Here is a 56360-nt window from a genome sequence, read left to right as displayed (position 1 = left end):
GGGCGCTGATGTCCCGGCCGAAGCTGCTGATGCTCGACGAGCCGTCGATGGGTCTGTCGCCGATCATGATGCAGAAGATCATGGCCACCATCGCCGAGCTGAAGTCCCAGGGCACGACGATTCTGCTGGTCGAGCAGAACGCCCAGGCGGCGCTCTCCCTCGCTGATCACGGGCATGTCATGGAGGTCGGCACGGTCGTCCTGTCGGGGACCGGGCAGGAACTGCTGCACGACGAGTCGGTGCGCAAGGCATACCTGGGCGAGGACTGAGCGCTCCGCGGGTTCGGCCGTGTTTGTGGCGTCGGTTGGCTGTGGGTCCGGCGTCGGGCGGCTGTGGGTCGCGCGTCGGCCGGCTGCGGGTGCGTTGAGGCTGGGCGCGCAGTTCCCCGCGCCCCCTTCCGGGGCGCTGCCGGGCTGCGAGTCGGTGCGCGCGGCATGCCTGGGCGGGGGCGCGGCGTCGGCCGGCTGCGAGTTCGTCGTGGCTGGGCGCGCCCGCGCGGCGGAGCCGCATGGTGATACAGCCCCGCGCCCCTTCGGGGGCGCTGCTGCGGGCCGCCGTGCTGGCACGGTGGCCGTGTGATGAGGCCCGCGTCCCTGGGAAGTCGGGGGTGCGGGCCTCGTTGTGGGGGTGGGGGTTAGGGGTGGTCTTGCTTGGTTGCCTTTTTTTCGGCGTTGTCTGCGATGACGGCCTCGGCGACCTGTTGCATGGACATCCGGCGGTCCATGGAGGTCTTCTGGATCCACCGGAAGGCGGCCGGCTCGGTCAGCCCGTACTCGGTCTGGAGGATGGACTTCGCGCGGTCGACCAGCTTGCGGGTCTCCAGCCGCTGCGTGAGGTCGGCGACCTCCTTCTCCAGCTGCCGCAGTTCGGTGAAGCGGGAGACGGCCATCTCGATGGCCGGTACCACGTCGCTCTTGCTGAACGGCTTCACCAGGTACGCCATGGCACCGGCGTCGCGGGCGCGTTCGACGAGATCGCGCTGGGAGAAGGCGGTGAGCATGAGGACCGGGGCGATGGACTCCTCGGCGATCTTCTCGGCCGCGGAGATGCCGTCCAGCTTGGGCATCTTCACATCGAGGATCACGAGGTCGGGCCGGTGCTCGCGGGCGAGTTCCACGGCCTGCTCACCGTCGCCGGCCTCCCCGACGACGGTGTACCCCTCCTCCTCCAGCATCTCTTTCAGGTCGAGCCGGATCAGCGCCTCGTCCTCGGCGATGACGACGCGGGTCGTCAGCGGAGGCACGTGCGACTTGTCGTCGTCGGGCACGTCTACGGGCTGGGGCGACTCGGCGGTCACGGGGGCTCCTCGTTCAGGGCAGGGGTACTGCTGCCAAGAGCCTACCTAGCTACGGTATGGTGGACGCGCGGAGGGTCAGGCAAAACCTTTGATTCTTCGAGCCCCGGTAGCCCAATTGGCAGTAGGCAACGGATTCAAAACCCGTACAGTGTCGGTTCGAGTCCGACCCGGGGCACTTTTCCTTCGATTTCAAGGTCAGTGCAATTTTTTGGGCCCCTCTTTATGAGGGGCCCTTTCGTGTGACCGGGCGCTATGGCGCCCGCCGCTGTCGGGCTTCGCTATCGGGGGCTGTCGTCCTCGCCGATGTGGTGGACGCGCACCATGTTCGTCGTGCCGGAAACGCCGGGCGGGGAGCCCGCCGTGATGACGACGACGTCGCCCTTCTGGCAGCGGCCGTACCTCAGGAGCAGTTCGTCGACCTGGGCGACCATGGCGTCGGTGGAGTCGGCGTGCGGCCCCAGGAAGGTTTCGGCACCCCAGGTGAGGCTGAGCTGGGAGCGGGTCGCCGGCTCCGGGGTGAAGGCCAGCAGCGGAATCGGGGAGCGGTAGCGGGACAACCGACGGGCGGTGTCTCCGGACTGGGTGAAGGCGACCAGGAACTTCGCGCCGAGGAAGTCACCCATCTCCGCCGCCGCCCGGGCGACCGCGCCGCCCTGGGTGCGGGGCTTGTTCCGCTCGGTCAGCGGCGGGAGGCCGCCCGCCAGGATGTCCTCCTCGGCCGCCTCGACGATGCGGGCCATGGTGCGGACCGTCTCGACCGCGTACTTGCCGACGCTGGTCTCACCGGACAGCATCACCGCGTCCGTGCCGTCGATGACGGCGTTCGCGACATCGCTCGCCTCGGCCCGGGTGGGGCGCGAGTTCTCGATCATCGAGTCCAGCATCTGGGTGGCCACGATGACCGGCTTGGCGTTGCGCCTGGCGAGCTTGATGGCACGCTTCTGGACGATCGGCACCTGTTCCAGGGGCATTTCGACGCCCAGGTCGCCGCGCGCGACCATGATGCCGTCGAAGGCCGCCACGATCCCGTCGATGTCGTCGACGGCCTGCGGCTTCTCGACCTTGGCGATCACCGGGAGGCGCCGGCCCTCCTCGTCCATGATGCGGTGGACGTCCTCGATGTCCTTGCCGCTGCGGACGAAGGACAGCGCGATGACGTCGAAGCCGGTGCGCAGCGCCCAGCGGAGGTCGGTCTCGTCCTTCTCGGAGAGCGCGGGCACGGAGACGGCGACGCCCGGCAGGTTGAGGCCCTTGTGGTCGGAGACCATGCCGCCCTCGACCACCGTGGTGTGCACCCGGGGGCCGTCCACGGAGGTGACCTCAAGGCAGACCTTGCCGTCGTCGACGAGGATGCGCTCACCGGGCGTGACGTCGGCGGCCAGGCCGGAGTAGGTGGTTCCGCACTGGTTGCGGTCGCCCTCGGCGTCCGCCTCCACCGTGATGGTGAAGGTGTCGCCGCGTTCAAGGAGTACCGGTCCTTCGAGGAAGCGGCCGAGGCGGATCTTCGGGCCTTGAAGGTCGGCGAGGAGGCCGACGCTGCGACCGGTCTCGTCGGCGGCCTTCCGCACGTGTCGGTACCGTTCCTCGTGCTCGGCAGGACCGCCGTGGCTGAGGTTGAATCGGGCGACGTCCATTCCGGCCTCGACCAGGGCCTTGATCTGGTCGTACGAGTCGGTGGCGGGCCCCAATGTACAGACGATCTTTGCTCGGCGCATGCATCGAGCCTAGGGCTTACCGGCGGGTAGAGAATTGGCCGGACGTGACTACTCAACAACCTTTGAGTAAAGGGCCATTGACAACTGTTGAATTGTGCGACCGAGCGCTCTGATGAGCATATGGAACGCCGAGAATGGCCCGGTGGGCCGCTCACGGACGGCCGTGGGGAATCAGCGGACGGTTACTGCCCGTCGCGTTCCCGGAAAGTCTCGCTCCGCTTCGCCGGGGCTCACAGGCGTGGGGGTGCCATCGTGAAGCGGGCGTCGACCTGTGCGTACACATGCTGCCGCTGGGGTTCCAGGTCGAGCGGGGGCGCCGTGTTCTCCGCCGCCGCGGCGAAGGCCATGGAACGGGCGCGCACACCGGGGTGGCCGTAGGGCTCGGCGCTCTCCCCGCCGATGTCGGCGAGTTCGACCAGCGCGGCCAGCGAGGTGCCGAGCGCCTCCGCGTACTCGCGGGCCCGCCGGACCGCCTCGTGCACCGCCTGCCGGCGGGCCTGCCCGTGCACCGGCGAGCCGGGGCGCAGCGCCCACCTGGGGCCGTCGATGCGGGTCAGCTCCAAGTCGGCGAGGCGTGCGGTGAGTTCGCCGAGCGCCGGGAAGTCGGAGAGTTCGGCGGTGAGGTGGACGCTGCCGTGGTAGGTGCGGACGCGCTCGCCCCGGCCGTGCGTCGACAGTTCCGGAGTGATGGACAGGAAGCCCGTCTCCAGGCGCTCCACCGCCTCGCCGTAGGACTTGACGAGGTCGAGGACGGCGGCGTTGCGCCGGGTGAGGTCGTCGAGGGCCGAACGCCGGTCCCGTCCGCGGGCGGTGACCGTGATGCCGATGCGGGCGATCTCCGGGTCGGCTTCCAGATGCGCCTCGCCGCGGACGGCGACGCGGGGCAGCTCGGGCGAGGGAGTGGTCATACGCCCCACTCTGTCACGCCTTTCCCCGGTTGGGACCCAGGAGTTCACCGATGAGGTCACCAGATCGAAACCTCCCGGACCTGTTGCCGTCGGCCGGGCCGGGCCAGAATCTACGCGCGTTGTTGAACCATTCCCCGAGGAGACCGCACGATGCCGCTGAACCGCCGGAAGTTCCTGAAGAAGTCCGCAGCGACCGGAGCGGGAGTGGCGATCGCCGGTGCCGCGGCAGCCCCGGCGCAGGCATCGACGTCGCCCGGTCAGGGCACGGCCGGCAAGCGACCCAAGCGCCATTCCCTGACCGTCATGGGCACCACCGACCTGCACGGGCACGTCTTCAACTGGGACTACTTCAAGGACGCGGAGTACTCCGACACCGCCGGCAACGCGATGGGCCTGGCCCGCGTCTCCACCCTGATCAACCAGGTGCGCAAGGAGAGGGGCCGCGAGAACACGCTGCTCCTGGACGCCGGTGACACCATCCAGGGCACCCCGCTGACGTACTACTACGCGAAGGTCGACCCGATCACCGCCAAGGGCGGCCCGGTGCACCCGATGGCCCAGGCGATGAACGCGATCGGCTACGACGCGGCGGCCCTCGGCAACCACGAGTTCAACTACGGCATCGAGACGCTGCGCACGTTCGAGGGCCAGCTGCGCTTCCCGCTGCTCGGCGCCAACGCCGTCGACGCGAAGACCCTGAAGCCCGCCTTCCCGCCCTACTTCATCAAGAAGTTCCCCGTGAAGGGCGCCCCGCCGGTTCGGGTCGCCGTCCTCGGCCTGACCAACCCGGGCATCGCCATCTGGGACAAGGCGTATGTGCAGGGCAAGCTGAAGTTCCCGGGGCTGGAGGAGCAGGCCGCGAAGTGGGTGCCGAAGCTGCGCTCCATGGGCGCGGACGTCGTGATCGTCTCGGCGCACTCCGGAACGTCCGGCACGTCGTCGTACGGCGACCAGGTGCCGTACGTGGAGAACGCGGCGGCCAACGTCGCCAAGCAGGTGCCGGGCATCGACGCGATCCTGGTCGGGCACTCCCACGTGGAGATCCCGGAGCTGAAGGTCACCAACGAGAAGACCGGCAGGACGGTCGTGCTGTCCGAGCCGCTGTACTTCGCCGAGCGGCTCACCCTGTTCGACATTGAGCTGGTCTTCGCCAAGGGCCGCTGGACGGTGGAGTCGGTCTCCGCCTCGCTGCGCAACTCCAACACCGTCGCGGACGACCCGAAGATCACCAAGCTGCTGTCCGACGAGCACGCGAAGGTCGTCGCGTACGTCAACCAGGTGGTCGGCACCGCCACCGAGACGCTGACCACGGTCGACGCCCGCTACAAGGACGCACCGATCATCGACCTCATCAACAAGGTGCAGGAGGACGTGGTCAGGGCCGCGCTCGCGGGCACCGCGTACGCCTCGCTGCCGGTGCTCTCGCAGGCTTCGCCGTTCTCCCGTACCTCGGAGATCCCGGCCGGCAAGGTGACGATCCGGGACCTGTCGAGCCTGTACGTGTACGACAACACGCTGGTCGCGAAGCTGATGACGGGCGCCCAGGTGCGGGCGTACCTGGAGTACTCGGCGGAGTACTACGTCCAGACGGCCCCCGACGCGGTGGTCGACGTGCAGAAACTCACCAACGCGGGCGGCCGTCCCGACTACAACTACGACTATGTGTCGGGGCTCGGTTACGACATCGACATCGCCCAGCCGGCCGGTTCGCGGATCAAGAACCTCACCTTCGACGGCGCCGCGCTGGACGACGCTCAGCAGTTCGTGTTCGCGGTGAACAACTACCGGGCCAACGGCGGCGGTGCGTTCCCGCATGTGGCCTCGGCCCAGGAGCTGTGGTCCGAGTCGACGGAGATCCGGACCCGGATCGCGGAGTGGGTGACCGCGAAGGGCGTCCTGGATCCCAAGGACTTCGCGTCGGTCGACTGGAAGCTGACCCGGGCCGGCACTCCGGTGTTCTAGGGCCTCGGTCCGGGGCCTGACGAACCGGCCCCGGGCCGCTGCCCGGGGCCGGTTCGTCAGCTCCGGTCGTCCACGAGCGTGGTCAGTACCCGCGCCCGCCGGGCGGGCGGCACCGGCCGGGCCGGTTCGAGTCCGAAGCTGGTGAAGGCCGTCCGGCCGGGCAGCGGGTAGGTTTCCTTCCTCGTCAGGGAGTTGATGATGGTGGCGCTGCGCCAGGCGGCCAGCCCCAGGTCGGGTGCGCCCACGCCGTGGGTGTGCCGTTCCGCGTTCTGCACATAGGCCGTCCCCGTGACGGACGGGTCGAGCACGAGCCGGAACGCCTCGTCCACCTCGGGGCGGCCGGCGCCGTCGCGGCGCACATGGGGGTCGAGTCCGGCGAGGATGCGGTCCAGCGGGCGTTCCCGGTAGCCGGTCGCGAGGACGACCGCGTCCGTGGTGAGCCGGGAACGGGTGTCCTGCTGGATGTGTTCCAGGTGGAGTTCGATCTGGGTGGTGGCGACGCGGCCCGCCGTGCGCACCTGCACCCCGGGGGTGAGCACGGCGTCGGGCCAGCCGCCGTGCAGGCCGCGGCGGTACAACTCTTCGTGGATCGCGGCGATGGTCTCGGCGTCGATGCCCTTGTGGAGCTGCCACTGGGCGGCCACGAGCTGGTCCCGGACCGGTTCGGACAGGCCGTGGAAGTAACGGCTGTAGTCGGGGGTGAAGTGCTCAAGGCCCAGCTTGGAGTACTCCATGGGCGCGAACGCCTCCGTGCGGCCCAGCCAGTGGAGCCGTTCGCGGCCGGGCGGGCGGTGGCGCAACAGGTCCAGGAAGACCTCGGCGCCGGACTGCCCGGAGCCGACGACGGTGACATGCCCGGCGGCGAGGAACGCCTCGCGGTGCTCCAGATAATCGGCGGCGTGCACCACGGGGACATCGGGCGCCGCCACCAGGGGCTTGAGGGGTTCGGGCACATAGGGGGCGGTGCCGACGCCGAGGACGATGTTCCTGGTGTGGGTGCGGCCCAGGGACTCCGCCTTGCCCTCGGCGTCGAGGCGGGTGTAGTCGACCTCGAAGACGTCCCGCCGGGGATTCCAGCGGACGGCGTCGACCCGGTGGGAGAAGTGCAGTCCGGGAAGGTTCTCGGCGACCCAGCGGCAGTACGCGTCGTACTCGGCGCGCAGGCTGTGGAAGCGCTCGGCGAAGTAGAAGGGGAAGAGCCGGTCGCGGCTCCTCAGGTGGTTGAGGAAACTCCACTGGCTGGTCGGGTCGGCGAGGGTCACCAGGTCGGCGAGGAAGGGGACCTGGACGGTCGCGCCCTCGATGAGCAGTCCGGGGTGCCAGTCGAAGCCGGGGCGTTGTTCGTAGAAGACGGCGTCGAGTTCGGCGAGGGGGTGGGCGAGGGCGGCGAGGGACAGGTTGAACGGGCCGATTCCGACGCCGACGAGATCGCGGGGGGCTTCGGTCTCGCGGTGTGGGGGGCTGGTCATCTGGGCGTGGTTCCTTCCACGAGTTTCAGGAGGTGGGCCAGTTCGGCCGGGCGGGTGTGGGGGTTGAGGAGGGTGGTCTTCAGCCAGAGGCGGCCGTCGAGGCGGGCGCGGCCGAGCACGGCCCGGCCCTCCTTGAGCAGGCCGCGCCGTACGGCGGCGACGGCGTCGTCGTCCGCTCCGGCGGGCCGGAACAGGACGGTGCTGATGACGGGCCGGTCGTACAGTTCGAAGCCGGGGTGGTCCTGGACGAGGGCGGCGAACTCGCGGGCCCGCGCGCACACCTGCTCGACCAGGGCGCCGAGTCCGCGGCGGCCGAGGGTCTTGAGGGTGACGGCGGTCTTGAGCACGTCGGGGCGGCGGGTGGTGCGCAGGGAGCGGCCGAGCAGGTCGGGGAGGCCGGCCTCGGTGTCGTCGTCGGCGTTCAGGTAGTCGGCGCGGTGCTGGAGCACGGCGAGTTCGCCGGGGCGGGCCACGGCGATCAGGCCGGCGGCGACCGGCTGCCAGCCGAGCTTGTGCAGGTCGAGGGTGACGGTGTGGGCGGCTTCGAGACCGGCCAGTTGCTCGCGGTGCCGGTCGCTGAAGACGAGCGGCCCGCCGTAGGCCGCGTCGACGTGCAGCCGGGCGCCATGGGCGGAACACAGTCCGGCGATCTCGGCGAGCGGGTCGATGAGGCCGGCGTCGGTGGTGCCGGCGGTGGCGGCGACCAGCAGGGGGCGCGGGAGCCGGAGGACGGCGTCATGGAGCGCGGCCGGGTCCAGGATGCCGCGCGGCGCGGGTACGACCACGGGTTCGGGCAGGCCCAGCAGCCAGGCGGCGCGGGGCAGCGAGTGGTGGGCGTTGGCGCCGCACACGAGCCGGACGCCGCCGCCCTGTGTCTCGCGGGCGAGCAGCAGCGCGAGCTGGTTGGACTCGGTGCCGCCGGTGGTGACGAGGGCGTCGGCCAGGCCGATCTCCTGAGCGAGCCGGCGGGTGACGACGGCTTCCAGCGCGGAGGCGGCGGGCGCCTGGTCCCAGGAGTCCAGGGAGGGGTTGAGGGCGCTCACCGCGAGGTCCGCGGCGGTGGCGACGGCGAGCGGCGGGCAGTGCAGATGGGCCGCGCACAGCGGGTCGGCGGGGTCGGCCGAGCCCTCGGCGAGGGCCCGCACGAGGGTGCGCAGGGCGTCCGGGTCGCCCTCGGCGGGCAGGACGTCTCCCACGGCCTCGGCGATCCGCGCGGCGACCGCCTCGGGGCCGCCCGCGGGCAGCGGCCCGCCGCGCGCCCGTCCGCCGTCCCTCAGGGCGTCGAGCACGGTGTCCAGCAACGGCCGCAGGGCGTCGGGCCCTTCGGGGGACGAGGCGAAGGGGGGCGTGCTCATGGGCTCTCCTCCGGGCCGCGGGAACGCGGAACGACCATGTGGCTTCCAGCTTGTACGCAACGGCCCCGACGCGCCCGGGATGCGCGACGATCGGACCCGAAAGTGGGTACTCCCGTACGGGGAAAACATGTCGGGTACCGTGCCGGCGGCAGCGCGGCGCCGATGTCGACCGACGGTGTCCCGGGGCCGTCGCGCGCAGGCAGGAGGTGGCCCGCGCACGGTCGCGGCCCGGGCGGGGGCTTCTACGCGACGACGAGCGGTGAACGGTCAACCGGGTTCAGAGACTCGGGGCCGGGCGGCCTGGACCGGGCGGCCGGAGCCATGCGGTCGGGGCCAGGCGGTCGGGGCCAGGTGACCTGGGCCGGGCGGGCCGGAGCCGGGCGGCCGGAGCCGGGCGGCCGGGGCCAGGCGGGCGGAGCCGGGCGGCCGGAGCCGGGCGGCCGGAGCCAGGCGGCCGGAGCCAGGCGGCCGGAGCCAGGCGGCCGGAGCCAGGCGGCCGGAGCCAGGCGGTCGGAGCCAGGCGGTCGGAGCCAGGCGGTCGGAGCCAGGCGGTCGGAGCCGGGTGGCCGGAGCCGGGTGGCCGGGGCAGACGGACACGTTCCCCGGCCGAGACGCCCCAGCGCGAGCCCCGGCAGACACAGCCCCAACAGACGCGCCCCCAGCCGATACGCCCCCTGGGTGGGAGTCCTCTGCCCAGCGGGATCCAAGGAGGAGGCCCGGCAGGCGTGCCCCGACCGGTGCGGTCCCGCGGCCACCGCGCAGCGGTCGAGGCCTCGGCGGGCCCACGGTGCCGGGCCCGTAGGAGGGTTATGCCGTGCGGATGCGCAGGGCCCTGGAGAGGTCGTCGAGTTCGTCGGTGAGCCAGCGGCGCAGGGCGGTGGTCGGCTTGCCGTCGCGTAGGCATGCTGCGCCGAGGGCGAGGTTCTCGGCGTCCACGGCGTGGGCCGGGAAGGCCCAGCGGCCGACGGCGGTGGCGATGGCCGGGCCGCGGAGGGCGGCGACGGCGACCGCGTCGGGGTAGTAGCGCGGCACGTACTCCCGTACCAGATCGGCCTGTTCGGGCTGCCAGAAGCCGCGGGCGGTGGCGATGAACAGGTAGTTCGACAGCTCGGCCCCGCTGTCCGCGGCGAACATCGCCTGCCACGCGGCCCGCTTGGCCTCCGGGTCGGGCAGGGCGGCGCGGCAGCGTGCGGCGCCCTCCTGGCCGGTGGCGCTCGGATCGCGTTCCAGTTCCGCGGCGATGGCGGGCTCGTCGGTGGCGCCGAGCACGGCGAGCCGGCCCAGGATGCGCCAGCGCAGCTCCGGGTCCAGTTCGGGTCCGCCGGGCACGATGCCGTCGGCGAGCCAGGCGGCGATCGTGTCGGGATGGGCGGCGACGTCGATGAAGTGGCGGACGGCGAGCAGCCGCAGGCCGGGGCTGTCGCCGTCCTCGGTGCGCCGGATGAGGTCGCGGCAGAGCGAGGAGAGCGTGGCCAGCGCGGCGGGCCGGTCCTCGGGCGTGACGTACCGGCCGGCCACGTGCACGGTGGCGAAGGCCAGGACACCCTCGACGAGGGCGAGGTCGGTCTCGTGCGGCAGATGGGCGCGGGCGGCGTCCAGGTAGGCGGCGGGCGGGAGTTCGCCGTCGCGGACCGCGTCCCGCAGCGCGTTCCACACGACCGCGCGGGTGAGCGGATCCGGCAGGCCGGACAGTCCCGTGCGCAGCGCGTCGAAGGACTCGGCGTCGAACCGGACCTTGGCGTAGGTCAGGTCGCCGTCGTTGAGGAGCAGCAGCGCGGGCCGCTTGCCGAGGGGGTGCGGCGCGGTCTGCGGGACGTCGAGGCCGACGCGCTCACGCAGCACGAGGCGGCCCTCGTCGGCGAGGTCGTGGTCGTAGAGGCCGACGGTGATGCGGTGCGGTCGGCTGCCGTCGCGTTCGACGGTGAGCGCGCAGGTGCCGTCGGCGGCGGGGGTGACGGCCGGGGTGAGGGTGTCGACGCCGGTGGTGCGCAGCCAGGCGTCGGCCCAGGCGTGCACGTCGCGCTCGGTGGCGGTGGCCAGGGAGTCGATGAAGTCGGCGAGTGTGGCGTTGCCGAACCGGTGCCGGGCGAAGTGGGTGTTGATGCCGGCCAGGAAGTCCTTCTCGCCGAGCCAGGCGACGAGCTGGCGCAGCGCGGAGGCGCCCTTGGCGTAGGAGATGCCGTCGAAGTTGAGCAGCGCGGCGGCGGTGTCGTCGACGGCCTCGGGGGCGACGGGGTGGGTGGTGGGGCGCTGGTCGGCGTTGTATCCCCAGCCCTTGCGGGCGACGCCGAAGTCGACCCAGGTGTCGGTGAAGCGGGTCGCCTCGGCGGTGGTCTGGTAGCCCATGTACTCGGCGAAGGACTCGTTGAGCCAGATGTCGTCCCACCACTTGAGGGTGACGAGGTCGCCGAACCACATGTGGGCCATCTCGTGGGCGATGACCATGGCGCGGGTCTGCCGCTCGGTGTCGGTGACGGCGGAGCGGAAGACGAACTCGTCGCGGAAGGTGACCAGGCCCGGGTTCTCCATGGCGCCGGCGTTGAACTCGGGGACGAACGCCTGGTCGTAGGAGTCGAAGGGGTAGGGCTCCTCGAACTTCTCGTGGTAGCGGTCGAAGCACGCGCGCGTGACGTCGATGATCTCCTCGGCGTCGGCGTCCAGGTGGGGCGCGAGGGAGCGGCGGCAGTGGATGCCGAAGGGCAGACCGCGGTGCTGGGTGCGCACGGAGTGCCAGGGGCCGGCGGCGACGGCGACGAGGTAGGTGGAGATCAGCGGGGTGGGGGCGGCCTGCCAGCGGCCCGCGCCGAGGTGTTCGGTGACCCCGTTGGCGAGGACGGTCCAGCTCTCGGGGGCGGTGACGGACAGCTCGAAGACGGCCTTCAGGTCGGGCTGGTCGAAGGCGGCGAAGACGCGCTGCACGTCGTCCATGAACAGCTGGGTGTAGACGTAGGTCTCGCCGTCGGAGGGGTCGGTGAAGCGGTGCATGCCCTCGCCGGTGCGGGAGTAGCGCATCCGCGCGTCGACGCGCAGTTCGTGCTCGCCCGCGGCGAGGTTCTTCAGCGGCAGCCGGTTCTCGTCCAGCGAGTCCGGGTCGAGGGGCTGTCCGTCGAGCGTGACGGAGCGCAGCTCGGCGGGTTTGACCTCGACGAACGTGTCGGTGTTCGTGGCGTCCGCCCGCACGGAGAACGTGATCGCGGTACGCGAGTCGAAGGTCTCGTCCCCGGTGGTCAGGTCGAGTTCGATCGTGTAGCGGTGGACGTCGAGGAGCTGTGCTCGGTTGTGCGCTTCGTCGCGCGTGAGTACGGACATGCAGGCCATGCTGCCCGATGCCGCCGACAACACACAGGGGCGGATGCAGTACGCACCTTATGTCCGCTATTGGGCGGTGGCGGCCCGCCCGGCGTCACGTTGCGGCGGTACCCGGCCGTCGGGGTGCGACCGGGCGGCGCGCGGGCCGCGGTCCTCGTCCTGGCCGCGGCCGGCGAGCAGCGCGCGCAGCTCGCGCACCTCTCGTTCCAGGGCGAGGCTGCGCTGGTGGGCGGCGTACAGATGGCGGACCTTGGTGCGCAGGGCCCATGGGTCGACCGGGGTGCGGACGAGGTCGGCGACCCCGAGCCCGAAGGCGGCGGCGGCGAGTTCGCGGTCCGGGTCGGAGCCGGTGAGCAGGACGACGGGGATGTCCCGGGTCTGCTCCAGGCGGCGTATGCACCGCACCACGTCCAGGCCGTCCGGTCCGTCCGGTCCGTAGGCGCCGGGTGTGCTCACATCGAGCAGGAGGAGGCCGACCCGGCCGCGCAGGACCTGTTTGAGCGCCTGGTCCGAGCTGGTGGCGCGGCCGATCCCCAGGCCCAGCGGGGCCAGGGCGTGCTCCAGTGCGTACAGCGTGTGCTGGTGGTCGTCGACGATGAGGATCTCGGCGTCCGACGGCATGGCCCCACCCCTCCCGCCTGGCGTGGCCCACCAGCTTACGCCGGGGCACTGACGGGGAGTGCTCGCGGGTTGACGAACAGTGCCCGGCGGCGCGGCACCGCCCGGCCGGCCGGGACCGCGGGCCGCCGCGTCGCCGGAGGTCAGCTGGGCTCGGCGGCCTGGTGCCTGGCGGTGTCCTCGGCGATGCGCTCGTGGTGTCTGATCACCTCGGCGACGATGAAGTTGAGGAACTTCTCAGCGAAGGACGGATCCAGCTTGGCGTTCTCGGCGAGGCTGCGCAGCCGGGCGATCTGCCGGGCCTCGCGGGCCGGGTCGGCGGGCGGCAGCCGGTGCACGGCCTTGAGACGGCCGACCTGCTGGGTGCACTTGAAGCGCTCGGCGAGCATGTGGACGACGGCCGCGTCGATGTTGTCGATGCTGTCGCGCAGCCGGTCGAGTTCCGCACGGACGGCGGGATCGACGTCACCGGTACCGGTGTTGCTGGTGGTCATGGGGGTTCAGCCTAAGGGGCGGCGACGGGTTCGATCATCGGTGGATCGTCGGGGTCGGGGACCCGGTCGCGCCGGCCGCCCGGAACGGTGCGGCCCTGCTGGGCGCGGAAGCGGACGGGGGGCCGTGCCGGCCCGGCGGCTGAACAGCAGGGAGAAGCAGGCGGAATCGTCGTAGCCGACGCGGCGGTCCACCGCGGCGACCGACGGTTCGCTGCCGGCGAGGGGTTCCTTGACTGCGCGACCTCGCGGTGGTCCACGTCGACGGCGCGCGTACGGGCCGCGCATCGGCGAGCCCAAGGGCATCACCGGCGGCATCCTGCACGAGCGGCAGTATCAGCACGGGGTACGCGCGCGTGGGCTGCGGCTGGACGCCTTCGACGGCGGGGTGGCGGCGGTGCCCTGCACGACGCCGCCCGCGGACGGCGCACCGGGGCTGTACCGGGGCGCGGGCACGGTCCGAGGGGACGGCGATGGCCGGCTCGAACTGCCGGTCTGGACGCGCGGATTCGTCTGGATCAACGGTTTCGGTCCGGGCCGGCTGCTGGGCGACCGACCCGCAGCGGACGCTGTACGCCCCGGGCCGGAGCTGCGGGAGGGCAAGAACGAGATGTGAGTGCTGGAGGCACGGCCCCGGTCGCGCCGCACCCGCTCCCCGTGTGACCCGACCGTCCCGTGCTCCCCCGGTGCCCCGGCCGTCCCGCGCCTGCCGCGCGCGACCGCACCGGGACGGCGACGGGTGGCCGGGGACCGGTGAAAACCGCTCACACCCGCATAGAGTGGATGAGAAGTCGGGGCGTCCTTGGGGGTGACGGTGTGGCGAACGACGGGCCGGTCGTGCACGGCTACCCGCATCTGGAGACGGTGCGGGCCGCGATCACCGCGCTGTACAGGCGTCTGTCGTACGACACGATCCAGACCTTCCCGACCAGTGTGGCCCCCGCCGACGTGGCCTTCTGCGACACCGACGATCTGCATCTGGGCGCGCAGCGGGTGGCCGGCGAGATCGTCCGGCACTTCCGGCTGCCGGACGCCCGGGTGATCGTCAGCTTCCGCGAGATGACTCATGCGGCGAACGTCGAACTCGCCGCAGGCCCCGAGTACTTCGTCGAGCTGAACGACCGTTTCCGCACCCATCGGCGGGACATCGGCGCGGCCCTGGCGCACGAGGTGACGCATGTCTATCTGCACCGTCTGGACCTGTCCTTCCCCAGCACGGCGGAGAACGAGATCCTCACGGACACGGCGGCCACGTACCTGGGCGCGGGCTGGCTGCTGCTGGACGCCTTCCGGGAGGACTCGGTGTCGTCCCAGAAGCTCGGCTACCTCACCCCGGAGGAGTTCGGCTACGTCCTGGCCAAGCGCTCCCTGGTCTTCGGCGAGGACCCGTCGGTGTGGTTCACCAGCCCGCAGGCGTACACGGCGTACACCAAGGGCCTGGCGCAGGCCCGGCACGACGAACAGCAGCCGCCGCTGACCGCGGCGGGCTGGGCGGGCCGCCGCCGCTACGCCCGCGACCGCCGGCACGCCCACGGGCCGCAGCCCGGCGTGCCCTACACCTTCACCCCCGACGGCGGCGGCCGGCTGCGCGTGTCCTTCCCCTGCCCGACGTGCCAGCAGCGCATCCGGGTGCCGGTGGAGGGCCGGGTCCGGGCCCGCTGCGCCCTGTGCCGCACGGTACTGGAATGCGACACCTGACCCACACCCCGAGAACCGCGCCCCCTGCCGACAACCGCCGCCGACGGAAAGCCGCGAGGGCTCCCAGCGGGTCGGTTTCGGCACGCGCGGCCGGTCCGCACATCGCCAGGGCCGGCCCGGCCCGCACCCGCCGGGCGGTGGTGGCCCCGGCGGCACCGGCACCGGCATTCGAGTCCGGTTCCGGCACGTCTCCTTCCGCCTCGACCGCCGCAGGTACTCCGTGGCCTCGCCGAGAACCGGCGCGGTGCCCGGCCCCTCCCCCGGCTGTGCCTGGAGAAGGTCGGTCGGCGGGTTCAGGGTGAGGGGATGATGCCCTGGGAGTGGGCTGATCTCAGCCAGGTGGGGAATTCGGCGACGAGGCGGTCGTAGAGTTCCGCGTCCGGCAGGGTCCGGGGGTCCGAACCGGCGTGGAAGAAGCCCGCGTTGTCGACCACCCGCCGCTCCGGCACCGCCAGTTCGTCCAGCTTGCGCAGGAAGTCGAACTGGCGGCTTTCCGGGTCGCCGAAGCCGACGAACTGCCAGAACAGCGGCAGCTTGGCCGCCTTGCACAGATAGCGTTCGGCGGCGGGCCTGCTGATCGGGCCGCCGTCGGTCTGGAAGACGACGAGGGCGGGCGCGGTGGAGCCGCTGTCCAGGTAGTGGTCGATGACGGTGTCCATGGCCAGGTGGTAACTGGTCTTGCCCATGTGTCCGAGCCCGGCGGCGATCCGGCCGATGCGGCCCTGGTGGTCGGCGAGGGCGATGTCGGTGACGGCGTCGACGTCCGTCGAGAAGAACACCACCGGCACCCGGCCGTCGTCGTCGAGGTGCGCGGACAGCCCGAGCACCCGGTCGGCGAGCGCCTGCACGCTGCCGTCCTCGTAGTACGGCTTCATCGACCCGGAGTAGTCGACGACGAGGTAGACGGCCGCGCGCAGCCCGTCGAGCCCGTGCTTGGCGAGGGACACCCCGGCCGTGCGGTACGGCTCGACCAGCGCGGGCGCGCTCTCCGCCACCTTGCTGAGACTGATCGCGGCCATGCCGGGCTCCCCCCTCGTGCGGCTCCGGGGGCCGAGACTACGCGATCTTCCACCCCCGCTTTTTCCTCCCGCCCCCGCAGTTCGCTATTTTGTTCGCCGCCGTCCCCACCGGCTCATCCGTCCCCGTGATCTTGAGGAGCCGGCCGTGGCCGCCGAGTCCGCCGTCACCACCTGCTATCGCCACCCAAAGGCGGAGTCGCATGTGCGCTGCACCCGCTGCGATCGCTATATCTGCCCGCTCTGCATGCGGGAGGCCGCCGTCGGCCACCAGTGCGTGGACTGCGTACGGGAGGGCGCCCGGTCGATACGGCAGGCGCGGACCGCGTTCGGCGGCCGGATCACCACGGTGCCGGTCGTCACCGGCGTCCTCATCGGCCTCAACGTCCTCGCCTACCTCGCCGAACTGGTGCGACCGGGGGTCGTGGACCGGTTCGGGATGCTGGGGCGCGGTCTCGTGGGCGGCGACGGCACGCACTACCTGTGGCAGTACCCGTACGGCTCCGACGTGCACGCGGAGGGGCTTGCCGGGGGCGAGTGGTACCGGCTGCTGACCGGAGCGTTCCTGCATCTGCCGGCCACGGAGACCCCGTTCGGCATCCTGCACATCGTGCTGAACACGGTGTCCCTGTGGAGCCTCGGCCGGGTGGTCGAGGCCCAGTTGGGCCGCGTCCGCTTCGTCGCCCTGTATCTGCTCTCGGCGCTCGGCGGCTCCGTACTGGTGCTGCTGATCGCCCCGGACTCGCTGACGGTCGGCGCGTCCGGCGCGATCTTCGGGCTCGGTGCCGCCTATTACGTGATGGCCCGCCGCCTGGGCTACGACATGAACGCCGTCAACCGCTACATGGTGGGGCTGCTGCTGTGGCTGGTGATCTCCGCCGGGTTCGCGTCCTGGCAGGGGCACCTCGGCGGTCTGCTGGCGGGCGGCGCGCTGACGCTCGCCTACGCGTACGCGCCGCGGGATGGCCGCCGCACCCTGGTACAGGCGGGCGCGGGCATCGCCGTGCTGGCCCTGCTGGTGGCGTTGACCTGGGCGAAGGCCGCAGAACTGACGGGAGGGGCGGCCTGATACAGGCCGTACGGTGATCTCATGAAACGAGCCGGAATTCTGCTGTTCGCGGCCATCCCGGTGGTCGTCACGGCGGTGGTGTACGTGGCCACGCCGGGCGACTCGGGCCCGTCCTCGTCCCAGCCCACCTCCGCCGCAGCCCAGGCCCGCGCGGACGCCAAGGCACGGGCCGAGCGGTCGGAGAAGTCGCAGGACGACGAGGTGATCGCGGACGCCCCGCCGGGCCTCGCCGCGCCGAAGAAGAAGGAGCTGGCGCAGCAGCTCGTGGCGAGCGCCGAGAACTCCACGCTGGACTGGCGCAGTACGTACGGCTACATCGAGGACATCGGCGACGGCCAGGGCTACACCGCGGGCATCATCGGCTTCTGCACCGGCACGCATGACCTGCTCACCCTGGTCGAGCGCTACACCAAGGCGCACCCGGGCAACGGTCTCGCCGGCTATCTGCCCGCCCTGCGCAAGGTCGACGGTACGGACTCGCACGAGGGTCTCGACCCCGGCTTCACCGCCGACTGGAAGGAGGAGTCGAAGCTCCCGGCCTTCCGCGCGGCGCAGAACTCCGAGCGTGACCGCGCCTACTTCGACCCCGCCGTCCGCCTCGCCAAGCTGGACGGGCTGGGCACGCTGGGCCAGTTCGTCTACTACGACGCGATGGTCTTCCACGGTCCGGGCACCGGTCCGGACGGCTTCTACGGCCTGCGTGAACGCGCCCTGAAGGAGGCCGACACGCCTGCCGAGGGCGGCAGCGAGAAGGCGTACCTCGACATCTTCCTGGACGTCCGCCGGAAGGCGATGCGGGCCAAGCGCCCCGGCATCGACACCACCCGCATCGACACGGCCCAGCGGCAGTTCCTCTACGACGGCAACGTGGAGCTGCGCAGGCCTTTGCGGTGGCGGGTGTACGGGGAGACGTACCAGGTGCCGTAGCGGCGTTGCCTGTCGCTTGTCGTCTGTCGTCTGTCGGCTGCGGCTGCGTCGTGGCTTGTCGCGCAGTTCCCCGCGCCCCTACGGGGCGCTCAGTCGGGAGCGCCGTGGCTCGTGGCTTGGCGCGCAGTTCCCCGCGCCCCTTTCGGGGCGCAGGCAGACGGCGGCGCCTGCCCGGGGTCCGGTCGGGGACTGGTGGGCAGGCGCCGTCGGTGTTCCGTACGCCTTTGTACGGGACGTCTGGTGGCGGTCGGTCAGACCAGGGCGCGGTCCGTCGGGAGGATCGGGGCCGGCAGGTCGCTCACGCCCGTCAGGAAGCGGTCGACGCCCTTCGCGGCCGAGCGGCCCTCGGCGATCGCCCACACGATGAGCGACTGGCCGCGGCCGGCGTCACCGGCGACGAAGACACCCGGGACATTGGTCTGGAAATCGGCGTCGCGGGCGATGTTGCCGCGCTCGTCCAGCTCAAGGCCGAACTGCTCGACCAGTCCGTTGTCCCGGTCGGTGCCGGTGAACCCCATGGCGAGCGTGACGAGTTGGGCGGGGATACGGCGCTCCGTGCCCGGCTTCCGGGTCAGCCTGCCGTCGATGAACTCGACCTCGGCCAGGTGCAGCCACTGCACCTGACCGTCCTCGTCGCCCTCGAAGTGGGTGGTGGACGCCGAGTAGATGCGCTCGCCGCCCTCCTCGTGGGCCGAGGTGACCTTGTAGAGGATCGGGAAGGTCGGCCAGGGCTGGGAGACCTTGTCCCGCTCGTCGCTGGGGCGGGGCATGATCTCCAGCTGGGTGACGGAGGCCGCGCCCTGGCGGTGGGCGGTGCCCACGCAGTCCGCTCCGGTGTCGCCGCCGCCGATCACCACGACGTGCTTGCCCTTCGCCGAGATCGGCGCGGTGACGTAGTCGCCCTCCTGGACCTTGTTGGCCAGCGGCAGGTACTCCATCGCCTGGTGGATGCCCTTGAGTTCACGGCCGGGCACCGGCAGGTCACGGGCGGTCGTGGCGCCGGCCGCGATGACGACGGCGTCGTACCGCTTGCGCAGGTCCGTCGCCTTCAGGTCGCGGCCGATCTCGATGCCGGTGCGGAACCGGGTGCCCTCCGCGCGCATCTGCTCGATGCGGCGGTTGATGTGCCGCTTCTCCATCTTGAACTCGGGGATGCCGTAGCGCAGCAGGCCACCGATCCGGTCGGCGCGTTCGTAGACGGCGACGGTGTGGCCGGCCCGGGTCAGCTGCTGGGCGGCGGCCAGGCCCGACGGCCCTGAGCCGATCACGGCGACCGTCTTGCCGGACAGCCGCTCGGGCACCTGCGGCCGGACGTCACCGGCGTCCCACGCCTTGTCGATGATCGAGACCTCGACGTTCTTGATGGTGACCGGCTGCTGGTTGATGCCGAGCACGCACGCCGACTCGCAGGGCGCCGGGCACAGCCGCCCGGTGAACTCCGGGAAGTTGTTGGTGGCGTGCAGCCGCTCCGAGGCGGCGGACCAGTCCTCGCGGTAGGCGTAGTCGTTCCACTCGGGGATGAGGTTTCCGAGCGGACAGCCGTTGTGGCAGAACGGGATGCCGCAGTCCATGCACCGGCTGGCCTGCTTGCTGATGATCGGCAGCAGGGAGCCGGGGACGTAGACCTCGTTCCAGTCCCTGACGCGCTCGCTGACGGGACGGGTCTCGGCGATCTGACGGCCGTGGTTGAGGAAGCCCTTCGGGTCAGCCATTGATCGCCGCCTCCATCATCTTCTCGTGGGTCTCGGTCTCGGAGAGACCGGCTCGCTCGGCGGCGTCCTTGGCGGCGAGCACTGCCTGGTACGTGCTGGGGATGATCTTGGTGAAGCGGTCGGCCGCGGTGTCCCACTCGGCCAGGAGCTTCTCGGCGACCGTCGAGCCGGTCTCCTCCTGGTGGCGGCGCACCACGTCGTGCAGCCACTGCTTGTCCGTCTCGTCCAGCGCCTGGATCGCGCCCAGGTTGCCCGCGTTGACGTTGTCGCGGTTCAGGTCGATGACGTAGGCGACGCCGCCGGACATGCCGGCCGCGAAGTTGCGGCCCGTCTCGCCGAGGACGACCGCGTGACCGCCGGTCATGTACTCGCAGCCGTGGTCGCCCACGCCTTCGGCGACCACCAGCGCACCGGAGTTGCGGACGCAGAACCGCTCGCCGGTGCGGCCGCGCAGGAACAGCTCGCCGCCGGTCGCGCCGTAGGCGATGGTGTTGCCCGCGATCGTGGAAAACTCGGCGAGGTGGTCGGCGCCGCGGTCCGGGCGCACGATCACCCGTCCGCCGGACAGGCCCTTGGCGACGTAGTCGTTGGCATCGCCCTCCAGGCGGAGGGTGACGCCGCGCGGCAGGAAGGCGCCGAAGGACTGGCCGGCCGAGCCGGTGAAGGTGATGTCGATCGTGTCGTCGGGTAGACCGGCGCCGCCGAACTTCTTCGTCACCTCGTGGCCGAGCATGGTGCCGACCGTGCGGTTGATGTTGCGGATGGCGACCTGCGCGCGCACCGGCTGGGCGTCGATGGCGCTGGACGCGGCGAGGGCGTCGGCGGCGAGCTTGATCAGCTCGTTGTCCAGGGCCTTGGCCAGGCCGTGGTCCTGCTCGACGGCCTGGTGGCGCACCGCGCCCGCGGGCAGGTCGGGCACGTGGAACAGCGGCTCCAGGTTCAGGCCCTGCGCCTTCCAGTGGTCGACGGCCCGGCTGACGTCGAGCGCCTCGGCGTGACCGACGGCTTCCTCGATGGAGCGGAAACCCAGCTCGGCGAGGAGTTCGCGGACCTCCTGGCCGATGAACTCGAAGAAGTTCACCACGTGTTCGGCCTTGCCGGCGAACCGGTCCCGCAGGGTCGGGTTCTGGGTGGCGATGCCGACCGGGCAGGTGTCCAGGTGGCAGACACGCATCATGACGCAGCCGGAGACGACGAGCGGCGCGGTCGCGAAACCGAACTCCTCGGCGCCGAGCAGCGCGGCGATGACCACGTCACGGCCGGTCTTCAGCTGACCGTCGGTCTGCACCACGATCCGGTCGCGCAGGCCGTTGAGCAGCAGGGTCTGCTGGGTCTCGGCGAGGCCCAGCTCCCAGGGGCCGCCCGCGTGCTTGAGGGAGGTCAGCGGGGAGGCCCCGGTGCCGCCGTCGTGCCCGGAGATCAGGACCACGTCCGCGTGCGCCTTGGAGACGCCCGCGGCGACCGTGCCGACGCCGACCTCGGACACCAGCTTCACATGGATCCGCGCGACCGGGTTGGCGTTCTTGAGGTCGTGGATCAGCTGGGCCAGGTCCTCGATGGAGTAGATGTCGTGGTGCGGCGGCGGCGAGATCAGGCCGACGCCGGGGGTGCTGTGCCGGGTCTTGGCCACCCACGGGTACACCTTGTGGCCGGGCAGCTGGCCGCCCTCGCCGGGCTTGGCGCCCTGGGCCATCTTGATCTGGATGTCGTCGGCGTTGACCAGGTACTCGGAGGTCACACCGAAACGGCCGGAGGCGACCTGCTTGATCGACGAGCGGCGCGCCGGGTCGTACAGGCGCTCCGGGTCCTCGCCGCCCTCACCGGTGTTGGACTTGCCGCCCAGCCGGTTCATGGCGATGGCGAGCGTCTCGTGCGCCTCGCGGGAGATGGATCCGTACGACATGGCGCCGGTGGAGAAACGCTTGACGATCTCGCTGACCGGCTCGACCTCGTCGACGGGGACCGGCTGCCGGTCAGCGGCGAAGCCGAACAGCCCGCGCAGCGTCATCAGGCGCTCGGACTGCTCGTTCACGCGCGCCGTGTACTTCTTGAAGACGTCGTAGCGGCCGGTGCGCGTGGAGTGCTGGAGACGGAAGATCGTCTCGGGGTCGAACAGGTGCGGCTCGCCCTCGCGGCGCCACTGGTACTCGCCGCCGATCTCCAGGGCGCGGTGCGCGGGGGCGATGCCGGAGGCCGGGTAGGCCTTGGCGTGCCGGGCGGCGACCTCCTCGGCGACGACGTCGATGCCGACGCCGCCGATCTTGGTGGCGGTGCCGTTGAAGTACTTCTCGACGAAGCCCTCGTCGAGGCCGACGGCCTCGAAGACCTGGGCGCCGCGGTAGGAGGCGACGGTCGAGATGCCCATCTTGGACATGACCTTCAGGACGCCCTTGCCGAGGGCGTGGATCAGGTTGCGGATGGCCTGCTCGGTCTCCGTGCCGGGCAGGAAGGTGCCCGCGCGGACCAGGTCCTCCACGGACTCCATCGCCAGGTACGGGTTGACCCCGGCGGCGCCGTAGCCGATGAGCAGGGCCACGTGGTGGACCTCGCGGACGTCGCCGGCCTCGACCAGCAGGCCCACGTGGGTGCGCTGCTTGGTGCGGATGAGGTGGTGGTGGACGGCGGCGGTGAGCAGCAGCGAGGGGATCGGTGCGTGCTCGGCGTCCGAGTGGCGGTCCGACAGGACGATCAGCCGGGCGCCGTTGCCGATGGCGGCGTCGGCCTCGGCGCAGATCTCGTCGATGCGGGCGGCCAGGGCGTCGCCGCCGCCGCCGACCCGGTACAGACCGGAGAGGGTCGCGGCCTTGAAGCCCGGCAGGTCGCCGTCGGCGTTGATGTGGATGAGCTTGGCCAGCTCGTCGTTGTCGATGACCGGGAAGGGCAGCACGACGGAGCGACAGGAGGCGGCGGTCGGGTCGAGCAGATTGCCCTGCGGGCCCAGCGCGGAGCGCAGCGAGGTGACCAGCTCCTCGCGGATCGCGTCCAGCGGCGGGTTGGTGACCTGCGCGAACAGCTGGGTGAAGTAGTCGAACAGCAGGCGCGGGCGATCGGACAGGGCGGCGATCGGCGAGTCGGTGCCCATGGAGCCGATGGGCTCGGCGCCGGTCTTGGCCATCGGCGCGAGCAGGACGCGCAGTTCCTCCTCGGTGTAGCCGAAGGTCTGCTGGCGGCGAGTGACCGAGGCGTGGGTGTGCACGATGTGCTCGCGCTCGGGCAGGTCGCCCAGCTCGATCTCGCCGGCCTCCAGCCAGTCGGCGTAGGGCTGCTCGGCGGCGAGGGTCGCCTTGATCTCGTCGTCCTCGATGATGCGGTGCTCGGCGGTGTCGACGAGAAACATCCGGCCGGGCTGCAGCCGGCCCTTGCGGACGACCCTGGCGGGGTCGATGTCGAGGACGCCGACCTCGGAGCCGAGGACGACGAGGCCGTCGTCGGTGACCCAGTAGCGGCCGGGGCGCAGTCCGTTGCGGTCGAGTACGGCGCCGACCTGGGTGCCGTCGGTGAAGGTGACGCAGGCCGGGCCGTCCCAGGGCTCCATCATGGTGGCGTGGAACTGGTAGAAGGCGCGCCGGGCCGGGTCCATGGAGGCGTGGTTCTCCCACGCCTCCGGGATCATCATCAGCACGGAGTGCGGCAGCGAGCGGCCGCCGAGGTGCAGCAGCTCCAGCACCTCGTCGAAGGAGGCGGAGTCGGAGGCGTCGGGCGTGCACACCGGGAAGACGCGCTCCAGGTTTCCGGCGCCGAACAGGTCAGAGGCCAGCCGGGACTCTCGGGCGCGCATCCAGTTGCGGTTGCCCTGGACGGTGTTGATCTCGCCGTTGTGCGCGACGAAGCGGTAGGGGTGGGCGAGCGGCCACGACGGGAACGTGTTGGTGGAGAACCGGGAGTGCACGAGCGCGATCGCGGTGGCGAAGCGGCGGTCGGACAGGTCGGGGAAGAACGGTTCGAGCTGTCCGGTGGTCAGCATGCCCTTGTACACGATCGTGCGCGCGGACAGCGACGGGAAGTACACGTCGGCCTCGCGCTCGGCGCGCTTGCGCAGCACGAACGCCTTGCGGTCCAGCGCGATGCCCTCGTCGGCGCGTCCCCCGGACTCCGTCGGGGAGGTGCCCCCGGTGACGAAGAGCTGCCGGAAGACCGGCATGGTCGAGCGGGCGGTCGCGCCCAGCAGGTCGGGGGCGACCGGGACCTCGCGCCAGCCGAGGACCGTCAGTCCCTCCTCGTGGGCGATCGTCTCGATCCGTGAGACGGCCTCGGCGGTGTGCTCCTCGGGCAGAAAGGCGATGCCGACGGCGTACGCCCCGGCCGCGGGGAGTTCAAATCCGGCCACCTCGCGGAAGAAGGCGTCCGGCACCTGGGAGAGCAGTCCCGCGCCGTCACCGGAGTCGGGTTCGGAGCCGGTGGCACCGCGGTGCTCCAGGTTGCGCAGAACCGTGAGCGCCTGCTCGACCAGCGCATGGCTCGCCTCGCCGGTGAGGGTGGCCACGAAGCCGACGCCACAGGCGTCGTGCTCGTTGCGGGGGTCGTACATACCCTGCGCAGCAGGGCGAGCATCCATGAACGACCAGTTCCGGCCATTCGTGGAGTGCTGGGACGGCTGGCGCGGTGTACGCATCGGCTCTCCCGTCGTCGTCATCTGGCATATGCGGTGCCGAGGGACGACGCTGGCCCTCTGCGTGAGTGCAAAATTTCGTGCAGGTTACACGATGGAGCGGTGCTCGGGAACCGGATGCTCCGTTCCAACATGTGGACGTCGCCGGGGTGCGCGACAGAGCGCCGCGCACGGCGGCGGAAGTATGTGGGGGCCGGCGCGGACAGATCCATGTCCATCGGCCCGAAGGGGGGCGGGAGGAGCGTCCTCGCCCATCCCGCGGATGCGCCGCAGGCGTCTTTGCCCACAGCGCTTACGGCTCATGCCCAGCGGTTAAGCATTTGAAACCAATGGGTAACAGCTGCTCATGCGGCCCGGCGCATGGGTGCCAGCTGCACTATCCTACGGCGGTTCCGAACAAACTGCCCAGGGCGTAGGTCACACCGGCCGCCGCACCACCGAGGGCGAGCTGCCGCAGACCGCTGAACCACCAGCTGCGCGCGGTCACCTTGGCGACCACGGCGCCACAGCCGAACAGCCCGATGAGGGCCAGCACCAGGGCCGGCCACAGCGCGGTCGCGCCCAGCAGGTACGGCAGGACGGGCAGCAGGGCGCCCAGCGCGAAGGAGCCGAACGAGGAGACCGCCGCGACCAGCGGCGACGGCAGATCGCCCGGGTCGACGCCCAGCTCCTCCCGGGCGTGTATCTCCAGGGCCTGCTCGGGATCCCGGGACAGCTGCCGGGCGACCTCGCGGGCCAGTTCCGGCTCGACGCCCCGCGTCTCGTAGAGTGCCGCCAGTTCCTTCTCCTCGTCCTGCGGGTGCCGGCGCAGCTCCCGCCGCTCGACGTCCAGCTCGGCCTCGACCAGCTCGCGCTGCGAGGCGACGGAGGTGTACTCGCCGGCCGCCATGGAGAAGGCACCGGCGGCGAGGCCCGCGAGCCCCGTGATGACGATGGTCTGGTGGCCGACCGCACCGCCGGCCACACCGGTGATCAGGGCGAGGTTGGAGACCAGGCCGTCCATCGCGCCGAACACGGCGGGGCGCAGCCAGCCGCCGTTCACGTCCCGGTGCGTGTGGTTGTCCCGATGGGCCTCGTGCAGCGCGGCCTCGGTCTCGATGATGGCCATAGGGGTCCCCCAGGAGCTTAGTTGGACGGGTTCTACTTTTTGACAACAACGAATCTACGCCTTTGATTTCCGTCCCGCCAGCAAGGAAAGGCTGGGCTAACCTGCGGTTTTACCTTCTTTGCTCATACATGCAAAGGGCTGCGCATATGTCGACCGGGTGATGCTGGGGCCCTCGGTGCTCGCGTCGACTGCTCCGGTGGCAGACATCCGCAAAAGTCACCCCACGAAGAGAGCCGCCCATGGCATCGATCGCCCGCATCCCGTCGGTCCCGTCCCCCGGGGACGCCACCGAACTCCGCGAACGGGCGCGCGGCGCGCTGCTCGGCCTGGCGGTGGGAGACGCGCTCGGGGCCCCGGCGGAGAACCTGAAGCCCTCGGAGATCCGGGCCCGCTGGGGCCGTATCACGGGCTACGTCGTCGAACGGCCGTCCGGCACCGACGACACCGAGTACGCGATCTTCTCGGGGCTGCTGCTCGCCCGGCACGGCTGCGCGCTCACCCCGGAGCATGCGGAGGCGGCCTGGCACGAGTGGATCGCGAACCGGCACGAAGGGCCCTTCCGCGGAGCGGGATTCAGCGAACGCGGCACGCTGGAGAATCTGCGCCGGGGGCTCGCCGCACCCATCTCCGCCCAGCACCGCCACGCCTGGAGCGACGGCCTCGCGATGCGGGCCGCCCCCTTCGGGGTGTTTGCGGCGGGCCGCCCCGCCGAGGCGGCCCGGCTGGTGGCGATCGACGGCTCGGTCAGCCATGACGGCGAGGGCATCTACGGCGGGCAGGCGGTGGCCGCCGGGGTGGCCGCGGCGATGGCGGGGGCGCCGATCAGCGCGGTGGTCGCCGCCGCGCTCGCCGTCGTCCCCGACGACTCGTGGACGGCCCGCTCGCTGCGCCGGGCGGTCGCCGTCGCCCACCGCGGCGAACGCGCGGTCCGCTCCGCGGTCGTCGTCGGCGGCTACCCCTGGACCGACCTCGCCCCCGAGGCGGTGGCGCTCGCCTTCGGGGCGTACGCGTCCGCCGACGGCGACTTCCGGCGGGCCGTCCTGACGGCGGTCAACATGGGCCGGGACGCCGACACCACGGCCGCCGTGGCGGGCGCGCTGGCCGGCGCGACCGGGGGCGCCGGCGCCGTCCCGCCCGACTGGGCGGCGGCGATCGGTCCGGCCCGCGGCACCTGCCTGCCCTCCATGGCGGGCCACCACGTGCTCGACGTGGCGGACCTCCTGGTCGAGCGGGCACCGGATCCCCTGGACCAGGAGGCACGGGATCTCCTGGACCAGGAGGCACGGAATCCCCTGGTCCGCGAGGCACGGAATCTCCTGATCGAGGAGACACCGGAACTCCCGGTCGGGCACGCACCGGACCTCCCGGACCGGGAGCCATCCGAACCGGGGGCGGCCGGACCGTCCCTGCCGCACGTCCCGCCCGGTGCGCTGCGCGACCTCGTCGCACAGGCCGGGGCACAGACCGCGGAAGGGCTCCTACCGGACACCGCACGCGGCGAGACCCACCCGGCGGCGGAGCCGGCGACCGTACCGCCCGCCGACACCGCGGCCTACGTGCCCGCCGCGTGTGCGCCGGTCGAGCAGGGCAAGGTGCGGCCGTGAGCCGCAGGATCGAGGGGCTGCTGCTCGGGCTGGCCGCGGGGGACGCCGCCGGATGGCCGGCGGCCCGCCACCGGGCCGCCCGCATGCCCGAGTGGACCCGGCGGCTCACCCGCGAACTGGACACCTTCGCCGAGCAGAACGCGACGACCACGCTGCCCGTGCCGATCGCGCTCAACCAGCCCCCGGAGCCGCTGCGCCTCGGCCCCTCCGACGACGCCGAGTGGGCGGTGTTCGCGGCCGAGGCGGTACTGCGCGCCGGCGACGACAGCGCGCTCGGGGACCTCAGCCGGGACCGCCGCACCCGGGCCGCCATCGACCTCACCTGGAGCGCCGTCGCCTCCGAGGTCGCCGCCGCGGCCGAGCGCGCCCCGGAGGTCGAGTCCGCGGTACTGCCGCTGCGTGCCCGGATCTCGGTCCGGGCCGGCCTCGGCAACCTCGCCACCGGGCTGCGCCCGCCCGCCACCGGCCACGACAACCCGCACTACTTCGACGACGCGGCCTGCGTACGCGCCTGCGTGCTCGCCGTCGCCCACCGCGGCGACCCCCGAAGCGCCGCCGAACTGGCCGAGTTCGACGCCCGCTACACCCAGGACGGCGACGGGGTGCACGGAGCCAGGGCGATGGCCGCGGCCCTCGCCCTGGCGCTCGCCGGCGCAGACGTGGACACCTGTGTGACGGCGGCCCTCGGCGAACTGCCCGCGACCACGGAGATCGGCCGCAACGCCCGGCACGCGCTGGCCCTCGCCCACGACACCGGGACCGCCTTCGCCCTGATCCCGCTCCTGGAGCACCAGATCGTCGACCACGTCTACAGCTACGGCATCGCCGCCGCCGAGACGGTCCCGGTCGCCCTCGCCCTGGCCAGCGCCGCGCGGGGCCGGATCGCCGAGGCCGTGCCCGCCGCGGCCTGCCTGTCCCGGGTCGCCGACTCGGCCCCCGCGCTGGCGGGCGCGCTGACCGGGGCGCTGGGCGGCGGCGCGGCCCTCCCGCGCGCGTGGCGGGACGCCTGCCGCACCCTCTCCGGCTGTGCGCTCCCCCGGCTCACCGGCACCGACCTGGTCGAACTCGCCGAACTCCTGGAAGCCGCGCAACCGGCCGTTCCAGGGGGATGATGCGGGGCATGACGCCCACAGCAGATGAAATCGGCAGCCCCGGTCTGCATGAGCGGATCACCGGGGCGCTCGTCGGCGCCGCCGTCGCAGACGCCCTCGGCGGCCCCGTCGAGGGCTACTCGCCCGACCAGATCCTCGAACGCCACGGTGGCCGCGTGCACGGCATCGTCGGCCCCTGGCACGGCGACGCCTGGCGCACCGCCCGCCCCATCGCCCCCTACCACAAGGGCGACGGGCACATCACCGACGACACCTTGATGACCCATGCGCTGGTCCGGGTGTACGCGCGGGTCCGGGACCACCTGGACGCCTACGCCGTCGCCGACCACCTGGTCCCGGATCTGATGACCAACCCCCGCTGGATTCCCGAACTGGAGGCGGAGGCGCTGCCCCTGCACCGGATCTTCCTGGCGGAGAAGTGGCTGGTGGCCCGGCTGGCGTACGGCCATGTGGACCCGCGGGAGGCGGGCACGGGCAACATCGTCAACTGCGGGGCGGCGATGTACATGGCCCCTGTCGGCCTGGTCAACGCGGCCAACCCGGCGGGCGCGTACGCCGAGGCGCTGGACGTCGCGGGCGCGCACCAGTCCTCGTACGGCCGTGAGGCGGCCGGGGTCTTCGCCGCGGCGGTGGCGGCGGCCGCGGCACCCGGCGCGAGCCCCCGGTCGGTGGTGGCCGCCTGCCTGTCGCTGGCGAAGGACGGCACCCGGGCGGCGATCGAGGAGGTCTGCGCGGTGGCCGGCCGGCACCGCGACATCGAGTCGGCGCTGGTCCCGCTGCGGGAGGCGGTGGCACCCTACGACACGGTCGGCCCCGACTACCGGGCCCCGTCCCTCGGCGCCCACCGCCCGTCCCGGCTGCACTCGATCGAGGAACTTCCCGTCGCGCTCGGCATGTTGCTGGTGGCCGACGGCGACTACCGGCAGGCGGTGCTGGGCTCGGTCAACTACGGCCGCGACTGCGATTCGATCGCGACGATGGCGGGCGCACTGGCCGGTGCGCTCGGCTCGCCCGTCCCGGAGGACTGGTCCAAGACCGTGGCGGAGGCGAGCCGGCTGGACCTGTGGGCGCCCGCCCGGACACTCACCGAGGTCGCGATGGAGGTCTTCGCGCGGGACGTCGGACGGCGCCGGGCCCACGAGCGGGCGTTCGCCGCACTCGGGGGTCCGGAATGCTCCGACTGACCTGGGTCCAGCCGGAGGACCTGGTGGCCCACGAGCTTCGCCAGGCGCGGCAGGACGGACGCGAGCCGACGGCGATCGAGGCGCGGTGGACGGCGGCGGGCGGCGGCGCCGCGCCGGTGCGGGCCGGTGCCTCCCCGCGGCCTGCGTCCCGGTACCTGCGGCTGCTCGCGGAGGACCTGCTGGACGAACTGGCCGACCTGCCCGGCACATTGGCCGACCGAGAACCGACCGAGCTGACGAGAATCAAGACCCTGTGCCCCCACTGGCCGACCGAACCACTCCCGCTTGACATCGGATTGACGCCGCGTCGCCCGCCGCTCCCGGACCACGGATCCCCAACCCACCCCTCCACCGACCACAAGCCCCCGGACCGCGCATCCCCGGGCCACGGCGACCCCGACCGCGGGCTGCGCGGTCACGGGTCGGTCGGTGCCGTAGGCGTGCGGGGTTCGGGGGGCGGTGGGCGCCGGGGTGGTGGGGTCCATACGGCACTGACCCCGCTCCGGCTCGAAGCGGCGTGGCTGGGCCGGGCCGTGGGCTGTCTGCTGGGCAAGCCGGTCGAGAAGGTGTCCCTCGACGGCATCCGCCGGCTCGCCCGGTCCACCGGCAACTGGCCGCTCACCGGGTACTTCACGGCCCAGGGAGTCCCCGACGACCTCAAGGCGGCCCACCCCTGGAACCGCCGCTCCGCCCCCACCTCGCTCGCCGAGAACATCGACGGCATGCCCGAGGACGACGACCTCAACTACCCGCTGCTGAACCTCCTGTTGCTCCGTCGGCACGGCAGGGCGTTCAGCACCGTCGAGCTGGCCGGGCTCTGGCTCGACGAACTCCCCGCCGGCCGCACCTTCACCGCCGAGCGCATCGCCTACCGCAACCTCCTCGCCGGCATCGAACCCCCGCACACGGCCCGCCACCGCAACCCCTTCCGCGAGTGGATCGGCGCCCTCATCCGCGCCGACGTGCACGGCTGGACCAACCCGGGCGACCCGGCCGCCGCCGCGGCGCAGGCCCACCGCGACGCCGTACTCAGCCACACCGCCAACGGCGTCTACGCAGCGATGTTCATCGCGGCCACCATCGCCGCCGCGGCCACCGGAGCCCTCGACGTGCACGCCTGCCTGCGCGTCGGCCGCACGGTGGTGCCGCCCGGCTCCCGACTGGCGCAGGCCCTGGACCACGCCGTCCTGCTGGCCGCCGAACAACCCGACTTCGACCAGGTCGTGGACGCGCTGCACGCCCGCTACTCCGCCACCTACCACTGGGTCCACGCCCTCCCCAACACCGCCCTGATCGCCGCCGCCCTCACCCACGCGGACGGCGACTTCACCGGCTCGATCTGCCGCGCCGTGTCGGGCGGCTGGGACACGGACTCCAACGGGGCCACCGCGGGCAGCATCGCCGGCCTCCTCGCCGGCTCCCCCGCCGCCCTGCCCGACCGCTGGACGGCGCCCCTCAAGAACCGCCTCGCCACCTCCGTCGCCGGTTTCGACGGCACCGGCTTCGACACCCTCGCCCAGCTCACCCACCTGGAGGCGACCCGCCCATGACCCGCACCGCACCCGACAGCGCGACCACCGGCCTCGTCCCGCACGGGGACCCGACCACCGGCCTCGTCCCGTACGAGGCCCCGCACGCCGGATGAGCGCCCCCCGGCCCCTGGACGGTCTGCGCGTCCTCGATCTCGCCACCCTCTTCGCCGGCCCTCTCGCCGCCACCCTGCTCGGTGACTTCGGCGCCGAGGTCGTCAAGGTCGAGCACCCGGCCAAGCCCGACCCGTCCCGCGGTCACGGTCCCGCCAAGGACGGCGTCGGCCTGTGGTGGAAGCTGCTCGGCCGCAACAAGCGCACCGTCACCCTGGACCTGTCCAAGCCCGGTGGCCGTGCCACCCTGCTGCGGCTGGCCGCCACCGCCGACGTGGTGATCGAGAACTTCCGGCCCGGCACGCTGGAGAAGTGGGACCTGGGCTGGGAGGAACTGTCCGGCGTCAACCCGCGCCTCGTGCTCACCCGGGTCACCGCCTTCGGCCAGTTCGGGCCGTACGCGCGCCGCCCCGGCTTCGGCACCCTCGCCGAGGCGATGAGCGGCTTCGCAGCGATCACCGGCGAGCCGGACGCGCCCCCGACGCTCCCGCCCTTCGGTCTCGCCGACTCCATCGCCGCCCTGGCCACGGCGTACGCGGTGATGACGGCGCTGGCCGCCCGGGAGCACACCGGTGCCGGCCAGGTCGTCGACATGGCCATCATCGAGCCGATCCTGACCGTCCTCGGCCCGCAGCCCATCTGGTACGACCAGTTGGGCCACGTCCAGCCGCGCACCGGCAACCGCTCCCAGAACAACGCCCCGCGCAACACCTATCGCACGGCCGACGGCAGCTGGGTCGCCGTCTCCACCTCAGCGCAGTCGGTCGCCGAACGCGTCATGGACCTGGTCGGCCGCCGGGACCTGATCGACGAGCCGTGGTTCGCGACCGGCGCCGGACGCGCGGCGCACGCCGACGTCCTCGACGCGGCGGTCGGCCGCTGGATCGCCGACCGCACCCGCGACGAGGTGGTGTCCGCCTTCGAGAAGGCGGAGGCCGCGGTGGCGCCGGTCCAGGATGTGCGGGACGTCATGTCCGACCCCCAGTACGCGGCCCTGGGTACCATCGCCACCGTCGACGACCCGGAACTGGGCCCGCTGCGCATGCAGAACGTCCTCTTCCGGCTCTCCGCCACCCCCGGCGCGATCCGCTGGGCGGGCCGCCCGCACGGCGCGGACACGGAGGCCGTCCTGACCGAGCTGGGCCTGACCCCGGCGGAACTGCACGCCCTGCGCGAGGAGGGCGCCCTGTGATCCCGTTCCCGCTCACCTGGCTGTACGTACCGGGCGACCGCCCGCACGTGGTGGCCAAGGCGCTGGCCTGCGGCGCGGACGTGGTGGTGATCGACCTGGAGGACGCGGTCGCCCCGGACCGCAAGGAGTACGCCCGCGCGGCGACCGTCGACCTGCTGTCCGAGCCGCAGCCGGTACGGGTCCACGTCCGGGTGAACGGTACCGAGGGCCCATGGGCCGGCGCCGACCTGCGGGCGGTGGCCGGGCTGCCGGGCGTGTCCGGGGTACGGCTGCCGAAGGTGACCTCCGCCGACGAGGTGGTGCACGCCGCCGACACCACGGGGCACCGGCTGTACGCCCTCCTCGAAACCGCCCTGGGCATCGAGCACGCCCACGCCATCGCCGCCGCTCACCCGGCCCTGCGGGGCATCTCCCTCGGCGAGGCGGACCTCCGGGCCGACCTGGGCGTACGCGACGACGCGGGCCTCGACTGGTGCCGCTCCCGGGTCGTCGTCGCCGCGCGGGCGGCCGGTCTCGCGCCGCCGCCCCAGTCGGTCCACCCCGACATCCGCGACCTGGACGGGCTCGCCGCCTCCTGCGCCCACGGCCGCGCTCTCGGCTTTCTCGGCCGGGCCGCCATCCACCCGCGCCAGCTGCCCATCATCGAGCGTGCCTATCTGCCCACGGAGGCGGAGCTGGAACAGGCCGAGACGATCGTGAAGGCGGCGACGACGGAGCGCGGCGCCCAGGCGCTGCCGGACGGCCGGTTCATCGACGCGGCCGTGGTGGCGGCGGCCCGGCGGACGCTGTCCCTGGTGGCCCGCAGGCCATGAGATACGACGGGGGCGCCCCGCGATCCGGGGCGCCCTCGTCTCGTACGGCCGCGGGTCAGCTCTTCTTGGCCGACTCCGCCTCGTCCTTCGCGTCCGAGGCCTCGGCGATCCCGGCGACCGCCCCGTTCTCGGCCCGGCCCTCGGGAACCCCGGCGGCCCCGGCCTCGGCCCGGTCACCGGTTTCGGCCTGTGCCCCGTTCCCCGCCGCGTCCGGCGCTTCGTCCTTCGCCTTGTCCTTCACCTCGTCGTCGGACGCGGTCTCGGACCCGGTCTCCGTGCCGGGGGTCGCACCCTCGGCATCCGCCGCGACGTCGGCCGGTTCCACCACGGCCTCCCGGCCGGGCCGCTTCTTCGCCGACACGACGATGTACACCACCGCCAGCACGAAGACGAGCAGCGCGGTCCAGTCGTTGAGCCGCAGGCCCAGGACATGGTGGGCGTCGTCGACACGCATGTACTCGATCCAGGCCCGGCCCGCGCAGTACGCGGCGACGTACAGGGCGAACACCCGGCCGTGGCCCAGCTTGAAGCGCCGGTCGGCCCAGATCACCAGGACGGCGACGCCGATGCACCACAGGGACTCGTACAGGAACGTCGGGTGGTAGTAGCCCGGCACCCGGCCGCCCGAGGAGGAGGTGATGTGCACCGCCCAGGGGAGGTCCGTCTCGCGCCCGTACAGCTCCTGGTTGAACCAGTTGCCCCAGCGGCCGATCGCCTGCGCCAGGGCGATGCCGGGGGCGACGGCGTCGGCGTACGCGGGCATCGGGATGCCCCGGCGCCGGGCGCCGATCCAGGCACCCAGCGCGCCGAGCGCGATCGCGCCCCAGATGCCGAGCCCGCCCTCCCACACTTTGAAGGCGTCCACCCAGTCACGGCCCTCGCTGAAGTACAGCTCGTAGTCCGTGATCACGTGGTAGAGCCGACCGCCGACGAGGCCGAACGGCACGGCCCAGACGGCGATGTCGGCCACCGTGCCGGAGCGGCCGCCGCGGGCGATCCAGCGCTTGTTGCCGAGCCATACGGCAACGAACACGCCGATGATGATGCAGAACGCGTAGCCGCGCAGCGGAATCGGGCCGAGGTGCAGCACCCCGCGCGACGGGCTGGGAATGTAGGCAAGTTCCATGGCAGGGTCGACGCTACCGTGCCGGGCCGGGCCCACGGCAGTCAGCCCGGCTACGGGTCCATAACGGGGGCGTGAGAATCGCTCACCCCTTGTCGGTCGCCTCCACCATCTGCTTGAGCTTGTCCGGGGTCAGCGACTGGTCCTGGTAGATGTTCTTGCCGTTCAGCAGGACGGTCGGCGTGCCGGTGAAACCGCCCGCCTGGAACGCCTTGTTGGATTTCGCCACCCAGCTGTTGTGCGTGCCGTCTCTGACACACTTCTGGAACTCGGGCGTGTCCAGGCCGTTCACCTTGCCCGCCAGCTCGATCAGCTTGTCATCGCTGGAGAAGGCGTCATCCGTCTCCTTGGGCTGGTTCTCGTACAGCACGTCGTGGTACTCGCGGAACTTTCCGGCGTCCTGGGCGCAGGCCGCCGCATTGGCCGAGCGCCGGGAACCGCTGCCGCCGAGGTTGGCGTCGATGAGCGTGACCAGGTGGTACTCGACTCTGAGCTTGCCTGCGTCGGCCAGCTCGTGGAGCGTGGGGCGGTACGCCGTCTCGAACTGCTGGCAGGCCGGGCAGCGGAAGTCCTCCCACACCGTGAGCGTGGACTTGGCGCCGTCCTTGCCGACCGGGATGGCGAGGCCGTCCTTGCCCTGCGCGCCGGAGGGTGCCACGACCGGGCCCGCGCTCGCGCTGCCCTTGTCCTTGCCGGCGTTCGCGGCGACCACGCCGATCACCGCCGCGAGTCCGAGCACGCAGATCACGGTCGCGCCTACGATCAGCGCGCGGCGTCGCTTCTCCGCGGCCTTCTGCTTCTCTCGCTCGACCGCCAGGCGCTCACGGGCGGTGCGCTTTCCGTCACGATTCTTCTCGCTCACACCCCCAGAACGAACCGGGGAGGCGCAGCGCGCCTCCCCGGCCCCAGGTCCACCCGTTCGAGTGACCGGCGCTCCGCGGGTGGGGCGGGGTACCACGGCCCTCGTTCGGCTGCGGCGCCGTCTTGGCTGGTCGCGCCGGACCGCGCCGCGGCTATACACCGACCAACAGTCGTGGTTCGACTGCCGCGCCGTCGTGGCTGGTCGCGCCGTTCCCCGCGCCCCTTTCAGGGCGCTGCCGGAACCGGGCCCCGGCAGCATGGCCGGCGGCTGACCAGCCCGGCAACACGCCGTCGTTCGACTGCCGCGCCGTCGTGGCTAGTCGCGCCGTTCCCCGCGCCCCTTTCAGGGCGCTGCCGGAACCGGGCCCCGGCAGCATGGCCGCCGGCTGACCAGCCCGGCAACACGCCGTCGTTCGGCCGCGGCGCCGTCGTGGCTGGTCGCGCCGTTCCCCGCGCCCCTTTCAGGGCGCTGCCGGAACCGGGCCCCTTTGGGGGCTGCTGGTTATGTCTGGTTGCGTACGGCCTGGGTCAGTTCGGTGGCCAGTTCGCGGACTGCTGCGATTCCGGTTGCGTGGTCCGGTGCGTCCAGCATGCGTTTGACGAAGGCCGAGCCGACGATCACTCCGTCGGCGAAGCCCGCGACCTCCGCGGCCTGGGCGCTGTTGGAGACGCCGAGGCCGACGCAGACGGGCAGGTCCGTGCCGGTGGCACGGGTGCGTTGCACCAGGTCCTGGGCCTGCGCGCCGACGGACTCGCGGGTGCCCGTGACGCCCATCAGCGAGGCGGCGTAGACGAAGCCGCTGCCGGCCGCGGTGATCTCCGCGAGCCGGGCGTCCTTGCTGCTGGGGGCGACCACGAAGACCGTGGCGAGGCCGTGCTTCGCCGCGTGCTCGCGCCACAGCGCCGACTCCTGGACCGGCAGGTCGGGCAGGATGCAGCCCGCACCGCCCGCCTCCGCCAGCTCGGCGGTGAAGCGCTCCACTCCGTAGCGGTCGATGGGGTTCCAGTAGGTCATGACGAGGACGGGTTTCCCGGTCGCCTCGTGCGCCTCCCGGACCGTGCGCATGACGTCGGCGATCCGGACACCGCCGCGCAGCGCGATGTCGTCGGCGGTCTGGATGACCGGGCCGTCCAGGACCGGGTCGCTGTGCGGCAGCCCGACCTCGACCACATCGGCGCCGCCGTCGAAGACGGCCTTGATCGCCTCGATGCCGCCGTCCACGGTGGGGAACCCGGCCGGGAGGTAGGCGATCAGGGCGGACCGCCCCTCCGCCTTCGCGGCGGCGAGCGTGTCGGTCAGCAGCTGGATGTTCCCGCTCACTTGGCGTCCCCCTCGATCTCGGCGTGCGCGCCGTCCGCGTCCGCGGCGACCTCGGCGTCCGCGTCGCTGTCGTACAGGCCGAAGTAGCGGGCGGCCGTGTCCATGTCCTTGTCGCCGCGGCCGGACAGGTTGACCACGATCAGCCCGTCCTCGCCCAGTTCCCGGCCGACCTCCAGGGCGCCGGCGAGCGCGTGGGCACTCTCGATCGCCGGGATGATGCCCTCCGTGCGCGACAGCAGGCGCAACGCCTGCATGGCCGCGTCGTCGGTGATCGCGCGGTATTCACCGCGGCCGGACTCCTTGAGGTAGGAGTGCTCGGGGCCGACGCCCGGGTAGTCCAGGCCGGCCGAGATCGAGTACGGCTCGGTGATCTGGCCCTCGTCGTCCTGGAGAACGAAGGAGCGGGAGCCGTGCAGGATGCCGGGCTCGCCCTCGGTGAGGGTGGCCGCGTGCTCGCCGGTGGCGACGCCGTGCCCGGCGGGCTCGCAGCCGACGAGGCGGACGGCGGCGTCCGGGATGAAGGCGTGGAAGAGGCCGATGGCGTTGGAGCCGCCGCCGACGCAGGCGACCGCCGCGTCGGGGAGCCGGCCCGCCTGTTCCAGGAGCTGGCGGCGCGCCTCCACGCCGATCACCCGGTGGAAGTCGCGCACCATCGCGGGGAACGGGTGGGGGCCGGCCACGGTCCCGAACAGGTAGTGGGTGTGGTCGACGTTGGCGACCCAGTCCCGGAAGGCCTCGTTGATGGCGTCCTTCAGGGTGCGGCTGCCGGACTTCACGGCGATGACCTCGGCACCCAGCATGCGCATGCGGGCCACGTTCAGGGCCTGCCGCCGGGTGTCGATCTCGCCCATGTAGATGGTGCAGTCGAGGCCGAACAGGGCGCAGGCGGTGGCGGTGGCGACGCCGTGCTGGCCGGCGCCCGTCTCCGCGATCACGCGGGTCTTGCCCATCCGCCGGGTGAGCAGGGCCTGGCCCAGCACATTGTTGATCTTGTGGGAGCCGGTGTGGTTGAGGTCCTCGCGTTTGAGGAACACCCGGGCGCCGCCGGCGTGCTCGGCGAACCGCGGCACCTCGGTGAGCGCGCTGGGGCGGCCGGTGTAGTGGACCAAAAGGTCGTCGAGTTCGCGGGCGAACTCCGGGTCGTGCTTGGCCTTGTCGTACTCGACGGCGACCTCGTCCACGGCGGCGACGAGCGCCTCCGGGATGAACTTGCCGCCGAACGCGCCGAAGTAGCCCTCGGCGCTGGGAATCCGACCCTCCGGGTCGGGGATGAAGAACTCGCTGGGCATGCGGAATCCTCACGGTGAGCTGGTGGAAAAGACACTCATCGCCGTGGGGTGCGGGCTCCGTCAGCCGGCTGCGGGACCGTCGTTCCCGGTCGCGCAGTTTCCCGCGCCCCTTCCGGGGCGCTGCCATCGACGGCCGTTCACCTGCCCGGGCTCGTCACCGATGACGTAGCGCACCCGGCGCCCGTGCACCCGGCGGGCGGGCGCGCGGCAGCCACGGGGACGGCAGCCGCGCGCCAGGCGGGCGTACCGGTCCGTGGTCGGCACGGGGATCGTCGCAGTCATCGGTGCTCACCCTACCGGGAGATCAGTTCCGGCCGTGCCGCAGTGCGGGGTGCTCGCCCGCCGCCACCAGGTCGGCGACCGCCGTCCTGGGGTCGCGGCCGGTCACCAGGGACTCGCCGACCAGGACCGCGTCGGCGCCCGCGTTGGCGTAGGCGATCAGGTCGTGCGGGCCGCGGACACCGGACTCGGCGACCCTGACCACGCTGTCCGGGATCTCCGGGGCGACCCGCTCGAACGTGCCCCGGTCGACCTCCAGGGTCTTCAGGTTGCGCGCGTTGACGCCGATCACCTTGGCGCCCGCGTCCACCGCGCGGTCCACCTCGTCCTCGTCGTGCACCTCGACGAGCGGGGTGAGCCCGATGGAGACGGCCCGCTCGATCAGCGACTCCAGGGCCGGCTGGTCGAGGGCGGCGACGATCAGCAGCGCGAGGTCGGCGCCGTACGCACGGGCCTCCCACAGCTGGTACGAGGTGACGATGAAGTCCTTGCGCAGCACCGGGATGTCCACGCGGGCCCGGACGGCCTCCAGGTCGGCGAGCGAGCCACCGAAGCGGCGCCGCTCGGTGAGGACCGAGATGACGGCCGCGCCGCCCGCCTCGTAGTCGGCGGCGAGCCCGGCCGGGTCGGCGATCGCGGCCAGCGCGCCCTTGGACGGGCTGGAACGCTTGACTTCACAGATGACCTTGACGCCGTCGCCGCGCAGCGCGGCCACCCCGTCCTTGGCCGCCGGAGCCTTCGCCGCGCGCTCCTTGAGCTCGTCGAGGCTGACGCGGGCCTGCCGATCCGCCAGGTCGGCACGGACTCCGTCGATGATCTCGTCGAGCACACTCACGCGAGCGGCCCCCTTCCAGCCGGTGGTTCCTGCGGGTCGAAAACCCGTGGTCACTGCGATGGTATCCGCAGGACGGCGAAGGCCCCGCATCCGGTTGTCACCGGTCCCACTACCTGGACGCCGCCCAGTTGATCAAGGATGCAGCCAGCCACCGAACGGCAGGTTCCGGACAATGGTGAAGGCCAGCAGTACGGCTCCGAGGCTCCACAGGTGCACCGGCCCGAGTGCGAGCCGCATCGGCCGCCCGCGCACCGCGCGGACCACCCAGGCGGTCCACAGGACCGCGAAGGCCAGGTAGGCGGCCACGGCCGGGGCGTTGGCCTGGAGCGCGGCCGTGAGGTCCCCGTGGATGAAGGCGTGCGCGCTGCGCAGCCCGCCGCAGCCGGGGCAGTACAGGCCGGTGTAGCCGTACAGCGGGCACACCGGGTAGTGGCCCGGCTCGTTCGGGTCCACTGTCGCGACGTACGCGAAGGCCCCGGCGACGGACGCGAGGAGCCCCGCGGGGACCGCCAGCCGGCCGAGGACGCTCGCGCGGCCCGTGCGCGGCACCAGGTGCTCACTGTCGGCGTTCACGTCTCGCATTGTGCCCCCCCTGTGGCCGTGGACGCGCGTGAGGGGCGCCGCGGCGGCCGTTGCGGTGCCGTGGCGCCCCTCCACGAGGTCGTCGACGAGGCGGTCGCCGCCGGGTCAGCTCTCGGCGCCGGCGGGCTCGGGCGTCACCGCGGCCCGGGTCTGCGGGACCGCGTGGACGTCTTTCGGCTGGCCGAGGCCCATGGAGCGCATGATGGCGCCGACGACGCCGCCGAGCACCACGATCGCCATGCCGGCCCAGAAACCGAGCGGCTGTGCCATCACCATGAAGGCGCCCGCGACGCAGAACCCGATGAAGGCGATGATGACACCGGTCCAGGCGGCCGGGGTGTGACCGTGGCTGCTGCCCGCCATTGCTTGCTCCTCGTTGCTGTGTGCGTGTGTGAGCCGGACGCTCATCACCGCCCATTGTCCCGTACGGGTGGCCCGCCGGTGAGCAGGGGTGGCCCCCACCGAACGTCTACTTCGCCACACCACCCCCACCCCACCACCCCAAAGGCACCCGGGAAACGACGCGACCAGCGCCCCAAGGAGCCCGGGAAACGACGCGACCAGCGCCCCAAAGGGGCGCGGGGAACTGCGCGACCAGCCACGAAGCACCCGCAGCCAGCCGACAACGCATCACAGCCCAAGCCCACAACGCACCCGCAGCCGACACCGACGCACCACGGCCCAACCAGCGGAGCGCCTACGTTGGGTCTTCGCCGCGGTCCAGCGCCTTCCACAGGTCCTCGGGCCGATCGGGGTCGACGGCCGCGGCAGCGCGCCGCGGGCGCGCCGTGCCGCGCTCGTAGCGGCCGGACATGGCGGGCCACAGACGGCCGTAGCGCAGCGCGAGGAGCCCGGCGAGCAGGAGCAGCACGCCGCCTACGGCGGCTACGTAGGGCCAGGCCGTGTGGCTGAGGGCGGCGACGCCCGCGGAGGTGTCGCCGGTGGCCTCGGCGGCCTTCTCGTCGAGCGCGGAGCCGTCGGAGGCGCCGGTCAGTGCGGCGGCGACCGTGCCGGCGCCGGACAGCGCGAGCAGGGCGGCGACCGCCAGCCGGCCGCCCCTGCGGACGGCGAAGACGGCGACGAGGGCGGCGAGGCCCACTATGGCGAGGGCCGCGGGGACGCCGGTCACGTCGCTGCCCTTCGCGGTGAGCGGGAAGGCGCCGCCGGCCACCGTGGCGGTGCCCTCCGCCCAGCGCTGGCGCGTGGCGAGCAGCGCCACGGCGGCGCCGAGCGCGCCGCACAGCAACGCGACGGCGAGGCTCCGACGGCCCGCCCATGCGGCTCCTGCGGCTTCGGAACGGGGGTGAGGTACGGCTGTCACGTACTCCACTATCGCCTGAACCCCGGGTGTCACGTCACCCGGGGTTCACTCAGCCCCTCCCGAGACGGTTCGCCGTGTGCACCGCGCGGAGCACCGCCGCCGCCTTGTTGCGGCACTCCTGGTCCTCGGCGACCGGGTCGGAGTCGGCGACGACGCCCGCGCCGGCCTGGACGTAGGCGGTGCCGTCGCGCAGCAGCGCCGTACGGATGGCGATGGCCGTGTCGGAGTCGCCCGCGAAGTCCAGATAGCCGACGCAGCCGCCGTACAGGCCGCGCCGGGACGGTTCGAGTTCGTCGATGATCTGCATGGCGCGGGGCTTGGGCGCGCCGGAGAGGGTGCCCGCGGGGAAGCACGCCGTCAGCACGTCGAAGGCGGTGCGGCCTTCGGCGACCCGGCCGGTGACCGTGGAGACGATGTGCATGACGTGCGAGTACCGCTCGATGGACATGAAGTCGACGACCTCGACCGAGCCGGGCTCGCAGACCCGGCCGAGGTCGTTGCGCCCGAGGTCGACGAGCATCAGGTGCTCGGCGCGCTCCTTGGGGTCGGCGAGCAGTTCGTCGGCGAGCGCCTGGTCCTCCTGCGGGGTGGCGCCGCGCGGCCGGGTGCCGGCGATGGGGTGCACCATGGCCCGCCCCTCCTCGACCTTGACCAGCGCCTCGGGCGACGAGCCGACCACGTCGAAGGCGCCCCCGGAGCCGTCGGGCAGCCGGAACAGATACATGTACGGGGACGGGTTGGTGGCCCTCAGGACCCGGTAGACGTCCAGTGCGCTCGCCGTGCACGGTGTCTCGAAGCGCTGCGAGGGGACGACCTGGAAGGCCTCGCCGGCCCGGATGCGCTCCTTGACGTCCTCGACGGCCGCCTGGAAGTCGGGGCCGCCCCAGCGCGCGGTGTACGGGGGCAGCGCGGAGGGCGGCAGCACCGCGGGGGGCTGGGCGACCGGGCGGCAGAGGTCGGCCTCCATGGCGTCCAGGCGGGCCACGGCGTCGGCGTGGGCCTCGTGGACTCCGGTGTCGAGGTCGTTGTGGTTGATCGCGTTGGCGATCAGCAGGACCGTGCCCTCCCAGTGGTCCATGACGGCCAGGTCGCTGGTGAGCAGCATGGTCAGCTCGGGCAGCTTCAGGTCGTCCCGCTCGCCGGGCCCGATCCGCTCCAGGCGGCGGACGATGTCGTAGCCGAGGTAGCCGACCATGCCTCCGGTGAAGGGCGGCAGGCCCAGGTCGTGGGCGAGGTCGCGGGGCGTGTGCAGCGCCTCGATCGTGGCACGCAGGGCGGCCAGCGGGTCGCCGTCGACGGGGACGCCGACGGGCGGGGTGCCGAGCCAGTGGGCCCGGCCGTCCCGCTCGGTCAGGGTCGCGGCCGACCGGACGCCCACGAAGGAGTAGCGGGACCACTGAAACGCGGCGCGGCCGTTCTCCGCGGACTCCAGCAGGAAGGTGCCGGGGCGCTCGGCGGCGAGCTTGCGGTACAGGGCGACCGGGGTGTCGCCGTCGGCGAGGAGCTTGCGGGTGACCGGGATGACCCGGCGGTCGCCGGCCAGCTTGCGGAACGTCTCAAGATCCATGGCGGCCGACCTACTGACCCGTGCTGTTCGAACGCGCCCGCGGGGAGCCGGACTCCGCGGCCGGCGCGCCGGGGCCGGCGTCCTTGAGGAGCACATCGGCGTCGAAGCAGGTGCGGGCGCCAGTGTGGCAGGCGGCGCCCACCTGGTCGACCTTGACCAGCACGGTGTCGGCGTCGCAGTCGAGGGAGACCGACTTCACCCACTGGACGTGCCCCGAGGTGTCGCCCTTGACCCAGTACTCGCGGCGGCTGCGGGACCAGTAGGTGCAGCGGCCTGTGGTCAGCGTGCGATGCAGCGCCTCGTCGTCCATCCAGCCCAGCATCAGCACCTCTCCGGTGTCGTACTGCTGGGCGATGGCGGGCAGGAGCCCGTCGGCGCTGCGCTTGAGGCGCGCCGCGATCTCCGGGTCGAGGCTGCTGGGCTGGGGCGAGCTGGTCATGGGTGCCATTGTGCCGCGCGGCACCGACAGCGCCGTGACCTGTCCAGTGGGTGGGCGCGCGGGGGTGGCGGAGCGGGCGACGGGTGGGCGGAGCCGGAACCTGGTCGTAGGCTGACGGTATGTCGACCTTCGCCAAGCGTGAACGGCTTCTGCTCGCCGACCTCTTGGAAACCACCGGCCCCGAGGCGCCAACCCTCTGCGAGGGCTGGCAGACCCGTGATCTGGCCGCGCACGTGGTGGTGCGCGAGCGCCGCCCGGACGCCGCCGGGGGTGCGCTGGTCAAGCAGCTCGCGGCGCGCCTGCAGAAGGTGATGGACGAGTACGCCGCGAAGCCGTACGAGGAGCTGATCCAGCTGATCCGTACCGGCCCGCCGCGCTTTTCACCCTTCCAGCTCAAGCAGATCGACGAGGCCGCCAACACCGTCGAGTTCTACGTCCATACGGAGGACGTCCGGCGGGCCCAGCCGGACTGGACGCCGCGCGAGCTCGACCCCGTCTTCCAGGACGCCCTGTGGTCCCGGCTGGAGCGCACCGCCCGGCTGCTGGGCCGGGGCGTGCCGACCGGCCTGGTGCTGCGCCGCCCCGACGGCCAGACGGCGGTCGCCCACCGGGGCGCGCCGGTGGTGACGGCGACGGGCGACCCCTCCGAGCTGCTGCTGTTCGCGTTCGGCCGGCAGAGCGCGGCCAAGGTGGACCTCGCGGGCGACGAGAACGCGATCGCCAAGCTCCGGGAGTCGAAGCAACTGGGCATCTGAGCCACGCCGACCGCCTCCGGCTGGGAGGCCGTCAAGGCACGCCTGGAGTACGCGGGGCCCTCCCGCGGGGAGTGGTCGAGGGGACGCCTGGTGCGCGCCGGGCACATCCCCCAAGGGACGCCGACGCAACGCCTGCCACGCCTAGCGCCTCCCGCAGAGAGTCGTCACGAGGACGCCTGGAGCGCGACCGGCACCTCCGGGGGCGTCCGAGGGAGCCGGCCTCGGCCGTGCCGGTGTCGTCGGGCGTGCCCGATGTCGTGGAGGTGGCGGATGGCCCCCGTGGGGCAGCTGAGGCGCTGGATCTCCCCGCACCGCAGGGGCGTCGGCAAGCGTCCGGCTGGGTTTTCGGGGCGGTGGGGCTCGGTCGTCGGTGTCAGCCCGGGAGTTCCGCGTGGCGCAGGCCCGGTACGCACAGGGCGACGGCGCTGCCGAGCCCGCAGACCGCGGCGCTCACGACGAACACCGGACCGGGGCCCCACGCGCCGATCGCGGCCGCCGCGACCGGCATGCTCAGCGGCGCGAGGCCGAGGCTGACCAGGCTTGCGACGGCCGTGACGCGGCCCAGGTAGGCGGGGTCGGCCTGGGTCTGGAGCAGGGCGCCGCACAGGGCACCGCTGAGCCCGGCGAACAGTCCGACCAGCAGAGCCACGCCGACGGCGGCGACAAGGTGCGGGACGTAGGCGAGGGCGCCGATCGCGACCGAGCCGGCGAGGATGGCGTACCCGGCGACCTGGCCGGCCCTCGGCAACCGGCCCCGGACGGCCAGCAGCAGCGACACGGCGGCCGCGCCGGTGCCGAAGCCGGCGAGTACCCAGCCCATCCCGGACGCGCCCCAGCCGCGCCGGTCGGCCAGCAGGGTCAGGCCGATGTTGAGCGGGCCGACGAACCCGAAGTCGCCGAGCGCGATGGCCGCCATCAGCGGGGCCAGCACCCGGTGCCCGCGGATGTAGCGCAGCCCGGCCACCAGGTCTCCCCAGGCGCGTGACCGGACGGCGGGGCGGTCGATCCGCTCGGCGGCTCGCGCCTCGGCGGCAGATGCCTCGGCGGCAGGCGGTTCGGCGGCAGGCGGTTCGGCGGGACATGCTTCGAGGACATGTGGTTCAACAACATGTGGCGCACCGACATGGGCTTCGCCAGCAGGTGGCGCAGCAGCATGTGGCGCGGCGGCACCCGGCGCGGCAGCACCCGGCGCGGCAGCATATGAGTTCGCGCCATGTGGCTCGGCGCCATGTGGCTCGGCGACCGCTGGCTCGGCCGGGCGCGGTTCCGAGGGACGCGGCTCGGGTATCGGTACGGCGCCCCGGCCGGGGATCGTGTCGTCGGTCGGCAGGGAGCGGAACCGTATCGAGATCAACAGCGGCACCGACGCGGCGATGAGCAGGCCCGCGAGGCCGAACGCGGCCGCCGCGCCGCCGAGCGCCACGCCGAGGCCGCCGAGCGGGGCGCCGACGACGCTCGCGAAGCGGATGGACAGCCCGCGCATGCCCTGCACCCGGGCCAGTTGGTCCTTGCCGGTGATCCGGGCCGGCAGGGCGCCCACGGCGGGCAGGAACACGGCGTCGACGGTGCCGAAGACCAGGGCGAGCAGGGCCAGCGGCCACAGTCCCGGGCTGGTGAGCAGGAGCAGCGCGGCCACCGCGGCGACGGCCGCACAGCGCACCGCGTCGCTGCCGATGACGACCCGGCGCGGCCCGAGCCGGTCGGCGACGACGCCGCCCCCGAGCATCAGCACGGCCCGCGGCAGGGCGCTGGCCGACATGACAAGACCCGCCTGTGCGGGCGTCCCGGCCTGGACCGCGGCCCAGGACAGCGCGATGTAGTAGACGTTGTCGCCGAGCATGGAACAGGTGTAGGCACCCAGCCAGCGCAGGACGTTGGGGTCACGGTGGGCGGGGCGCGTGGCGCCGGTGCCGGGCGCGGCGGGCAGGCCGGTGACGGTGGACAAGGCGACGGCCTCTCTCGGACACGGAAACTCGGACGCGGTACGTCAGCCGCGGTATGTCAGCCGCGGTATGTCAGACGCCGAATGTCAGACGCGGAACGGGAATCCGTACACGTGCAGCGCGACGTTCTCGCGCCCCTCGGTGTCACCGGCGGCTTCGGCGGACCGGCTCTTCTCTTCGTACCGGCGCAGCAGGGCCATCAACTCCGCGCCCAGTTCGTCCAGTTCGGCGGCGGTGAGCCTGACAAGCGACTCGCTGTCCGGTGCGGCGGCGTTCCACTCGGCGCTCCAGGTGGCCCGCTCGTCCAGGTAGCGCCGGTACATCTCGGTGCGCTGGTCGTGGAAGAGCCGGGTGGCGGCCAGGTGCGCCGCCGCCCGCTCGGGGGCGTCCCGGAAGTCCTTGTCCCGGATGCTCACGCCCTGCGAGGCGGGCCGCCACCACCGTTCACGGCCGTCGCCGCTCTGCTGCTCGGCCTCCTCGATCAGCCCGTGCTCGGCGAGCTTGCGCAGGTGATAGCTGACCAGCGACACCGCCTCGTCGACCTGATCGGCCAACTGCGAGGCGGTGGCGGTCCTGGCGATGTACAGCAGGCGGTACAGCCGCATGCGCAGCGGATGGGTCAGCGCCTTCAGGGTGCCGAGATCGGTGATGGGGCGGGTCTTCTCGCGTGCCATGCCCTCACCGTAGATACGAAAGAAAAGTTGCACAATAATCCTTGCGCAACTTTCCTTTCGTATCTCCTGAGCGGGGCGTCAGCGCACCGGGTGGCCGGCCTCTCGCAGGGCGCGTTTCACCTGGGCGATCCGGAGATCGCCGAAGTGGAAGACGGACGCCGCCAGCACCGCGTCGGCGCCGGAGGCGACGGCCGGTGCGAAATCCGCCAGCTTACCCGCGCCGCCGGAGGCGATGACCGGGACGGTGACGTGCTTGCGTACGGCCGCGATCATCTCCAGGTCGTAGCCGTCCTTCGTGCCGTCCGCGTCCATGGAGTTGAGCAGGATCTCCCCCGCGCCCAGCTCGGCGGCCCGGTGCGCCCATTCGACGGCGTCGATGCCGGTGCCGCGGCGCCCGCCGTGGGTGGTGACCTCGAAGCCGCCCGCCGGGGTGCGGCGCGCGTCGACCGAGAGGACCAGCACCTGGCGCCCGAACCGCTCGGCGATCTCGCGGATCAGCTCGGGGCGCGCGATCGCCGCGGTGTTCACGCCCACCTTGTCGGCGCCCGCCCGCAGCAGCCTGTCCACGTCCTCGGCGGTGCGCACGCCGCCGCCGACCGTCAGCGGGATGAACACCTGCTCGGCGGTGCGGCGCACCACGTCGTAGGTCGTCTCCCGGTTGCCCGAGGAGGCGGTGATGTCCAGGAAGGTCAGCTCGTCGGCGCCCTCGGTGTCGTACACCTTGGCCATCTCGACGGGGTCGCCCGCGTCGCGCAGGTTCTGGAAGTTGACGCCCTTGACGACCCGGCCGTTGTCCACGTCCAGGCAGGGGATGACTCGGACCGCCAGAGTCATGAATCCACGGCTCCTCTTGCTGCTTGTTGCCCATGGTGGCCCCGGAAGGCCTCCAGTTCCACTTCGACCAGGATGCGCGGGTCGACGAAGCCCGCCACGACCAGCAGGGTGGAGACCGGGCGTACCGAGTCGAACAGTTCCTTGTGGGCCCGGCCCGCCTCGTCGACGTCGCGCAGATGGGTCAGATACATCCGGGTCCTGATCACCGAAGCGGGCCCCAGCCCGAACTCGGCGATCGCCTCCAGCGCGCTGGTGAACGCCACCTTCGCCTGCTCGTAGGGGTCGCCCTCCCCGTGCAGCACCGGGCCCTTGAAGGCCGTGGTGCCCGCCACCAGCACGCGGTCGCCCGCCGCGACGGCGTGCGCGAAGCCGAAGCTCTCTTCCCAGGGACTTCCGCTCTGCACGCGCCGCACGGCTTCGGACGTCATGACGACACAGCCTCCAGGGCCTCTTCGAGGGTGAACGCCTTCGCGTACAGGGCCTTCCCGACGATGGCGCCCTCGACACCGAGGGGCACCAGCTGGGCGATGGCCCGCAGGTCGTCCAGTGAGGACACGCCTCCGGAGGCCACGACGGGGCGGTCGGTGGCCGCGCAGACGTTCTTCAGCAGTTCCAGGTTCGGGCCCTGCAACGTGCCGTCCTTGGCGATGTCGGTGACGACGTAGCGGGCGCAGCCTTCCTTGTCGAGGCGCGCCAGCGTCTCGTAGAGGTCGCCGCCGTCCCGGGTCCAGCCGCGCCCGCGCAGCGTGGTGCCGCGGACGTCCAGGCCCACCGCGATCCGGTCGCCGTGCTCGGCGATCACCCCGGCGACCCATTCGGGGCTCTCCAGGGCGGCGGTGCCGAGGTTCACCCGGGTGCAGCCGGTGGCGAGCGCGGCGGCGAGGGTGGCGTCGTCCCGGATGCCGCCGGACAGTTCCACCTTGATGTCCATGGCGCCCGCGACCTCGGCGATCAGCGCGCGGTTGTCACCGGTGCCGAACGCGGCGTCCAGGTCGACCAGGTGCAGCCACTCGGCGCCCGAGCGCTGCCAGGCGAGGGCGGCCTCCAGCGGGGAGCCGTACGAGGTCTCGGTCCCGGACTCGCCGTGCACGAGGCGGACCGCCTGGCCGTCCCGGACGTCGACGGCGGGAAGGAGTTCGAGCTTGCTCACAGTGTTCCGATCCAGTTGGTGAGGAGCTGGGCTCCGGCGTCGCCGGACTTCTCGGGGTGGAACTGCGTCGCCCACAGGGCGCCGTTCTCGACGGCCGCCACGAACGGCTTGCCGTGCCTCGACCAGGTCACCTTGGGGGCGTGCAGCTGTGTGTCGCGCGTCTGCAGGGTCCAGTCGTGGACGGCGTAGGAGTGCACGAAGTAGAAGCGGGCGTCCGTGTCCAGGCCGGCGAACAGTTCGGAGCCGGGCGGCACGGTCACGGTGTTCCATCCCATGTGCGGCACGACCTCCGCCTGAAGCGGCTCGACCGAGCCGGGCCACTCGTCGAGGCCCTCGCTCTCCACGCCGTGCTCGATGCCGCGCGCGAACAGGATCTGCATGCCGACGCAGATGCCCAGCACCGGGCGCCCGCCGGACAGCCGGCGGTCGATCACCCAGTCGCCGCGGGCGGCGCGCAGCCCCCGCATGCAGGCGGCGAAGGCGCCGACGCCGGGCACCAGCAGGCCGTCCGCGTTCATCGCCCTGTCGAAGTCACGGGTGATCTCGACGTCGGCTCCCGCGCGGGCGAGGGCGCGCTCGGCGGAGCGCACGTTGCCGAAGCCGTAGTCGAAGACGACGACCTTCCGGGCTGCGCTCAATTCCACACCTCCAGCCGCAGCACGCCGGCGACCAGGCACATCGCGGCGCCGATGGACACCAGCACGATCAGGCTGGCGGGCATCTTCTGCTTGACGAAGGAGATGATGCCGCCGACGAGGAACAGGCCGACGACGATCAGCAGGGTGGACAGTCCGTTCATGGTCTACAGGGCGCCCTTCGTGGACGGGAGGATGCCGGCGGCGCGCGGATCCCGCTCGCTCGCGTAGCGCAGGGCCCGTGCCAGCGCCTTGAACTGGCACTCCACGATGTGGTGTGCGTTGCGCCCGTAGGGCACGTGCACATGCAGCGCGATCTGCGCCTGGGCGACGAAGGACTCCAGGATGTGCCGGGTCATCGTGGTGTCGTACTCGCCGATCATCGGCGCCATGTTCTCGGGCTCGGTGTGCACCAGGTAGGGGCGGCCGGAGAGGTCGACGGTGACCTGGGCGAGGGACTCGTCCAGCGGGACCGTGCAGTTACCGAAGCGGTAGATGCCCACCTTGTCGCCGAGCGCCCGCTTGAACGCGGCGCCGAGCGCGAGGGCGGTGTCCTCGATGGTGTGGTGGGAGTCGATGTGCAGGTCACCGTCGGTCTTCACGGTCAGGTCGAACAGACCGTGCCGGCCGAGCTGGTCGAGCATGTGGTCGTAGAAGCCGACGCCGGTGGCGATGTCGGTGCGCCCGGTGCCGTCGAGATCGATCTCGACCAGGACCGAGGTCTCCTTGGTGGTGCGCTCGACGCGTCCGACGCGCCCTTCGCGGTTCATGAACTCTGCTCCTTCTTCAACCCACGTACCGCGTCGAGGAACGCGTCGTTCTCCTGAGGGGTTCCGGCGGACACCCGCAGCCAGCCCGGTACGCCGTTGTCCCGGACCAGGACGCCCCGGTCGAGGATCTTCTGCCAGGCCTCGTGCGCGTCGGCAAACCGCCCGAACTGCACGAAGTTCGCGTCGGACTCCGTGACGGCGTAGCCGATCGCGCGCAGTTCGCGCACCAGCCGGTCCCGCTCGGCCTTCAGCCGCTCGACGTACTTCAGCAGCGTGTCGGTGTGCTCCAGGGCGGCCAGCGCGGTCGCCTGGGTGATCGCCGACAGGTGGTACGGCAGCCGGACGAGCTGGACGGCGTCCACCACCGCCGGGTGCGCGGCCAGGTAGCCGAGCCGCAGCCCGGCCGCGCCGAACGCCTTGGACATGGTCCGCGAGACGACCAGGTGCGGCCGGCCCGCGAGCAGCGGCAGCAGCGAGGCGCCGTGGCTGAACTCGATGTACGCCTCGTCCACGATCACCATGGACGGCTTGGCCGCCTGCGCCGCGTCGTACAGCGCGCGGACCGTCTCGGGCGGAACCGCGTTGCCGGTGGGGTTGTTGGGGGTGGTGATGAAGACGACGTCGGGGCGGTGCTCGGCGATCGCCCGCTCGGCGGCGGCGAGGTCGATCGTGAAGTCCTCGTTGCGGGGGCCGGAGATCCAGCCCGTGTTGGTGCCGCGCGCGATGAGCGAGTGCATCGAGTACGACGGCTCGAAGCCGATCGCCGTGCGGCCCGGGCCGCCGAAGGTCTGCAGCAGCTGCTGGATGACCTCGTTGGAGCCGTTGGCCGCCCAGACGTTCTCGATGCCGAGCGGGTACCCGCCGGTCCGCGTCAGGTACGTGGCCAGCTCCGTGCGCAGCTGGACCGCGTCCCGGTCGGGGTAACGGTTCAGATCGCGGGCCGCGACGCGCACCCGCTCGGCGATCCGCTCGACCAGCGGCTCGGGCAGCGGGTACGGGTTCTCGTTCGTGTTCAGCCGTACGGGGACGTCCAACTGGGGCGCGCCATAAGGGGACTTGCCGCGCAGTTCGTCCCGTACGGGGAGATCGTCGATTCCGGGGTTCACTTGCTCGTCGGTACCTTCCAGCCGAACCTCGCCTTGACGGCCGCGCCGTGCGCGGGCAGGTCCTCCGCCTCCGCCAGCGTGACCACGTGGTGTGCGACCTCGGCCAGCGCGTCCCTGGTGTAGTCGACGATGTGGATGCCGCGCAGGAAGGACTGCACGGACAGGCCGGAGGAGTGGCAGGCGCAGCCTCCGGTCGGCAGGACGTGGTTGGACCCGGCCGCGTAGTCGCCCAGGGACACCGGCGCCCAGGGACCGATGAAGATCGCGCCGGCGTTCTTGACGCGGTCGGCGACCGCGGCGGCGTCGGCGGTCTGGATCTCCAGGTGCTCGGCGCCGTACGCGTCGACCACCCGAAGGCCCTCCTCGACTCCGTCGACCAGCACGATCGCGGACTGCCTGCCGCCGAGCGCCGGGACGATCCGGTCGTCGACGTGCTTGGTGGCCGCGACCTGCGGCGCCAGTTCCTTGTCCACGGCGTCGGCCAGCTCGACGGAGTCGGTGACCAGCACGGCCGCGGCCAGCGGGTCGTGCTCGGCCTGGCTGATCAGGTCCGAGGCCACGTGCACCGGGTCGGCGGTGTCGTCCGCGAGGATCGCGATCTCGGTGGGCCCGGCCTCGGCGTCGATGCCGATCCGGCCGGTGAAGAACCGCTTGGCGGCGGCGACCCAGATGTTGCCGGGGCCGGTGACCATGTTCACGGGGGCGCAGGACTCGGTGCCGTAGGCGAACATCGCGACCGCGGTCGCGCCGCCCGCCGCGTACACCTCGTCGACGCCGAGCAGCGCGCAGGCGGCCAGGATCGTCGGGTGCGGCAGGCCATCGAACTCCGCCTGGGCCGGGGAGGCGAGGGCGATGGAGGCGACGCCGGCCTCCTGTGCGGGCACCGCGTTCATGATCACGGAGGACGGGTAGACCGAGCGGCCGCCCGGCGCGTAGAGCCCGACCCGTTCGACCGGCACCCACTTCTCGGTCACCGACCCGCCGGGCACGACCTGGGTCGTGTGCGTCGTACGGCGCTGCTCGCGGTGGACGAGGCGGGCGCGGCGGATCGACTCCTCCAGGGCCGCGCGGACGGCCGGATCGAGGGCCGCGAGCGCGTCCGCGAGGGCCTTGGCCGGCACCCGGACGGATTCCAGCCGTACTCCGTCGAACCGCTCCGCGAAGTCGATCAGCGCCGCGTCCCCGCGATGATGCACGGCTTCGCAGATCGGGCGCACCTTCTCCAGTGCGGCCTGAACGTCGAAGTCGGCTCGGGGCAGCAGGTCGCGCAGAGCGGAGCCCTCGGGAAGGGCGTCGCCGCGCAGATCGATTCGGGAGATCACAGGCTCAATTCTCGCAGACCGGGGTGACGCGCGGTGCGCGCGTATCAATGGCTGATACAGAACTCCCCCGGAAGCCGGAAGATCCTCTTCACGTATGGCGTTCGGGGCGTCACTCAGCGGGCATCACCGGTGGTACGCAACGGGGTGGACCCGCGCGTGACCGTAAGGAGGAGGGAACAGCGGTGACCGAGGGGACCGGCCTGCGCGCCGGGGACGTGCCCGACGACCTGACCGCCGCCGAGGCCGGGATGTGGCAGGCCTTCCGAAACGGCAGCGTCTACGACCTGAGCAGCGGGGACGGCATCGTCGACGACCCCCACGGCGGGCATCCCTGGGGGCCCGAGCGCAGCGTACGGGCCCGCATCATCGCCTGGCTGCTGCTCGACGGGCCGCCCGCGCTTGCGGGCCGGGTGTCGTCCCTGAAGCTGGCCGGGGTGCGGATCACCGGCACCCTGGACCTGGCGGGCGGCACGGTCACGCCGTACGTCGAGATGAAGGGCTGCCGGTTCGAGCGGGACGTGCTGCTGCCGGAGGCCCGGTTCACGACCGTACGGCTGGTGGACTGCGCGGTGCCGCGCCTGGAGGCGGCCCGCGTGCACACGGAGGGCGATCTGCATCTGCCGCGCTGCCGGTTCCACAACGGGGTCCGGCTGACCGACGCGCACATCGGCACGGACCTGCTGCTCAACCAGGCCGTCGTCTACCGGGACCGGTCGGGCCGCTCGATCGCCGCGGACGGCCTGACCGTCGGGCAGGACCTCCAGGCGGAGTTGCTGGAGTCGCACGGCGAGCTGAGCCTGCGCAGCGCCCAGGTCGGCGTGTCGCTGAGCCTGCGCGGCGCGCGGCTGGCCAACCCGTACACCCGCCTCGCCCTGAACGCGCCCCAGCTGACCGTGGAGCGCACCCTGTACCTGACCCCGGCCGGCCTGGGCAACCCGCTGCTGAGCGGCACCACACCCGCCCGCGGCACCCGGATCCAGCGGTTCGAGTGCCAGGGCGGGGTCCGGCTCGACGACGGGCGGTTCGGGGACGCGGTCGACCTGGAACGGGCCCGGTTCGTCTTCACCGACGAGCAGGAGCTGTCGCTGCGCCGGGTGCAGACGCCCGAGCTGCGCTTCCTCGGGGAGCGGCCGGAGCACGGCAAGGTGGTGCTGTCGGGGGCGCGGGTGGTCACCCTGGTGGACCGGGCGGGCAGCTGGCCGGGGCCGGGCAATCTGCACATGGGCGGCTTCGGCTACGAGACCCTGGTGCCGCGGGGCCCGTTCCCGCTGACCCGGCGGCTGGAGTGGGTCGCGGCGGCGACCGCCGAGTACAACCCGGAGCCGTACGAGCGGCTGGCCGCGGTGCTGCGCGGCGCCGGCGAGGACGAGGACGCGCGCGAGGTGCTGCTCGCCAAGCAGCGCAGGCGCCGGGAGACGCTGCCGCTGGCCGACAAGCTGTGGGGGTACGCCCAGGACTGGACGGTCGCCTACGGGTACCGGCCGGGCCGGGCCGCCGTGTGGATGGCGGTGCTGTGGGCGGCGGGCGCGTTCGCCTTCGCGCACACCACCCTGGAACCGATGAACTCCGGCGGGCATCCCGGCTGGAGCCCGACCCTGTTCGCCCTGGACCTGCTGCTGCCGGTGATCGACCTGGGGCAGGCGAGCCAGTGGCAGCTGCGCGGCGGCTGGCAGTGGCTGGCCGCGGCGATGGTCCTGCTGGGCTGGATCCTGGCGACCACGGTGGCCGCGGGGGCGACCCGCTTGCTCAGACGCGGGTAGCTCCGCTGGGGGGGCCGTTGGGGGCCGTCGGTCGGCTGCGGGTGCGTCGTGGGTCGGCTGCGTCGTGGGTCGGCTGCTGGTGCGTTGTGGCTGGTCGCGCCCGCGCGGCGGAGCCGCATGGTGATACAGCCCCGCGCCCCTTTGGGGCGCTGGTGGGCACAAGACGGGCGCAACCGTTACCTTTTACCCTCACTTGACCAGGAGGCGTACAACTTTCCGTGGGTTGCGTGAACCCCCTGGCGCCGCCGCGACCTGCGGACTTTCAATGGTCGACACCATGGCTCTGCTGCGCGCGCTGCTCCGTTCCGCACGGAGGTCCCGAACCGCCTCGCGCCACGGCGACGCACCGCCGGCCGACGACGAGGTGCTGCTCGACACGCCCGACGAGTGGCTGGCCCCCGCGCTGGTCGCGGCCGGCCGGGGCGAGTACGAGCCTGCGGCGAAGCTGCTCGCCACCACCCGCGACGCGGCCGAGTGGGAGGACCGCGACCGCTATGTACGGCGCCTGGCCGCCTTCGCCCGCTCCCGCCCCGAGTGGGCCGAGGAGTGGCACGCCGGTGCCCCCGGCGACCCGGACGCCCTGCTGCTGCGCGCCCAGCTCGCGGTGGACCGGTGCTGGGCCTCCCCCGCGCGGGCCGAGCTGCTGCGCGGGGTGAGCCCGCTCGTCGCCGCCGCCACCGAGGCCGATCCCCGCGACCCGGTGCCGTGGCGGATCGCGCTGGACCACGCGCGTGGCACCCGCGCGGGCCACACCGGTTTCGAGCGCCTGTGGACGGAGGCGGTCCGCCGCTCCCCGCACCACTACGGCTGCCACGTGGCCGCCCTGCGCTACCTCGCCGCCACATGGCACGGCTCCCACGGGGAATGCCTCGACTTCGCCGAGTCGGCCGCCCAGGACGCGCCGCCCGGCGCGCTCGTCCAGGCGCTCCCGGCGCACGCGGCCCTCGCCTGCCTGGGCCCGGGCGCCGGAGTGCCCCCGGAGCGCCTGGACGCCGCCGCCGACCGGGCGGTCGCGCTCTCCGCCCGGTACCCGGCGGCCGACCCGTGGCCGGCCGAGGTGCGCAACCTCCTGGCGTACGTCCTGGTGTGCCTGGACCGCAGATCGGACGCCCTGGACCAGTTCCGTCTGATCGGCCCGTACGCCACGTCCTTCCCCTGGGACCGGGTGTCGGACGACCCTCTGGGGCTCTTTCTGCGGCTGCGTGAGGAGCTTCCCGCGGGGGCGGACCGGCCCACCCGGGACGGGTTGATTCCCTCTCCCCGGCGGCCACGCAGCGGGTCCCCGACGACCACGGAGTGAGCACGGCGGACATGCCGCCGCCGGTGACCATTAGGCTGTGACGCCGTGACCACCGTCCGTCTCCCTCTCTTCCCGCTGAACTCGGTACTGTTCCCGGGGCTGGTGCTGCCCCTGAACATCTTCGAGGAGCGCTATCGCGCCATGATGCGCGAGCTGCTGAAGACCGCCGAGGACGAGCCGCGCCGGTTCGCCGTCGTGGCGATCCGCGACGGCCACGAGGTGGCGCCCAGCGCACCGGGCATGCCGGACCCCACGGCGGTGCCCGAGCGCGGCCCGGCCGCCGGTTTCGGCGCCGACCCGGTCCGGGCCTTCCACGGCGTGGGCTGTGTGGCGGACGCCGCGACGATCCGGGAGCGCTCGGGGGGCACCTTCGAGGTGCTCGCGACCGGGACACGGCGGGTGCGGCTGCTGTCGGTGGACGCGTCGGGGCCGTTCCTGACGGCCGAGCTGGAGGAGTTGCCGGAGGTGCCGGGCGACGGCGCGGGCGCCCTGGCGGAGGGAGTGCTGCGGGCGTTCCGGCAGTACCAGAAGCGGCTGGCGGGGGCCCGGGAGCGGTCCTTGTCGACGGGCTCCGAACTCCCCGACGAGCCATCGGTGGTCTCCTACCTCGTGGCGGCGGCGATGATGCTGGACACCCCGACGAAGCAGCGTCTGCTCCAGGCCCCGGACACCGCCTCCCGGCTGCGGGACGAGCTGAAACTCCTTCGCTCGGAGACGGCCATCATCCGTAATCTGCCGTCCTTGCCGGCGTCGGAGCTGACGCGCGGCCCGACCAGCCTGAACTGAGACCCGAAGCCGATGGCGAAGAAGTCGAAGAAGCAGCAGGGCGGCACCCCGGCCACGGTGGCGCTCACCGCCGCGGGCGTGGCCTTCACGGTCCACTCCTACGAGCACGACCCGGCCCATCCCTCCTACGGTGAGGAGGCAGCCGAGGCGATGGGCGTCTCCCCCGACCGCGTCTTCAAGACGCTGGTCGCGGACGTCGACGGCGCGCTGACCGTGGCGGTGGTCCCGGTGGCGGGCTCCCTCGACCTCAAGGCCCTGGCGTCGGCGGTGGGCGGCAAGCGCGCGGCGATGGCCGATCCGGCGCTGGCCGAACGCACCACGGGCTACGTCCGCGGCGGCATCTCCCCGCTCGGCCAGCGCAAGAAGCTCCGTACGGTCCTCGACGAGTCGGCGTCCGCCCACGCCACGATCTGCGTCTCGGCGGGCCGCCGCGGCCTGGAGGTCGAGCTGTCCCCCGACGACCTGGCCGCGCTCACCGACGCGGTCCGCGCGCCCATCGGGCGTGCGTGACCCCTCGACGGACGTCGTCTCCTCGGTCAAGCAGAGGGGACATGTCGAAGAAGACCCGGAAACGCAAGTGGCGCACCAAGAAGGGCCGAGCGAACCACGGAAGACGCCCGGCGTAGCCCGCACACGCGCTACACCGCCCGGTCGGCCCGCACCGAACCGGGGCTGCACGACCCGGTGCGCGCACCCAAACCGCCCCGGACCACACGGGCAGTCCCAACCGACGCCACCCGCCAAACCAACCTGCGCTGCACCAACGGTGCGGGCGGCCGAAGCGGCCGGTAGGCGAGTGGTGTGCCTAGATGAATGAGTCCAAGGGTTCGCCTGCGGACATGGCGCGAGGGCGCCCACTGTCAATGTGTGACGAAAGACCTGGACACCCTCGCAACGG

The 56360-nt window shown here is 72.5% G+C and carries 48 protein-coding genes, 1 tRNA gene and 3 pseudogenes (1 of these 52 running past the window's edge); 18 read left to right on the top strand and 34 right to left on the bottom strand.

The genetic code is table 11. The annotated features are described in order from the left end of the window. A protein-coding gene (locus ACFYTE_RS36610; RefSeq protein ID WP_388720063.1) for an ABC transporter ATP-binding protein crosses the window boundary here: on the top strand, window positions 1-269 show its final stretch. Its footprint begins 448 nt before the window's first position; only the last 269 of its 717 coding nucleotides appear in the window; the start codon falls outside the window, past its left edge; its stop codon occupies window positions 267-269. Window positions 270-634: 365 nt separating this feature from the next. Here ACFYTE_RS36610 and ACFYTE_RS36605 read toward each other — a convergent pair whose 3' ends face one another. Further along, the gene (locus ACFYTE_RS36605) at window positions 635-1297 is read right to left on the bottom strand and encodes an ANTAR domain-containing response regulator (protein ID WP_388720060.1); all 663 of its coding nucleotides are present in this window, start codon (window positions 1295-1297) and stop codon (window positions 635-637) included. Between the two features lie 100 nt (window positions 1298-1397). Between ACFYTE_RS36605 and ACFYTE_RS36600 the strand changes: the two genes are divergently transcribed. Beyond that, window positions 1398-1472, top strand: a tRNA-Leu gene (locus ACFYTE_RS36600). Between the two features lie 103 nt (window positions 1473-1575). Here the strand turns inward: ACFYTE_RS36600 and pyk are convergent. Further along, entirely contained in the window at window positions 1576-3012 is a 1437-nt protein-coding gene (gene pyk, locus ACFYTE_RS36595) for a pyruvate kinase (protein WP_388720057.1), read from the bottom strand. A 230-nt stretch (window positions 3013-3242) separates the two neighbouring features. Beyond that, the gene (locus ACFYTE_RS36590; RefSeq protein ID WP_388720054.1) at window positions 3243-3920 is read right to left on the bottom strand and encodes an SIMPL domain-containing protein; all 678 of its coding nucleotides are present in this window, start codon (window positions 3918-3920) and stop codon (window positions 3243-3245) included. A 150-nt stretch (window positions 3921-4070) separates the two neighbouring features. Between ACFYTE_RS36590 and ACFYTE_RS36585 the strand changes: the two genes are divergently transcribed. Continuing rightward, window positions 4071-5882 (top strand): bifunctional metallophosphatase/5'-nucleotidase, encoded by a 1812-nt coding sequence (locus ACFYTE_RS36585; protein WP_388720051.1) that lies wholly within the window; start codon window positions 4071-4073, stop codon window positions 5880-5882. A gap of 56 nt (window positions 5883-5938) precedes the next feature. Here ACFYTE_RS36585 and ACFYTE_RS36580 read toward each other — a convergent pair whose 3' ends face one another. From ACFYTE_RS36580 to ACFYTE_RS36555, 6 genes and pseudogenes are all read right to left on the bottom strand, one after another. Next, window positions 5939-7351, bottom strand: a complete 1413-nt coding sequence (locus ACFYTE_RS36580) for a lysine N(6)-hydroxylase/L-ornithine N(5)-oxygenase family protein (protein WP_388720048.1) — start codon at window positions 7349-7351, stop codon at window positions 5939-5941. Beyond that, a complete protein-coding gene (locus ACFYTE_RS36575) occupies window positions 7348-8706 on the bottom strand; it encodes a pyridoxal phosphate-dependent decarboxylase family protein (protein ID WP_388720045.1) in 1359 nt (452 codons plus the stop codon). The genes ACFYTE_RS36580 and ACFYTE_RS36575 overlap by 4 nt, the downstream gene beginning before the upstream one ends. Before the next feature lie 807 nt (window positions 8707-9513). Then, the gene (pepN, locus tag ACFYTE_RS36570) at window positions 9514-12015 is read right to left on the bottom strand and encodes an aminopeptidase N (RefSeq protein WP_388720042.1); all 2502 of its coding nucleotides are present in this window, start codon (window positions 12013-12015) and stop codon (window positions 9514-9516) included. A gap of 66 nt (window positions 12016-12081) precedes the next feature. Continuing rightward, a complete protein-coding gene (locus ACFYTE_RS36565; protein ID WP_388720039.1) occupies window positions 12082-12636 on the bottom strand; it encodes a two-component system response regulator in 555 nt (184 codons plus the stop codon). A gap of 140 nt (window positions 12637-12776) precedes the next feature. Continuing rightward, window positions 12777-13127 (bottom strand): chorismate mutase, encoded by a 351-nt coding sequence (locus ACFYTE_RS36560; protein WP_388720036.1) that lies wholly within the window; start codon window positions 13125-13127, stop codon window positions 12777-12779. An 11-nt stretch (window positions 13128-13138) separates the two neighbouring features. Beyond that, window positions 13139-13370 (bottom strand): annotated as a pseudogene (locus tag ACFYTE_RS36555) (AraC family transcriptional regulator); the annotation flags it as partial. A gap of 142 nt (window positions 13371-13512) precedes the next feature. Here ACFYTE_RS36555 and ACFYTE_RS36550 point away from each other — a divergent pair. Continuing rightward, on the top strand, window positions 13513-13740 hold the full coding sequence (locus ACFYTE_RS36550; protein WP_388720033.1) for a hypothetical protein: 228 nt from the start codon (window positions 13513-13515) through the stop codon (window positions 13738-13740). A gap of 200 nt (window positions 13741-13940) precedes the next feature. After that, on the top strand, window positions 13941-14822 hold the full coding sequence (locus ACFYTE_RS36545) for a hypothetical protein (protein WP_388720030.1): 882 nt from the start codon (window positions 13941-13943) through the stop codon (window positions 14820-14822). A 293-nt stretch (window positions 14823-15115) separates the two neighbouring features. On the opposite strand, the gene ACFYTE_RS36540 is transcribed toward ACFYTE_RS36545, so the two are convergent. Then, entirely contained in the window at window positions 15116-15841 is a 726-nt protein-coding gene (locus ACFYTE_RS36540; protein WP_388720027.1) for a vWA domain-containing protein, read from the bottom strand. A 145-nt stretch (window positions 15842-15986) separates the two neighbouring features. On the opposite strand from ACFYTE_RS36540, the gene ACFYTE_RS36535 reads away from it, so the two are divergent. Both ACFYTE_RS36535 and ACFYTE_RS36530 read left to right on the top strand, forming a co-directional pair. Continuing rightward, entirely contained in the window at window positions 15987-16907 is a 921-nt protein-coding gene (locus ACFYTE_RS36535; protein WP_388720024.1) for a rhomboid family intramembrane serine protease, read from the top strand. A 21-nt stretch (window positions 16908-16928) separates the two neighbouring features. Next, entirely contained in the window at window positions 16929-17834 is a 906-nt protein-coding gene (locus tag ACFYTE_RS36530; protein WP_388720021.1) for a chitosanase, read from the top strand. Window positions 17835-18085: 251 nt separating this feature from the next. Here ACFYTE_RS36530 and ACFYTE_RS36525 read toward each other — a convergent pair whose 3' ends face one another. From ACFYTE_RS36525 to ACFYTE_RS36515, 3 genes are all read right to left on the bottom strand, one after another. Next, the gene (locus ACFYTE_RS36525) at window positions 18086-19546 is read right to left on the bottom strand and encodes a glutamate synthase subunit beta (RefSeq protein ID WP_388720018.1); all 1461 of its coding nucleotides are present in this window, start codon (window positions 19544-19546) and stop codon (window positions 18086-18088) included. After that, window positions 19539-24074, bottom strand: a complete 4536-nt coding sequence (gltB, locus tag ACFYTE_RS36520) for a glutamate synthase large subunit (RefSeq protein WP_388720128.1) — start codon at window positions 24072-24074, stop codon at window positions 19539-19541. Before gltB ends, ACFYTE_RS36525 begins: the two co-directional genes overlap by 8 nt. Window positions 24075-24531: 457 nt before the next feature. Next, on the bottom strand, window positions 24532-25263 hold the full coding sequence (locus ACFYTE_RS36515) for a VIT1/CCC1 transporter family protein (protein WP_388720015.1): 732 nt from the start codon (window positions 25261-25263) through the stop codon (window positions 24532-24534). Between the two features lie 239 nt (window positions 25264-25502). Between ACFYTE_RS36515 and ACFYTE_RS36510 the strand changes: the two are divergent. From ACFYTE_RS36510 to ACFYTE_RS36485, 6 genes and pseudogenes are all read left to right on the top strand, one after another. Further along, window positions 25503-26339, top strand: a pseudogene (locus ACFYTE_RS36510) (ADP-ribosylglycohydrolase family protein); the annotation flags it as partial. Window positions 26340-26434: 95 nt separating this feature from the next. Next, window positions 26435-27979: an ADP-ribosylglycohydrolase family protein gene (locus ACFYTE_RS36505; RefSeq protein ID WP_388720125.1), complete on the top strand. Its 1545-nt coding sequence runs from the start codon at window positions 26435-26437 to the stop codon at window positions 27977-27979. An 8-nt stretch (window positions 27980-27987) separates the two neighbouring features. Continuing rightward, complete coding sequence (locus ACFYTE_RS36500) at window positions 27988-29163, top strand: ADP-ribosylglycohydrolase family protein (RefSeq protein ID WP_388720011.1); 1176 nt, start codon at window positions 27988-27990, stop codon at window positions 29161-29163. Next, window positions 29151-30713 (top strand): ADP-ribosylglycohydrolase family protein, encoded by a 1563-nt coding sequence (locus ACFYTE_RS36495; RefSeq protein ID WP_388720007.1) that lies wholly within the window; start codon window positions 29151-29153, stop codon window positions 30711-30713. Before ACFYTE_RS36500 ends, ACFYTE_RS36495 begins: the two co-directional genes overlap by 13 nt. A 91-nt stretch (window positions 30714-30804) precedes the next feature. Continuing rightward, complete coding sequence (locus tag ACFYTE_RS36490; RefSeq protein WP_388720004.1) at window positions 30805-31998, top strand: CaiB/BaiF CoA transferase family protein; 1194 nt, start codon at window positions 30805-30807, stop codon at window positions 31996-31998. Continuing rightward, on the top strand, window positions 31995-32810 hold the full coding sequence (locus ACFYTE_RS36485) for an HpcH/HpaI aldolase/citrate lyase family protein (RefSeq protein ID WP_388720000.1): 816 nt from the start codon (window positions 31995-31997) through the stop codon (window positions 32808-32810). The genes ACFYTE_RS36490 and ACFYTE_RS36485 overlap by 4 nt, the downstream gene beginning before the upstream one ends. A gap of 55 nt (window positions 32811-32865) precedes the next feature. On the opposite strand, the gene lgt is transcribed toward ACFYTE_RS36485, so the two are convergent. The 11 genes from lgt to hisI all read right to left on the bottom strand — a co-directional run bounded on the left by lgt (window position 32866) and on the right by hisI (window position 42427). Continuing rightward, window positions 32866-33936: a prolipoprotein diacylglyceryl transferase gene (lgt, locus tag ACFYTE_RS36480; RefSeq protein WP_388719997.1), complete on the bottom strand. Its 1071-nt coding sequence runs from the start codon at window positions 33934-33936 to the stop codon at window positions 32866-32868. Between the two features lie 82 nt (window positions 33937-34018). Further along, complete coding sequence (locus ACFYTE_RS36475) at window positions 34019-34795, bottom strand: DsbA family protein (protein WP_388719993.1); 777 nt, start codon at window positions 34793-34795, stop codon at window positions 34019-34021. Window positions 34796-35296: 501 nt separating this feature from the next. Then, complete coding sequence (gene trpA, locus ACFYTE_RS36470) at window positions 35297-36115, bottom strand: tryptophan synthase subunit alpha (protein ID WP_388719990.1); 819 nt, start codon at window positions 36113-36115, stop codon at window positions 35297-35299. Next, window positions 36112-37404 (bottom strand): tryptophan synthase subunit beta, encoded by a 1293-nt coding sequence (gene trpB / locus ACFYTE_RS36465; RefSeq protein WP_388719987.1) that lies wholly within the window; start codon window positions 37402-37404, stop codon window positions 36112-36114. Before trpB ends, trpA begins: the two co-directional genes overlap by 4 nt. A gap of 60 nt (window positions 37405-37464) precedes the next feature. Beyond that, window positions 37465-37686, bottom strand: a complete 222-nt coding sequence (trpM, locus tag ACFYTE_RS36460) for a tryptophan biosynthesis modulator TrpM (protein WP_388719983.1) — start codon at window positions 37684-37686, stop codon at window positions 37465-37467. A gap of 22 nt (window positions 37687-37708) precedes the next feature. Next, window positions 37709-38518 (bottom strand): indole-3-glycerol phosphate synthase TrpC, encoded by an 810-nt coding sequence (gene trpC / locus ACFYTE_RS36455; protein ID WP_388719980.1) that lies wholly within the window; start codon window positions 38516-38518, stop codon window positions 37709-37711. Window positions 38519-38650: 132 nt separating this feature from the next. Then, a complete protein-coding gene (locus ACFYTE_RS36450) occupies window positions 38651-39100 on the bottom strand; it encodes a DUF2752 domain-containing protein (RefSeq protein WP_388719977.1) in 450 nt (149 codons plus the stop codon). Window positions 39101-39205: 105 nt separating this feature from the next. Further along, on the bottom strand, window positions 39206-39463 hold the full coding sequence (locus ACFYTE_RS36445) for an HGxxPAAW family protein (protein ID WP_388720122.1): 258 nt from the start codon (window positions 39461-39463) through the stop codon (window positions 39206-39208). A gap of 334 nt (window positions 39464-39797) precedes the next feature. Then, the gene (locus ACFYTE_RS36440; RefSeq protein ID WP_388720120.1) at window positions 39798-40430 is read right to left on the bottom strand and encodes a TIGR02234 family membrane protein; all 633 of its coding nucleotides are present in this window, start codon (window positions 40428-40430) and stop codon (window positions 39798-39800) included. 40 nt (window positions 40431-40470) lie between these two features. Then, window positions 40471-41988 (bottom strand): anthranilate synthase component I, encoded by a 1518-nt coding sequence (locus ACFYTE_RS36435; protein WP_388719974.1) that lies wholly within the window; start codon window positions 41986-41988, stop codon window positions 40471-40473. Between the two features lie 10 nt (window positions 41989-41998). Next, entirely contained in the window at window positions 41999-42427 is a 429-nt protein-coding gene (gene hisI, locus ACFYTE_RS36430) for a phosphoribosyl-AMP cyclohydrolase (RefSeq protein WP_388719972.1), read from the bottom strand. Window positions 42428-42546: 119 nt separating this feature from the next. On the opposite strand from hisI, the gene ACFYTE_RS36425 reads away from it, so the two are divergent. Next, window positions 42547-43182, top strand: coding sequence for a TIGR03085 family metal-binding protein (locus tag ACFYTE_RS36425; RefSeq protein ID WP_388719968.1), 636 nt, complete (start codon window positions 42547-42549; stop codon window positions 43180-43182). A gap of 373 nt (window positions 43183-43555) precedes the next feature. On the opposite strand, the gene ACFYTE_RS36420 is transcribed toward ACFYTE_RS36425, so the two are convergent. The 10 genes from ACFYTE_RS36420 to hisD form a co-directional block, all read right to left on the bottom strand. Then, entirely contained in the window at window positions 43556-45022 is a 1467-nt protein-coding gene (locus ACFYTE_RS36420) for an MFS transporter (protein ID WP_388720117.1), read from the bottom strand. 189 nt (window positions 45023-45211) lie between these two features. Further along, window positions 45212-45799 carry an ArsR/SmtB family transcription factor gene (locus tag ACFYTE_RS36415; RefSeq protein WP_388719965.1) on the bottom strand — a complete coding sequence of 196 codons (588 nt, stop codon included), beginning with the start codon at window positions 45797-45799 and terminating at the stop codon, window positions 45212-45214. 78 nt (window positions 45800-45877) lie between these two features. Continuing rightward, window positions 45878-46633: an imidazole glycerol phosphate synthase subunit HisF gene (hisF, locus tag ACFYTE_RS36410; protein WP_388719962.1), complete on the bottom strand. Its 756-nt coding sequence runs from the start codon at window positions 46631-46633 to the stop codon at window positions 45878-45880. Then, complete coding sequence (locus ACFYTE_RS36405) at window positions 46630-47061, bottom strand: RidA family protein (protein WP_388719959.1); 432 nt, start codon at window positions 47059-47061, stop codon at window positions 46630-46632. Before ACFYTE_RS36405 ends, hisF begins: the two co-directional genes overlap by 4 nt. Next, window positions 47058-47783: a bifunctional 1-(5-phosphoribosyl)-5-((5-phosphoribosylamino)methylideneamino)imidazole-4-carboxamide isomerase/phosphoribosylanthranilate isomerase PriA gene (gene priA / locus ACFYTE_RS36400; protein ID WP_351735468.1), complete on the bottom strand. Its 726-nt coding sequence runs from the start codon at window positions 47781-47783 to the stop codon at window positions 47058-47060. Before priA ends, ACFYTE_RS36405 begins: the two co-directional genes overlap by 4 nt. Further along, the gene (hisH, locus tag ACFYTE_RS36395) at window positions 47780-48421 is read right to left on the bottom strand and encodes an imidazole glycerol phosphate synthase subunit HisH (protein WP_388719955.1); all 642 of its coding nucleotides are present in this window, start codon (window positions 48419-48421) and stop codon (window positions 47780-47782) included. Before hisH ends, priA begins: the two co-directional genes overlap by 4 nt. After that, window positions 48418-48582, bottom strand: coding sequence for a hypothetical protein (locus ACFYTE_RS36390; RefSeq protein WP_351735472.1), 165 nt, complete (start codon window positions 48580-48582; stop codon window positions 48418-48420). The genes hisH and ACFYTE_RS36390 overlap by 4 nt, the downstream gene beginning before the upstream one ends. A 3-nt stretch (window positions 48583-48585) precedes the next feature. Continuing rightward, on the bottom strand, window positions 48586-49188 hold the full coding sequence (hisB, locus tag ACFYTE_RS36385; RefSeq protein ID WP_351735474.1) for an imidazoleglycerol-phosphate dehydratase HisB: 603 nt from the start codon (window positions 49186-49188) through the stop codon (window positions 48586-48588). Then, a complete protein-coding gene (locus ACFYTE_RS36380) occupies window positions 49185-50294 on the bottom strand; it encodes a histidinol-phosphate transaminase (RefSeq protein ID WP_388719950.1) in 1110 nt (369 codons plus the stop codon). The genes hisB and ACFYTE_RS36380 overlap by 4 nt, the downstream gene beginning before the upstream one ends. After that, window positions 50291-51616 (bottom strand): histidinol dehydrogenase, encoded by a 1326-nt coding sequence (gene hisD / locus ACFYTE_RS36375; protein ID WP_388719947.1) that lies wholly within the window; start codon window positions 51614-51616, stop codon window positions 50291-50293. Before hisD ends, ACFYTE_RS36380 begins: the two co-directional genes overlap by 4 nt. A 182-nt stretch (window positions 51617-51798) precedes the next feature. On the opposite strand from hisD, the gene ACFYTE_RS36370 reads away from it, so the two are divergent. The 4 genes and pseudogenes from ACFYTE_RS36370 to ybaK all read left to right on the top strand — a co-directional run bounded on the left by ACFYTE_RS36370 (window position 51799) and on the right by ybaK (window position 55972). Beyond that, window positions 51799-53376, top strand: coding sequence for an oxidoreductase (locus tag ACFYTE_RS36370; protein ID WP_388719944.1), 1578 nt, complete (start codon window positions 51799-51801; stop codon window positions 53374-53376). Window positions 53377-53641: 265 nt separating this feature from the next. Then, a pseudogene (locus ACFYTE_RS36365) lies at window positions 53642-54710 on the top strand (hypothetical protein). Window positions 54711-54721: 11 nt separating this feature from the next. Further along, window positions 54722-55462 carry an LON peptidase substrate-binding domain-containing protein gene (locus tag ACFYTE_RS36360; protein ID WP_388719941.1) on the top strand — a complete coding sequence of 247 codons (741 nt, stop codon included), beginning with the start codon at window positions 54722-54724 and terminating at the stop codon, window positions 55460-55462. 12 nt (window positions 55463-55474) lie between these two features. Beyond that, window positions 55475-55972: a Cys-tRNA(Pro) deacylase gene (gene ybaK / locus ACFYTE_RS36355; RefSeq protein ID WP_388719939.1), complete on the top strand. Its 498-nt coding sequence runs from the start codon at window positions 55475-55477 to the stop codon at window positions 55970-55972. Window positions 55973-56360 lie beyond the last annotated feature (388 nt).

This window comes from Streptomyces sp. NPDC004629 (assembly GCF_042873595.1).
Classification (GTDB): Bacteria; Actinomycetota; Actinomycetes; order Streptomycetales; family Streptomycetaceae; genus Streptomyces.
This window is presented reverse-complemented; position numbering and strand designations above follow the sequence as displayed.

What these genes read in the sequence shown, in the direction of transcription:
- pyk (WP_388720057.1), bottom strand. Translation starts at nt 3,012, where the DNA reads ATGCGCCGAGCAAAGATCGTCTGTACATTGGGGCCCGCCACCGACTCG.
- ACFYTE_RS36590 (WP_388720054.1), bottom strand. Translation starts at nt 3,920, where the DNA reads ATGACCACTCCCTCGCCCGAGCTGCCCCGCGTCGCCGTCCGCGGCGAG.
- ACFYTE_RS36585 (WP_388720051.1), top strand. Translation starts at nt 4,071, where the DNA reads ATGCCGCTGAACCGCCGGAAGTTCCTGAAGAAGTCCGCAGCGACCGGA.
- ACFYTE_RS36580 (WP_388720048.1), bottom strand. Translation starts at nt 7,351, where the DNA reads ATGACCAGCCCCCCACACCGCGAGACCGAAGCCCCCCGCGATCTCGTC.
- ACFYTE_RS36575 (WP_388720045.1), bottom strand. Translation starts at nt 8,706, where the DNA reads ATGAGCACGCCCCCCTTCGCCTCGTCCCCCGAAGGGCCCGACGCCCTG.
- pepN (WP_388720042.1), bottom strand. Translation starts at nt 12,015, where the DNA reads ATGTCCGTACTCACGCGCGACGAAGCGCACAACCGAGCACAGCTCCTC.
- ACFYTE_RS36565 (WP_388720039.1), bottom strand. Translation starts at nt 12,636, where the DNA reads ATGCCGTCGGACGCCGAGATCCTCATCGTCGACGACCACCAGCACACG.
- ACFYTE_RS36560 (WP_388720036.1), bottom strand. Translation starts at nt 13,127, where the DNA reads ATGACCACCAGCAACACCGGTACCGGTGACGTCGATCCCGCCGTCCGT.
- ACFYTE_RS36540 (WP_388720027.1), bottom strand. Translation starts at nt 15,841, where the DNA reads ATGGCCGCGATCAGTCTCAGCAAGGTGGCGGAGAGCGCGCCCGCGCTG.
- ACFYTE_RS36530 (WP_388720021.1), top strand. Translation starts at nt 16,929, where the DNA reads ATGAAACGAGCCGGAATTCTGCTGTTCGCGGCCATCCCGGTGGTCGTC.
- ACFYTE_RS36525 (WP_388720018.1), bottom strand. Translation starts at nt 19,546, where the DNA reads ATGGCTGACCCGAAGGGCTTCCTCAACCACGGCCGTCAGATCGCCGAG.
- gltB (WP_388720128.1), bottom strand. Translation starts at nt 24,074, where the DNA reads ATGTACGACCCCCGCAACGAGCACGACGCCTGTGGCGTCGGCTTCGTG.
- ACFYTE_RS36515 (WP_388720015.1), bottom strand. Translation starts at nt 25,263, where the DNA reads ATGGCCATCATCGAGACCGAGGCCGCGCTGCACGAGGCCCATCGGGAC.
- ACFYTE_RS36500 (WP_388720011.1), top strand. Translation starts at nt 27,988, where the DNA reads ATGACGCCCACAGCAGATGAAATCGGCAGCCCCGGTCTGCATGAGCGG.
- ACFYTE_RS36495 (WP_388720007.1), top strand. Translation starts at nt 29,151, where the DNA reads ATGCTCCGACTGACCTGGGTCCAGCCGGAGGACCTGGTGGCCCACGAG.
- ACFYTE_RS36490 (WP_388720004.1), top strand. Translation starts at nt 30,805, where the DNA reads ATGAGCGCCCCCCGGCCCCTGGACGGTCTGCGCGTCCTCGATCTCGCC.
- lgt (WP_388719997.1), bottom strand. Translation starts at nt 33,936, where the DNA reads ATGGAACTTGCCTACATTCCCAGCCCGTCGCGCGGGGTGCTGCACCTC.
- trpB (WP_388719987.1), bottom strand. Translation starts at nt 37,404, where the DNA reads ATGCCCAGCGAGTTCTTCATCCCCGACCCGGAGGGTCGGATTCCCAGC.
- trpM (WP_388719983.1), bottom strand. Translation starts at nt 37,686, where the DNA reads ATGACTGCGACGATCCCCGTGCCGACCACGGACCGGTACGCCCGCCTG.
- ACFYTE_RS36450 (WP_388719977.1), bottom strand. Translation starts at nt 39,100, where the DNA reads ATGCGAGACGTGAACGCCGACAGTGAGCACCTGGTGCCGCGCACGGGC.
- ACFYTE_RS36445 (WP_388720122.1), bottom strand. Translation starts at nt 39,463, where the DNA reads ATGGCGGGCAGCAGCCACGGTCACACCCCGGCCGCCTGGACCGGTGTC.
- ACFYTE_RS36435 (WP_388719974.1), bottom strand. Translation starts at nt 41,988, where the DNA reads ATGGATCTTGAGACGTTCCGCAAGCTGGCCGGCGACCGCCGGGTCATC.
- hisI (WP_388719972.1), bottom strand. Translation starts at nt 42,427, where the DNA reads ATGACCAGCTCGCCCCAGCCCAGCAGCCTCGACCCGGAGATCGCGGCG.
- ACFYTE_RS36425 (WP_388719968.1), top strand. Translation starts at nt 42,547, where the DNA reads ATGTCGACCTTCGCCAAGCGTGAACGGCTTCTGCTCGCCGACCTCTTG.
- ACFYTE_RS36420 (WP_388720117.1), bottom strand. Translation starts at nt 45,022, where the DNA reads ATGCTCGGCGACAACGTCTACTACATCGCGCTGTCCTGGGCCGCGGTC.
- ACFYTE_RS36415 (WP_388719965.1), bottom strand. Translation starts at nt 45,799, where the DNA reads ATGGCACGCGAGAAGACCCGCCCCATCACCGATCTCGGCACCCTGAAG.
- hisF (WP_388719962.1), bottom strand. Translation starts at nt 46,633, where the DNA reads ATGACTCTGGCGGTCCGAGTCATCCCCTGCCTGGACGTGGACAACGGC.
- ACFYTE_RS36405 (WP_388719959.1), bottom strand. Translation starts at nt 47,061, where the DNA reads ATGACGTCCGAAGCCGTGCGGCGCGTGCAGAGCGGAAGTCCCTGGGAA.
- ACFYTE_RS36390 (WP_351735472.1), bottom strand. Translation starts at nt 48,582, where the DNA reads ATGAACGGACTGTCCACCCTGCTGATCGTCGTCGGCCTGTTCCTCGTC.
- hisB (WP_351735474.1), bottom strand. Translation starts at nt 49,188, where the DNA reads ATGAACCGCGAAGGGCGCGTCGGACGCGTCGAGCGCACCACCAAGGAG.
- ybaK (WP_388719939.1), top strand. Translation starts at nt 55,475, where the DNA reads ATGGCGAAGAAGTCGAAGAAGCAGCAGGGCGGCACCCCGGCCACGGTG.